Source organism: Paracoccus endophyticus, from assembly GCF_003286075.1.
GTDB classification, from domain to species: domain Bacteria; phylum Pseudomonadota; class Alphaproteobacteria; order Rhodobacterales; family Rhodobacteraceae; genus Paracoccus; species Paracoccus endophyticus.
The window spans coordinates 55406-111501 of record NZ_QLUV01000002.1 but is presented as its reverse complement, the minus strand read 5'-3'; the positions used below and the strand labels follow the sequence as shown (position 1 = coordinate 111501).

General features: G+C 70.5%; 51 protein-coding genes, 1 tRNA gene and 1 pseudogene (2 of these 53 running past the window's edge). 23 read left to right on the top strand and 30 right to left on the bottom strand.

Annotation, left to right across the window (positions count from 1 at the left end):
- From DPQ23_RS04180 to DPQ23_RS04105, 16 genes and pseudogenes are all read right to left on the bottom strand, one after another.
- Positions 1-764, bottom strand: partial view of a protein TolA gene (locus DPQ23_RS04180; RefSeq protein WP_112873436.1) — the 5' portion only. It extends 817 nt beyond the left edge of the window; 764 of the gene's 1581 nt are visible here — the first part of the coding sequence; its start codon is at positions 762-764; its stop codon lies beyond the left edge, outside the window.
- Positions 757-1209, bottom strand: a complete 453-nt coding sequence (locus tag DPQ23_RS04175; protein WP_112873435.1) for an ExbD/TolR family protein — start codon at positions 1207-1209, stop codon at positions 757-759. The genes DPQ23_RS04180 and DPQ23_RS04175 overlap by 8 nt, the downstream gene beginning before the upstream one ends.
- The gene (tolQ, locus tag DPQ23_RS04170) at positions 1210-1902 is read right to left on the bottom strand and encodes a protein TolQ (protein ID WP_112873434.1); all 693 of its coding nucleotides are present in this window, start codon (positions 1900-1902) and stop codon (positions 1210-1212) included. It lies immediately after the preceding gene.
- 173 nt (positions 1903-2075) lie between these two features.
- Entirely contained in the window at positions 2076-2474 is a 399-nt protein-coding gene (gene ybgC, locus DPQ23_RS04165) for a tol-pal system-associated acyl-CoA thioesterase (RefSeq protein WP_112873433.1), read from the bottom strand.
- A 102-nt stretch (positions 2475-2576) separates the two neighbouring features.
- Entirely contained in the window at positions 2577-3185 is a 609-nt protein-coding gene (locus DPQ23_RS04160; protein WP_112873432.1) for a hypothetical protein, read from the bottom strand.
- Complete coding sequence (locus tag DPQ23_RS04155) at positions 3182-3856, bottom strand: putative glycolipid-binding domain-containing protein (RefSeq protein WP_205961408.1); 675 nt, start codon at positions 3854-3856, stop codon at positions 3182-3184. The genes DPQ23_RS04160 and DPQ23_RS04155 overlap by 4 nt, the downstream gene beginning before the upstream one ends.
- Positions 3846-4490, bottom strand: a complete 645-nt coding sequence (locus tag DPQ23_RS04150) for a CoA transferase subunit B (protein ID WP_112873431.1) — start codon at positions 4488-4490, stop codon at positions 3846-3848. Before DPQ23_RS04150 ends, DPQ23_RS04155 begins: the two co-directional genes overlap by 11 nt.
- Entirely contained in the window at positions 4490-5227 is a 738-nt protein-coding gene (locus DPQ23_RS04145; RefSeq protein ID WP_112873430.1) for a CoA transferase subunit A, read from the bottom strand. Before DPQ23_RS04145 ends, DPQ23_RS04150 begins: the two co-directional genes overlap by 1 nt.
- Before the next feature lie 248 nt (positions 5228-5475).
- Positions 5476-5880, bottom strand: coding sequence for an MliC family protein (locus DPQ23_RS04140; protein ID WP_112873429.1), 405 nt, complete (start codon positions 5878-5880; stop codon positions 5476-5478).
- A gap of 193 nt (positions 5881-6073) precedes the next feature.
- The gene (gene topA, locus DPQ23_RS04135) at positions 6074-8758 is read right to left on the bottom strand and encodes a type I DNA topoisomerase (RefSeq protein WP_112873428.1); all 2685 of its coding nucleotides are present in this window, start codon (positions 8756-8758) and stop codon (positions 6074-6076) included.
- 168 nt (positions 8759-8926) lie between these two features.
- Positions 8927-9667, bottom strand: a complete 741-nt coding sequence (locus DPQ23_RS15320) for a DUF4142 domain-containing protein (RefSeq protein WP_162630636.1) — start codon at positions 9665-9667, stop codon at positions 8927-8929.
- A 101-nt stretch (positions 9668-9768) separates the two neighbouring features.
- On the bottom strand, positions 9769-10608 hold the full coding sequence (locus DPQ23_RS04120; RefSeq protein WP_162630635.1) for a ferredoxin--NADP reductase: 840 nt from the start codon (positions 10606-10608) through the stop codon (positions 9769-9771).
- 41 nt (positions 10609-10649) lie between these two features.
- Positions 10650-11057 carry a DUF934 domain-containing protein gene (locus DPQ23_RS15870; protein WP_170310760.1) on the bottom strand — a complete coding sequence of 136 codons (408 nt, stop codon included), beginning with the start codon at positions 11055-11057 and terminating at the stop codon, positions 10650-10652.
- A 165-nt stretch (positions 11058-11222) separates the two neighbouring features.
- Positions 11223-11951, bottom strand: a pseudogene (locus DPQ23_RS15865) (phosphoadenylyl-sulfate reductase); the annotation flags it as partial.
- Positions 11944-13605 (bottom strand): nitrite/sulfite reductase, encoded by a 1662-nt coding sequence (locus tag DPQ23_RS04110; RefSeq protein WP_112873425.1) that lies wholly within the window; start codon positions 13603-13605, stop codon positions 11944-11946. The gene DPQ23_RS04110 and the pseudogene DPQ23_RS15865, both read right to left, overlap by 8 nt.
- A complete protein-coding gene (locus DPQ23_RS04105; RefSeq protein ID WP_112873424.1) occupies positions 13598-13993 on the bottom strand; it encodes a DUF2849 domain-containing protein in 396 nt (131 codons plus the stop codon). The genes DPQ23_RS04110 and DPQ23_RS04105 overlap by 8 nt, the downstream gene beginning before the upstream one ends.
- An 84-nt stretch (positions 13994-14077) precedes the next feature.
- Here DPQ23_RS04105 and DPQ23_RS04100 point away from each other — a divergent pair, with 84 nt between their 5' ends.
- From DPQ23_RS04100 to DPQ23_RS04080, 5 genes are all read left to right on the top strand, one after another.
- Positions 14078-14602 carry an Lrp/AsnC family transcriptional regulator gene (locus tag DPQ23_RS04100; protein WP_240602405.1) on the top strand — a complete coding sequence of 175 codons (525 nt, stop codon included), beginning with the start codon at positions 14078-14080 and terminating at the stop codon, positions 14600-14602.
- A 59-nt stretch (positions 14603-14661) separates the two neighbouring features.
- Complete coding sequence (locus DPQ23_RS04095) at positions 14662-15357, top strand: CDP-alcohol phosphatidyltransferase family protein (protein WP_112873422.1); 696 nt, start codon at positions 14662-14664, stop codon at positions 15355-15357.
- A 126-nt stretch (positions 15358-15483) separates the two neighbouring features.
- Entirely contained in the window at positions 15484-16212 is a 729-nt protein-coding gene (locus DPQ23_RS04090) for a DUF421 domain-containing protein (protein ID WP_112873421.1), read from the top strand.
- 158 nt (positions 16213-16370) lie between these two features.
- The gene (locus DPQ23_RS04085; protein ID WP_112873420.1) at positions 16371-16715 is read left to right on the top strand and encodes a hypothetical protein; all 345 of its coding nucleotides are present in this window, start codon (positions 16371-16373) and stop codon (positions 16713-16715) included.
- A 107-nt stretch (positions 16716-16822) separates the two neighbouring features.
- The gene (locus tag DPQ23_RS04080) at positions 16823-18091 is read left to right on the top strand and encodes a lytic murein transglycosylase (RefSeq protein WP_112873419.1); all 1269 of its coding nucleotides are present in this window, start codon (positions 16823-16825) and stop codon (positions 18089-18091) included.
- Between the two features lie 100 nt (positions 18092-18191).
- Here the strand turns inward: DPQ23_RS04080 and DPQ23_RS04075 are convergent, their stop codons facing one another.
- Both DPQ23_RS04075 and dapD read right to left on the bottom strand, forming a co-directional pair.
- Positions 18192-18440: a GlsB/YeaQ/YmgE family stress response membrane protein gene (locus tag DPQ23_RS04075; RefSeq protein WP_112873418.1), complete on the bottom strand. Its 249-nt coding sequence runs from the start codon at positions 18438-18440 to the stop codon at positions 18192-18194.
- Between the two features lie 55 nt (positions 18441-18495).
- The gene (gene dapD / locus DPQ23_RS04070; protein WP_112873417.1) at positions 18496-19320 is read right to left on the bottom strand and encodes a 2,3,4,5-tetrahydropyridine-2,6-dicarboxylate N-succinyltransferase; all 825 of its coding nucleotides are present in this window, start codon (positions 19318-19320) and stop codon (positions 18496-18498) included.
- Between the two features lie 96 nt (positions 19321-19416).
- Here dapD and DPQ23_RS04065 point away from each other — a divergent pair, with 96 nt between their 5' ends.
- The gene (locus tag DPQ23_RS04065; RefSeq protein ID WP_112873416.1) at positions 19417-20301 is read left to right on the top strand and encodes an LOG family protein; all 885 of its coding nucleotides are present in this window, start codon (positions 19417-19419) and stop codon (positions 20299-20301) included.
- On the opposite strand, the gene rlmH is transcribed toward DPQ23_RS04065, so the two are convergent.
- Together rlmH and rsfS are read right to left on the bottom strand one after the other, a co-directional pair.
- Positions 20302-20778 (bottom strand): 23S rRNA (pseudouridine(1915)-N(3))-methyltransferase RlmH, encoded by a 477-nt coding sequence (gene rlmH / locus DPQ23_RS04060; protein WP_420818565.1) that lies wholly within the window; start codon positions 20776-20778, stop codon positions 20302-20304.
- A 10-nt stretch (positions 20779-20788) separates the two neighbouring features.
- Positions 20789-21226, bottom strand: coding sequence for a ribosome silencing factor (rsfS, locus tag DPQ23_RS04055; RefSeq protein WP_112873565.1), 438 nt, complete (start codon positions 21224-21226; stop codon positions 20789-20791).
- 384 nt (positions 21227-21610) lie between these two features.
- On the opposite strand from rsfS, the gene leuC reads away from it, so the two are divergent.
- The gene (leuC, locus tag DPQ23_RS04050) at positions 21611-23047 is read left to right on the top strand and encodes a 3-isopropylmalate dehydratase large subunit (RefSeq protein ID WP_112873415.1); all 1437 of its coding nucleotides are present in this window, start codon (positions 21611-21613) and stop codon (positions 23045-23047) included.
- A gap of 11 nt (positions 23048-23058) precedes the next feature.
- On the opposite strand, the gene DPQ23_RS04045 is transcribed toward leuC, so the two are convergent.
- The gene (locus DPQ23_RS04045) at positions 23059-23646 is read right to left on the bottom strand and encodes a hypothetical protein (protein ID WP_112873414.1); all 588 of its coding nucleotides are present in this window, start codon (positions 23644-23646) and stop codon (positions 23059-23061) included.
- 91 nt (positions 23647-23737) lie between these two features.
- Here DPQ23_RS04045 and leuD point away from each other — a divergent pair, with 91 nt between their 5' ends.
- The 3 genes from leuD to DPQ23_RS04030 all read left to right on the top strand — a co-directional run bounded on the left by leuD (position 23738) and on the right by DPQ23_RS04030 (position 27389).
- Complete coding sequence (leuD, locus tag DPQ23_RS04040; protein WP_112873413.1) at positions 23738-24343, top strand: 3-isopropylmalate dehydratase small subunit; 606 nt, start codon at positions 23738-23740, stop codon at positions 24341-24343.
- A complete protein-coding gene (locus DPQ23_RS04035; protein WP_338067041.1) occupies positions 24334-25380 on the top strand; it encodes an endonuclease/exonuclease/phosphatase family protein in 1047 nt (348 codons plus the stop codon). The genes leuD and DPQ23_RS04035 overlap by 10 nt, the downstream gene beginning before the upstream one ends.
- Before the next feature lie 92 nt (positions 25381-25472).
- Positions 25473-27389, top strand: coding sequence for a PhoX family protein (locus DPQ23_RS04030; RefSeq protein ID WP_112873412.1), 1917 nt, complete (start codon positions 25473-25475; stop codon positions 27387-27389).
- A gap of 94 nt (positions 27390-27483) precedes the next feature.
- Here DPQ23_RS04030 and DPQ23_RS04025 read toward each other — a convergent pair whose 3' ends face one another.
- Positions 27484-27882, bottom strand: a complete 399-nt coding sequence (locus DPQ23_RS04025; protein ID WP_112873411.1) for a hypothetical protein — start codon at positions 27880-27882, stop codon at positions 27484-27486.
- Positions 27883-28038: 156 nt separating this feature from the next.
- On the opposite strand from DPQ23_RS04025, the gene leuB reads away from it, so the two are divergent.
- The 3 genes from leuB to DPQ23_RS04010 all read left to right on the top strand — a co-directional run bounded on the left by leuB (position 28039) and on the right by DPQ23_RS04010 (position 30255).
- Entirely contained in the window at positions 28039-29157 is a 1119-nt protein-coding gene (gene leuB, locus DPQ23_RS04020) for a 3-isopropylmalate dehydrogenase (protein ID WP_112873410.1), read from the top strand.
- 3 nt (positions 29158-29160) lie between these two features.
- Positions 29161-30111, top strand: a complete 951-nt coding sequence (locus DPQ23_RS04015; protein WP_112873409.1) for a DMT family transporter — start codon at positions 29161-29163, stop codon at positions 30109-30111.
- A 67-nt stretch (positions 30112-30178) separates the two neighbouring features.
- Positions 30179-30255 (top strand) — tRNA-Pro (locus DPQ23_RS04010).
- A 426-nt stretch (positions 30256-30681) separates the two neighbouring features.
- Here DPQ23_RS04010 and DPQ23_RS04005 read toward each other — a convergent pair.
- Positions 30682-31365 carry a Crp/Fnr family transcriptional regulator gene (locus tag DPQ23_RS04005; protein ID WP_112873408.1) on the bottom strand — a complete coding sequence of 228 codons (684 nt, stop codon included), beginning with the start codon at positions 31363-31365 and terminating at the stop codon, positions 30682-30684.
- A 223-nt stretch (positions 31366-31588) separates the two neighbouring features.
- Here DPQ23_RS04005 and DPQ23_RS04000 point away from each other — a divergent pair, with 223 nt between their 5' ends.
- From DPQ23_RS04000 to DPQ23_RS03975, 6 genes are all read left to right on the top strand, one after another.
- On the top strand, positions 31589-32335 hold the full coding sequence (locus DPQ23_RS04000) for a hypothetical protein (RefSeq protein WP_112873407.1): 747 nt from the start codon (positions 31589-31591) through the stop codon (positions 32333-32335).
- A gap of 30 nt (positions 32336-32365) precedes the next feature.
- Entirely contained in the window at positions 32366-34258 is a 1893-nt protein-coding gene (locus DPQ23_RS03995) for an alkyl sulfatase dimerization domain-containing protein (protein ID WP_162630634.1), read from the top strand.
- Positions 34259-34278: 20 nt separating this feature from the next.
- Entirely contained in the window at positions 34279-36378 is a 2100-nt protein-coding gene (locus tag DPQ23_RS03990) for an alkyl/aryl-sulfatase (protein ID WP_112873405.1), read from the top strand.
- A 127-nt stretch (positions 36379-36505) separates the two neighbouring features.
- Complete coding sequence (locus DPQ23_RS03985) at positions 36506-36796, top strand: glycine zipper 2TM domain-containing protein (protein WP_112873404.1); 291 nt, start codon at positions 36506-36508, stop codon at positions 36794-36796.
- Positions 36797-36983: 187 nt separating this feature from the next.
- The gene (locus DPQ23_RS03980; RefSeq protein WP_112873403.1) at positions 36984-37790 is read left to right on the top strand and encodes a transporter; all 807 of its coding nucleotides are present in this window, start codon (positions 36984-36986) and stop codon (positions 37788-37790) included.
- Positions 37791-37847: 57 nt separating this feature from the next.
- A complete protein-coding gene (locus DPQ23_RS03975; protein WP_112873402.1) occupies positions 37848-38969 on the top strand; it encodes an alpha/beta hydrolase in 1122 nt (373 codons plus the stop codon).
- 38 nt (positions 38970-39007) lie between these two features.
- On the opposite strand, the gene DPQ23_RS03970 is transcribed toward DPQ23_RS03975, so the two are convergent.
- Together DPQ23_RS03970 and DPQ23_RS03965 are read right to left on the bottom strand one after the other, a co-directional pair.
- Positions 39008-39235, bottom strand: coding sequence for a thioredoxin family protein (locus tag DPQ23_RS03970; protein ID WP_112873401.1), 228 nt, complete (start codon positions 39233-39235; stop codon positions 39008-39010).
- A 13-nt stretch (positions 39236-39248) separates the two neighbouring features.
- The gene (locus DPQ23_RS03965; protein ID WP_112873400.1) at positions 39249-40247 is read right to left on the bottom strand and encodes a permease; all 999 of its coding nucleotides are present in this window, start codon (positions 40245-40247) and stop codon (positions 39249-39251) included.
- Between the two features lie 371 nt (positions 40248-40618).
- Here DPQ23_RS03965 and DPQ23_RS03960 point away from each other — a divergent pair, with 371 nt between their 5' ends.
- A complete protein-coding gene (locus DPQ23_RS03960) occupies positions 40619-42187 on the top strand; it encodes a calcium-binding protein (RefSeq protein ID WP_112873399.1) in 1569 nt (522 codons plus the stop codon).
- 46 nt (positions 42188-42233) lie between these two features.
- On the opposite strand, the gene DPQ23_RS03955 is transcribed toward DPQ23_RS03960, so the two are convergent.
- A complete protein-coding gene (locus DPQ23_RS03955; protein ID WP_112873398.1) occupies positions 42234-42920 on the bottom strand; it encodes a DUF1989 domain-containing protein in 687 nt (228 codons plus the stop codon).
- A 606-nt stretch (positions 42921-43526) separates the two neighbouring features.
- On the opposite strand from DPQ23_RS03955, the gene DPQ23_RS03950 reads away from it, so the two are divergent.
- On the top strand, positions 43527-44705 hold the full coding sequence (locus DPQ23_RS03950) for a calcium-binding protein (protein ID WP_162630633.1): 1179 nt from the start codon (positions 43527-43529) through the stop codon (positions 44703-44705).
- 117 nt (positions 44706-44822) lie between these two features.
- Here the strand turns inward: DPQ23_RS03950 and rpe are convergent, their stop codons facing one another.
- From rpe to DPQ23_RS03925, 4 genes are all read right to left on the bottom strand, one after another.
- Positions 44823-45512 (bottom strand): ribulose-phosphate 3-epimerase, encoded by a 690-nt coding sequence (rpe, locus tag DPQ23_RS03945; RefSeq protein WP_112873396.1) that lies wholly within the window; start codon positions 45510-45512, stop codon positions 44823-44825.
- A 374-nt stretch (positions 45513-45886) separates the two neighbouring features.
- A complete protein-coding gene (locus DPQ23_RS03935) occupies positions 45887-46519 on the bottom strand; it encodes a GNAT family N-acetyltransferase (protein ID WP_162630632.1) in 633 nt (210 codons plus the stop codon).
- 153 nt (positions 46520-46672) lie between these two features.
- Positions 46673-48304, bottom strand: a complete 1632-nt coding sequence (locus tag DPQ23_RS03930; protein WP_112873394.1) for an acyl-CoA synthetase — start codon at positions 48302-48304, stop codon at positions 46673-46675.
- Between the two features lie 125 nt (positions 48305-48429).
- Positions 48430-49215, bottom strand: coding sequence for a WecB/TagA/CpsF family glycosyltransferase (locus DPQ23_RS03925; protein WP_170310756.1), 786 nt, complete (start codon positions 49213-49215; stop codon positions 48430-48432).
- 318 nt (positions 49216-49533) lie between these two features.
- On the opposite strand from DPQ23_RS03925, the gene DPQ23_RS03920 reads away from it, so the two are divergent.
- Positions 49534-55749 carry a type I polyketide synthase gene (locus DPQ23_RS03920; protein WP_112873393.1) on the top strand — a complete coding sequence of 2072 codons (6216 nt, stop codon included), beginning with the start codon at positions 49534-49536 and terminating at the stop codon, positions 55747-55749.
- Positions 55746-56096: the 5' end (the start) of a glycosyltransferase family 2 protein gene (locus DPQ23_RS03915; protein WP_112873392.1), read on the top strand. It continues 618 nt past the right edge of the window; only the first 351 of its 969 coding nucleotides appear in the window; its start codon is at positions 55746-55748; its stop codon lies beyond the right edge, outside the window. The genes DPQ23_RS03920 and DPQ23_RS03915 overlap by 4 nt, the downstream gene beginning before the upstream one ends.

Below are 56096 nucleotides of genomic sequence, written 5' to 3'. Positions count from 1 at the left end.
GCCTCGGCAGCCTCCTCCGCGCGCTGGCGTTCGGCCTCGGCGGCGGCGTCGGCACGGCGCTGGCGGTCCTCGGCGGCCGCCTCGGCCGCAGCGGCCTCCGCCGCGCGCTGGCGTTCGGCCTCGGCGGCTGCGGCCAGCCGCTCGGCGCGCCTGTCGCGCGCCGCGGCCACGTCGAAGGGCGCGCGCGAGGTCGTCAGCACCGGCGCGGGCGCGGTCGCGATCACCGGCGCGTCGGACGCGGGCGGTGGCGGGGCCAGCGCCGGCCCTGCCGCGGTGGCGCCTGTGCCTTCGGCCGCGGGGACGGGGGGCGCATCGTCGGCGGCCGGGCTGGGCTGTCGCGGCTCGGGTGCGACGGTCGCCACCGCGACGGGGGTCTGGGGCTGCTGCATGTCGCTGACATCGGGCGCGGCCTCAGGCGCGGCCAGCGGCGCAGGCAGGGCCGAGGGATCGGCGTCCGGGGTCGGCGGCGACACGGCCTGCGCGCCGCCGGGCACCACCTCGTCGTCAGGCGGGCGCGGCTGGGCGGGGGTCGCCGCGGCCTCGTCGGCGACAGGGCCGCGGCCGCGGCTGGCGGCCGCCATCTGCTGGAACTGCGCCTCGGACATGGTCTCGACCTCGGCCATGCGGATGGCGGGCGGGGCCTGCGGACGGAACAGCGCGCCGCCCAGCGCCACCCAGGCGATCAGCGCGGCGTGGCCCGCGCCGGAAATCCAGGCGGCAATCCGGCGCTCGCGCGCCTCGTCCGGGGGAAACGGGTCAGCCATCCATCCGCGGGCCGCCGGCGTCGGTCACCAGCACGATGTCGCTGTAACCGGCGGCGTTCAGCGCCCCCATGACCTGCATGACGCGCGCATAGGCCACGTTGCCGTCGGCGCGCAGATAGACCCGGCTCGAGGTCCGCTCGGCCGCGACGGCGCGCAGGCGGCTGACCAGCTCGCCCTCGGGCACCTCGGATGTCATCAGGACCAGCGGCCCTTCGACCGGGATCGAGATCGTCAGCGGCTCCTCGGGCTCTTGCGCCACGGCCTCGGCGGCGGTGCGGGGCAGCTCCAGCGGCACGCCCACGGTCAGCAGGGGCGCGGCCACCATGAAGATGATCAGCAGCACCAGCATCACGTCCACGAACGGCGTCACGTTGATCTCGGCCATGGGCGCGTGGCGGCGGCGGCCGGGACGCGCCGCCGCGCGGCGGTTGATGCCCGCGCCCATTCAGGCGTCCTCGATCTGGCGCGACAGGATGGTCGAGAACTCGTCCGCGAAGGCCTCGTGCCCGGCGGTGATGCGCTCGGCGTCCGACGCGAGCTTGTTGTAGAAGACGACGGCCGGAATCGCCGCCAGCAGGCCCAGCGCGGTCGCGACCAGCGCCTCGGCGATGCCGGGGGCCACGACGGCCAGGCTGGTGTTCTGCGACAGCGCGATGCCCTCGAACGCGGTCTTGATGCCCCAGACGGTGCCGAACAGCCCGATGAAGGGCGCGGTCGATCCGACCGTCGCCAGGAACGGCAGGCCGCGCGTCAGCCGGTCGCTTTCGCGGTTGATCGCCACGTTCATCGCGCGGTCGATGCGCGGCTGGGTGCCGGGGATCAGCGCGCCGTCGTCGCGCTGGGACCGCCGCCATTCCGCCATGCCCGCCGAAAAGATCCGCTCGGCCGGCCCGCCCGCGCGCCCGTTCATCGCGTCATACAGGTCGTCCAGCGGCTGGCCCGACCAGAACTGGCGGTCAAACCGCGCCGAATCCCGCCGCGCCGCGCCTTGCACCATCAGCTTGCGGATGATCACCGCCCATCCCCAGACCGACGCGGCAACCAGGATCACCATCACGATCTTGACCACCAGCCCCGCGCGCAGAAACAGCGCGATCAGCGAGAAATCGACCGGCGCCCCGACGGCGAGTTGTTCCATGTGACTGCCCCTTGTTGCCGGCCTTGGCGGACGCGCCGCGCCCGGGAAAGGTCGCCCTGCCCCGGCCCGGTCCGCTGGTCGCGGCGTTTTGCCAAGCTTCTAGCCCTGAATGCCAGCCCCGCGCCAACACAGTTGCGCGATGCCGGCGAACCGCCGCCCGCGGGAACGCGGCGTCAGCCCGTCCCCAGCGCCGCCCGCACCGGCCCCGGAACCCGGTGCGCCCGCATCGCCGCCAGATCGACGCAGACCAGGGTGACGCGGGCGGAAAACAGCGTCTGGCCGCCCCGTTCCACGGTCTGGGTCAGCGTCAGCCGCGATCCCGCGATCGCGTCCAGGACCGTGACCACCTCGACCAGGTCGTCAAAGCGCGCCGGGCGCAGGTAATCCGCCTCGACCCGGCGCACCACGAAGGCCAGGTTGTGATCCGCCAGCATCCGCGCCTGATCCACCCCCGCCGCGCGCAGGTATTCGCTGCGGCCGCGCTCGATGAACTTGAGGTAGTTGGCATAGTAGACAACCTGACCCAGGTCGGTGTCCTCGTAATAGATGCGGATCGGCAGGCGGTGGGTCATGGCGGGCTCCGGCAGGGTCGATCGCCTTCAATCACGGCCGGGCCGGGAAGGGAACCACGCCCGCAGCCTGCCCGCGTCGGGCGAAACCCCGGGCCGGCGGCGTCAGAGCCGCGCGGCCAGCCGCAGCGCGTGGCTGGCATCGCGCGCCGCCACCGGCAGCGCGGGGTCATAGGCCGCGCGGACCAGCGCGGCCAGCGCGGGCGTGGGCACCACCGGGCGCGCGAAGGACAGCATCGCGTTCACCGCGACGCTTTCGGCCAGCCGCGCCGGATGCATGGCCCCCAGCGCGCCGCCCAGCCGCAGGAACGACAGGCAGGCGCGGATGCCCCCGTCCGGGTCAAAGCGCAGCAGCCCGTAGCGGTCGGTCCCCTGCCCGCCCGCGGCGGCGGACAGGCGCGCGGGCAGGTCCTCGACCCCGGTCAGCCGGTCAAGGTCGGGCACGCCCGCCAGCTCGGCCCAGTCCCGGACGGCAAAGATCATCAGGTTCGCGCCCATGTCCGGGTCGGTGTCGGCCAGGGGATGGCGCACGTCGGCCAGGACCGCGGCCAGCGCCGCGCGAAAGATCGCCAGCGTCTCGTCGGCCAGCCCGAAGGCCACCGGCGCCACCGGGCGGCCCCAGCGCGCGCACAGAAAGCCCCCGTCCGCCCCGGTGAACAGGGCGGCGATGGCGTCGGGGGTCAGCCGGTCGGGCGGGTGCCCGGTGGCGATCATGTCCCCGCCTCGTCCGCAGGCCTGCCTGCCGGTGCAGCAGGAGGCCCGGCGCTCTCCGGGCCGTCCGCCGCGCCGTCCGCCGCGCCGTCCGCCGTGCCGAGCCTGCGGAACAGCACCGGGTAGTCCAGCACAAGTCCCAGGTCGTCCACGGTCAGTTCGGCGGTGAAGTCCCGGAACAGCCCGTCATAGCGCCAGACCCGGTCCGCCAGCCGCGTGTATCGCTGCTCGGCCGGCCGGGGGCGAAAGGCGTCCTCGATCTCGGAGGGCAGCGGGACATAGGCGGCGCGGACGGCACGCGTTTCGCCGGGGGCAAGGCCCAGCCGCCGGATCGGCAGCGTGTTGGTCGCGGGCGTGATCCCGATGTCCACGTCCAGGCAGCCGTCGAGATCGGGCAGCGGGGTGCCGCGAAGGACGTCGTGCCAGCGGGCGTTCTCGTCCGCCGTCAGGTGCAGATCGGGCCCGCCCACATAGCGCAGGCGAACCTCGCGCTTGCGGCCCTGCGCGTCGGCGCGCACCGTGTAATGCGCGCCGTAAGACCCGTCGCGCGTGCCGGCCACGGCGCCTTCCAGCACCAGGCCCGCGCCGTCGAGGGTCAGCAGGCAATGTTCCAGCCCCCGGCCCCCGGCGTCGGTCCAGCGCAGTTCGCGCCGGACCGTGCCGTCAGTCGACAATCGTCGCCTCGGTCGCGGCGCGCAGGTCGGCCTCGGTCACGCCATCGGCCAGCTGCACGATCTTGAGCCCGCCGGGCACCACGTCCAGCACCCCCAGGTTCGAGATGATGCGGTCCACCACCCCCTTGCCGGTCAGCGGCAGGGTGCATTCGCGCAGCACCTTGGATTCGCCGGCCTTGTTGGTGTGGTCCATGACCACGACCACGCGACGCACGCCCGCGACCAGGTCCATCGCTCCGCCCATGCCCTTGACCAGCTTGCCCGGGATCATCCAGTTCGCCAGGTCGCCGTTTTCCGCGACCTCCATCGCACCCAGGATCGCCATGGCGATCTTGCCGCCGCGGATCATGGCAAACGACTGCGCGCTGTCGAAATAGGCGGAATGGGGCAGTTCGGTGATCGTCTGCTTGCCCGCGTTGATGAGGTCGGGGTCCTCCTCGCCCTCGTACGGGAAGGGACCCATGCCCAGCATCCCGTTTTCGGACTGAAGGGTGACCTGGACACCCTCGGGAATGTAGTTCGACACCAGCGTCGGGATGCCGATGCCGAGGTTGACGTACATGCCGTCCTCAAGCTCCTGCGCGGCGCGGGCGGCCATCTGGTTGCGGTCCCAGCCCTTTGCGTCAGTGGCCATCAGGCTTCCTCCCCTTGCGCGGCGGGCGCGGTGTTCTGATCGGCGCGCTTGCGGACAGTGCGCTGCTCGATGCGCTTCTCGTGCCGACCCTGGATGATGCGGTGGACGTAGATGCCGGGCAGGTGGATGCCGTCGGGGTCCAGGCTGCCCGCGGGGACGATCTCCTCGACCTCGACCACGCAGACGCGGCCGCAGGTGGCGGCGGGCACGTTGAAGTTGCGTGCGGTCTTGCGGAAGACGAGGTTGCCGGTCTCGTCGGCCTTCCAGGCCTTGACGATGGCAAGGTCGGTGACGATCCCGCGTTCGAGGATGTAGTCCTCGCCGTCGAAGGTCTTGACCTCTTTTCCGTCGGCGATGACCGTGCCCACGCCGGTTTTCGTGTAGAAGCCGGGGATGCCCGCGCCGCCGGCCCGCATCCGCTCGGCCAGCGTGCCCTGCGGGTTGAACTCAAGCTCAAGCTCGCCCGACAGGAACTGGCGCATGAACTCGGCGTTCTCGCCGACATAGGACGACTGCATCTTCCGGATCTGCTTGCTGTCCAGCAGGATGCCCAAGCCGAACCCGTCCACGCCGCAGTTGTTGGACGCGATGGTCAAGTCCCTGACCCCCGAGCGATGGATCGAGGCGATCAGCAGCTCGGGAATGCCGCACAGGCCAAAGCCCCCTGCGGCGATGGACATTCCGTCCCTCAGCAGCCCGTCCAGCGCCGCGTCGGCGTCATCATAGACCTTTTTCATCCGGCCCCCCTTTTGTCGCAGCCGTGTTTGGCGGCTGGGTCACGCTGTGTCAATCTGGCGCGGCAGCAAGGTATCGCATCATGCACATGATCGACAGGAGGCGCGCCTGTGACCCGCCGGACGACGGTAACGGCCGGCGGGTGCTGGTGGACCGATCTGGCTGCGGGGCGGGACGCACAACGCATGGCGCGTCGCCGCGGGGTTGAAGGACAATGCCGTTGCCCTGCGCGGCTGGCTGCGGGGGCCGGTCAGTCCGGTTCCTTGCAGTCGGCCATCAGCACCTTGTCGCCCTCCGGTCCGGCATACAGGGTCGCCGTGTCGCCCTTGGTCCAGAACACCCGGTCGTCGCCGGGCGAGAGCGCCGTGTAACGCGCGCCCGAGGCCGAGATCGCCACCTGCATCGGCACCAGGTCGTCGCCGGTGCGGACCACCGCATAGCTGTTGCCGGCGGCGGTGTTGAGGAACACGACATCCAGCCACTGGCCGTCCGCGCAGGTGAATCGCACCGCCAGGATGTCGTCCTGTGCGGCCGCGGGCAGCAGCGGGGCGGGCACCGTACCGGGCGTCCCGGGCACGGCCTGCGCGGGTGGCGGGGTCTGGGCAAGGGCGGGGCCGGCCGCAACAAGCAGCGCGGCGCAGAGCAGCCGGTTCATCGCAAGGGGTCCTTTCGTGGCCTGCCGGGGGACCCCGCGAGTCTGGCGCGGCAGGCCGCGCGACACAACAGCGGCGCAGCGCCTGGGGCGGGGACCACGTGGGGGCGGAGCTGCGTGTCGGCCGCGTGCCCGTCGCGCGGGCCGGTGCGCCGCGCGGGCCGCGCCGGGATGTCTCGCGCCCTGCCCCGGATGCCTACGCCTCGGCCGCCTTCTTTCGCGCGGCGGTCTTGCGGGCGGGCCCGTCGGCATCGGCCGCGGGCTTGATCGCCGTCTTGCGCGCGGCAGGCTTGGCCGCCGCTTTCGCCGCCGCAGGCTTGGCGGGCTTCTTCGCCGCAGGCGTCTTCGCGGCGGCCGGTTTCGCCGCAGGCGTCTTCGCGGCGGCCGGTTTCGCCGCCGCCTTCCTGGCCGCCGGTTTCTTCCCGCCCTTCGACGCCTTGGCCGCGATCAGCTCAAGCGCCTGGTCCAGCGTCACGGATTCGGGCGCCATGTCGCGCGGCAGGGTGGCGTTGACCTTGCCCCATTTGACATAGGGTCCGAAACGGCCGCTCAGCACCTGGACCGGGCCGCCGTCCGGGTGCTCGCCCAGGTCCGCCAGGGGGGCCGCCGCCGCGGCGCGCCCGCGCTGGGGCTTGCTGGCCAGCACCTCGACCGCGCGGTTCATGCCGATGGTGAAGACCTCGTCCACCTCGGGCAGGTTGGCATAGCGCGACCCGTGCTTGACGTAGGGGCCATAGCGCCCGATCCCCGCCTCGACCGCCACGCCGTCCTCGGGATGGGGGCCAATGGTGCGCGGCAGGTCCAGCAGCCTCAGCGCCTTGTCCAGGTCCATCGAACCCGCCTCCCAGCCTTTGGGAAGCGACGCGCGCGGGGGCTTGGGCTGGTCCGCCGTCGCCTCGCCGCGCTGGACATAGGGGCCGAAGCGGCCGTTCCTGAGGCTGATCTCAAGGCCCTGCGGGTCCAGCCCCAGGACGGTGTCGCCCATCATTTCGCCCTCGCCCCCGGCCAGCGGGCGGGTATAGCGGCAGTCGGGATAGGTGTTGCAGCCGATGAAGGCCCCGCCCGACCGCGCCGTCTTGAGGTTCAGCCGCCCCTTGCCGCAGAGCGGGCATTCCCGCGGATCGCCCCCGTCGGCGCGCGCGGGGTAAAGATGCGGCGCCAGCGCCTCGTCGATCGCCTCCAGCACCTCGGTGATGCGCAGCTCGGACGTGCCCTGAAGCGCGGCGGTGAAGTCGCGCCAGAACCGCCGCAGCACCTCGCGGTACTCGCGCGACCCCGACGAGATGTCGTCGAGCTCGCCCTCGAGATCGGCGGTGAAGTCGTAGCTGACGTAGCGGGGAAAATAGCGGGTCAGGAACGCCGTGACGAGGCGGCCCTTGTCCTCGGGGATCAGGCGGTTCTTGTCCTTGCGGACATATTCGCGGTCCTGGATCGTGGTGACGATGCTGGCATAGGTGGACGGGCGGCCAATGCCCAGCTCCTCCATCCGCTTGACCAGCGTCGCCTCGGTATAGCGGGGCGGCGGCTGGGTGAAATGCTGCTCGGGCACCACGCCGCGCTTGGCCGCCGTCTCGCCCTCGGCGATCTGCGGCAGGCGGGCGCTGTCCTCGCCCTCGTCGTCGTCGGTGCCCTGGTCGTAGACGCGCAGGAAGCCGTCGAACAGCATCACCTGCCCCGTCGCGCGCAGGCCGACCTGCGCGTCGGCGCTGGCGATCTCGACGCTGGTGCGCTCCATCCGCGCGGCCTCCATCTGGGACGCCAGCGTGCGCTTCCAGATCAGGTCGTAAAGCTTCCTCTGCTCGGGCTCGACGTTCAGCCTGTCGGGGGACAGCATCATGTCGGTCGGCCGGATGCACTCGTGCGCTTCCTGCGCGTTCTTGGCCTTGTTCTTGTACATCCGCGGCGACTTGGGAACGTAGTCCGCCCCGAAGCGCGCCTTGATGGCGTCGCGCGCGGCCATCACCGCCTCGGGCGCCATGTCGATGCCGTCCGTCCGCATGTAGGTGATGTGGCCCGCCTCATAGAGCCGCTGCGCCGCCGACATGCAGGCGCGCGCGCCAAGGCCCAGCTTGCGGCTCGCCTCCTGCTGCAGGGTCGAGGTCATGAAGGGCGGCCACGGGTTGCGGCTGGCGGGCTTGGACGTGACCGAGGTCACGCGCAGGTCGCGGCTTTCCACGGCCGACACGGCCAGCCGCGCGGCCTCCTCGTTGGCGAGGTCATAGCGTTCCAGCTTTTTCCCGGCATAGCTGACCAGCGTGGCGCGGTATTCGTCGCCCTTGGGCGTCGCCAGCGTGGCGTGGACCGTCCAGTATTCACGGGCGCGGAAGGCTTCGATCTCCATCTCGCGGTCCACGATGATCCGCAGGGCGACCGACTGGACGCGGCCCGCCGACTTGGCGCCTGGCAGCTTGCGCCACAGGACCGGCGACAGGTTGAATCCGACCAGATAATCCAGCGCCCGGCGCGCCAGATAGGCATCGACCAGCGGCTGGTCGATCTCGCGCGGGTTCGCCATCGCCTCGGTCACGGCACTCTTGGTGATCGCGTTGAAGGTCACGCGGCTGACCTGCGCGCCCTTCTTCAGCGCGGGGGCCAGCGCCTCGCGCAGGTGCCAGGAAATCGCCTCGCCCTCGCGGTCGGGGTCGGTCGCCAGGATCAGGTTCGGGTCCGACGCCAGCGCGTCCTTGATCGCCTTGACGTGCTTTTTCGACTCCGCCGCGACCTCCCACTTCATCGCGAAATCGGCGTCGGTATCGACCGAGCCGTCCTTGGGCGGCAGGTCGCGGACATGGCCGAAGGACGCGAGGACCGTGTAGTCGTCGCCCAGGTACTTGTTGATCGTCTTGGCCTTGGCGGGGGATTCGACGACGACCACGGGCATTGGCGGACCTTTTCACGGATTGGGGCGGGAACATGGGCGCGCGGCGGCCCGCTGTCAACGCGCCACCGAACCCCGCGCCTGCTTGCCTCACGGGGTCAGCCCCCGGACAGACCGGGGGCGCCGGACCATGCGGCCCGACGCCCCCGGCGCTTTGCCCGACGGGCTGTCTTACTTGGCGCCCATGCCCTGCGCGTGCTCGGCATGCATCTGCAGCGTCGGCAGCGTCTTGGCGGCGAACGCGGCCAGGTCGGCGTCGTTGTTGCTGACCGACTGGGCCTGGAACAGCATGATCGCCTCGGCGTGGGCCTTGACCTGATGCTCCATATAGACCGCGTCGAAGCCGTCGCCCTCGGCGGCCATCACGGCGGCCATGTGCTCGGCGGCGGGGCCCGTGGGCTCGGCGGGGGCGGGCAGGTTCTTGGCCATCGCGATCGTCATCAGCTCTTTGTTGGCCTTGGTGTGATCGTCGATCATCATCTGGGCAAAGGCCTTCACGTCGTCCGACTTGGCGCGCTCGAGCGCGAGTTCGCTGGACTTGACCTCGAACAGCCCGCTGCTGGCGGCCATCTCGACGAACTGCTGCGCGGTCAGGTTGGCCATCTCGGGGTTGGTCGCGCCCGCGGTCACAGCCGCAGCGCCGGCCGAGCTGGCGGATGCATCGGACGACCCCGCGGCCGTTCCGGCGCTGCCCGCGTCGGACGAGCCGGCCGGGGCGCCGGCGCTGCCCGCGCTGCTGGCGTCGCCGCCGGCGGCGGCCGGGGGCATCGCGGACGAGGAGTCGGCAGAGGTGCCGGCCGCGGCCGGAGCCGTCGCCGCAGCGCCCCCGCCCGAGGAATCAGTCGCCGTCTGTGCTGACACAGCGCCCGCCGCTGCAAGGCTGAGGACGCTGACGAGGATCATCTTGTTCATTGGGTCTTCTCCGCTGTCGTGGACTGGGCTTGCACCCCGGAGAAGAACCGGCATGGATCACCCCGGTTCCTTGAACAAAAGTTGTGCAGATTGTCAGCGAATCAGATCCCGTCTCCGACGAAGGCCTTTTCGACAACGAATTCCTTGGGGTCGCTGTTGGCGCCCTCGCGCAGACCGAATCCTTCAAGAACCGTTTTCACGTCCACGTTGAAGGCCAGCGATCCGCAGACCATCGCGCGGTCCTCGGCAGGGTTGATCGCCGGCAGGCCCAGGTCGGCGAATACCTTGCCGCTGGTCAGGTTGTCGGTGATCCGGCCCATGCGGTCGGTCGTCTCGCGCGTCGTGGTCGGGTAATAGATCAGCCGGTCGGCAAAGCCGTCGCCATGAAGTTCGGTCAGCAGCGGGTCGTGGCGCAGGTTCTCGACCAGGTCGCGGCCATAGGCCAGCTCGGCCGCCTCGCGGCAGGTGTGCATCATCACCACCTGCTCATAACGTTCGAACGTCTCGGGGTCGCGCATCAGGCTGGCGAAGGGGGCAATGCCGGTGCCCGTCGCCAGGAACCACAGCCGCTTGCCGGGCAGCAGCGCGTCCAGGACCAGCGTGCCCACGGGCTTGGGCCGCAGGATGATCTGGTCGCCGGGCACGATGTGCTGAAGCCGCGAGGTCAGCGGCCCGTCGGGGACCTTGATCGAATAGAACTCAAGCTCCTCGTCCCAGTTGGGCGAGGCGATGGAATAGGCGCGCAGGATCGGCTTGCCGCGTTCGTCCGGCAGGCCGATCATCACGAACTCGCCCGACCGGAAGCGCAGGCTGGCGGGGCGCGTCACGCGGAACGAAAACAGCCGGTCGGTCCAGTGGCGCACTGCGGTCACCGTCTGGGCGTCGGGCATCAGGGTGGCAGTCGAGATGGGCGTGTCGGCCACGGGCAGGTCCAGTGTCATATCATCGTCCCGGAATGCATAAGGGAAAGGCGCGGCGGCGGCTAGCCCACCAGCCGCGACCGGTGGTCCCAGGCCCGCCAGTCGGCACGGGCGAGCCATTGGGTTTCCGGCTGGCGGCGGGCCAGCGCGGCCGAGATCTGCACCTCGTCGATGCCGACCCGGCGCGCCATTGCGTACTGGTCGGCGATCAGCCCGCCGGTGGCGCGCAGCCGCCCCGCAAAGCCCAGCTCGCGCAGGATGCGCGCCAGCGAAAACCCGCGCCCGTCGGTCATGGCCGGAAACTCGACCGCGATCAGCGGCGCGTTCAGATACTGGCCCAGCGTCGCGGGGTCGGTGTCGGGCGGCAGGCTGACGGTCGGCTCGCCCTCGACCGGGTGAAAGCCGTCGTCGCGCACCAGAACGGGGGCCTCCGGCAGGGCATGGATCGTCGCGGTGGGCGTATCGGTCATGGTCGGGCGTCCAGGCTGGTCTGCGGAAAGGGGGGCGGCAGCGGCGGCACGCGCGCCGGCAGGCGCGACCCCGGCGGGCGGGGCGGCGTCCACCCGCGCGGCAGCGGCGGGCATCGGTTCGGCGGGCATCGCATCGGCGGGCATCGGTTCGGCCGGGCCGGTCTCGGCCGGCACCGGCCCGCGCACGATCTTGCCGCCGATGAAGTGGATGCCGCACTCGGTCTTTTCGGACCCGCGCCAGCGCCCGGACCTTGGGTCCTCGCCCGCCCTGACCGGCGAGGTGCAGGGCGCGCAGCCGATCGACGGATAGCCGCGCGCGACCAGCGGGTGCCGGGGCAGCGCGTTCTCGTCCATATAGTCGGCGACGTCCTGCGGGCGCCAATGCGCCAGCGGGTTCACCCGCAGCCGCGACGGCGCCTCGGGCTCGAAGAACTCCAGCTCGACCCGCTGGCCGCCCTGGAACCGCTTGCGCCCCGTGATCCAGGCGTCGAACCCCGACAGCGCGCCTTCCAGCGGCAGCACCTTGCGCAGGTCGCAGCAGGCATCGGTGTCGCGCCGGTGCAGCGTGCCGTCCGGGTCGGTCGCCGCCACCGCCGCCGGATCGGCGCGGATCACGCGGATGTCGGTCAGCGGCAGGCGGCCGGCCAGCGCCCGCTGATAGTCCAGCGTCTCGGGGAACAGCATCTCGGTGTCGATGAACAGCACCGGCGTGTCGGGGCGGGCCACCGACAGCATGTGCAGCAGCACGACCGATTCCGCACCAAAGGACGACACCAGCGCCACCCGCCCCAGGTCGGGGTCGGCCAGCGCGTGGCGCAGCACCTGCACCGCCGCGTGGTTGCGATAGCGCGCGTTCAGCGTGGCCGCGCGGCTGTCGAGATCGGCGTCAAGCATGCGCGGCCTCGACCGGATACAGCGCCGCCTTGAAGGGCGCGGGCCCCAGCCGGCGCAGCGCGTCGATGAAGCGTTCCTCGGGCGTCTCGCGCACCGCGAGATAGGCGTCGATCAGCCGCCCGATGGCGGGCACCACCTGGTCATAGGGAAAGCCCGCGCCCGCGCGTTCGCCAATGGCGGGCTGGTCATAGCCGTCGCCGCCCAGCGTGATCTGATAGTTCTCGACCCCCGCCCGGTCCAGCCCGAGGATGCCGACATGGCCCAGGTGGTGATGCCCGCAGGCGTTGATGCACCCCGAGATGCGGATGTCGAACTTGCCGATGTCGTGTTCCAGGTCGCGCGCGCGGACATGGGCCGCCAGTTCCTGCGCGATCGGGATCGAGCGGGCGGTGGCCAGGGTGCAGAAATCCATGCCGGGGCAGGCCACGATGTCGGTGATGTGGCCGGCGTTGGCGGTCGCCAGCCCCGCGGCGCGCAGAGCCTCGTACAGCGCCGGCAGCTCGGCCCGGTGGACATGCGGCAGCACGACGTTCTGGTCGTGCGCGATGCGCAGGTCGCCGTGGGCGTGGCGTTCGGCAATATCGGCCAGCAGCCGCATCTGCGCGGCCGAGCAGTCGCCCGGCGTCGCCCCCGGCGCCTTGAGCGTCACGGTCACGCTGGCATAGCCGGGCACGCGATGGGCCGACAGGTTGCTGTCGGTCCACGACCGGAACCCGGCGCGTCCGGCCCGCGCCGCGTCATATGCGGCGTCGTCGGGCGCACGGAACGTCGGCGGGGCAAAGCGCGCCCGCAGCCCGTCCATCAGGTGCAGGTCCATGCCGGTGAACACCGCGCGGCGGCGGACGAACTCGGCCTCGATCTCGTCGCGCATCACGTCCAGGCCGCGTTCGGCGACCGTGACCTTGATGCGGGCCTTGTACTTGTTGTCGCGCCGGCCCGACAGGTTGTAGGCGGCCAGGATCGCCTCGACGTAGGGAAGCAGGTCGCCTGCGGGCAGGAACTCGCGCACCACCTGGCCCAGCAGGGGCGTGCGGCCCAGTCCCCCGCCGATCCAGACCTGAAAGCCCAGCTCGCCCTCGCGGCGCACCAGCCGCAGGCCGATGTCGTGCGCCGGAACCAGCGCCCGGTCGCGCGCCCCGCCCGATACGGCGATCTTGAACTTGCGCGGCAGGAACTGGAACTCGGCGTGGTCGGTGGACCACAGGCGCAGCAGTTCCGCCCAGGGGCGCGGGTCGTCCACCTCGTCGGCCGCGGCGCCGGCGAAGGCGTCGGTGGTCACGTTGCGGATCGTGTTGCCGCTGGTCTGGATGGCGTGCAGCCCGACATCGGCCAGCGCGTCCAGCATGTCGGGAATGTCCACCAGCCGCGGCCAGTTGAACTGGATGTTCTGGCGCGTGGTGAAATGGCCATAGCCGCGGTCCCAGCGGTCGGCGATGCCGGCCAGCCCGCGCATCTGGTCGGGGCTGATCGTGCCGTAGGGGATCGCCACCCGCAGCATGTAGGCGTGCAACTGCAGATAGACGCCGTTCATCAGCCGCAGCGGGCGGAACTCGTCCTCGGTCAGGCTGCCGTCCAGGCGACGCGCGACCTGGGCGCGGAACTGCGCCGCGCGGTGGCGCAGATAGGCGTTCGGCTCGGCGGCGGCGTCAAACATGGGCGACCTCGGCGGGGGCGTGGGTGGCGGGTGCGTGGGTGGCGGGGGCGTGAGTGGCGGCGTCGGGCGCAGAGGCGGCGGCAGGGGTGCGGGCGGCCGGCTCGGTCGAGGGGCCGCGCTGGCGGAACGCCTCGCGGAAATGGGCGGGGCCGGGGGTGCCGTCGGGGTTGCGCACCGCCTCGACCAGATAGGGGCCGACGACCAGGTGGCCCTGCGCCTGCGCATCCAGCAGCGCGAACTCGGCCAGGTCCGCATCCTCGAACAGGGTCGCGGCGCACGGGTCGGTGGTCCAGTCGTCGCCCGATTTCCACACGCTCAGCCCATCGCGCAGCAGGTTGGCCGTCAGCACGGCCGGCGTTCGGGCAGAGGGGACGAAGGTCTTGGACATGGCTGCACCCGTTGGTTCCTGCATCCAATATAGGAAAAATTTGTTGCCTGCGGCCATATGCCGGGGAAAATAAGGACGCAAGTCATGCGCTCTACGAAGCAGAACAGGAAAAACGTCCCCATGCCCCCGAACGCGCAGAACCCCGTCCGGCTGGATGACACGGATCGCAAGATACTCTCCCTGCTGCAACGCGATTCCAGCCTGCCGCTGGAGGAGATCGCGTCGCGCGTGGGCGCCTCGCGCACCCCGGTCTGGAACCGCATCCGCCGGCTGCGCGAACAGGGCGTGATCCGCGGGCAGGTCGCGCTGCTGGATGCGGAATCGCTGGGGCTGGAGGCGTGCTTCTTCGTCCTGATTCGCACCGCCGAACACGACGCCGACTGGGCGGCGCGGTTCCTGGCGGCCGTCCGCGCCCGTCCCGAGGTGATCGAGGCGCACCGCCTGGCCGGCGAGATCGACTATATCCTGAAGGTCGTCGTCCGCAACGCGCGCGCCTACGACCGCTTTTACCAGTCGCTGATCGCCGAGGTGCGCATCCAGAACGTCACCGCGCTGCTGTCGATGGAGGAGATGAAGGCCACCACCGCCCTGCCCATCGAAACGGCCTGATGCGCCCGCCCGCCCCGGCACGGTTGCGCCGGCGCACGGCTGGTGCGACAAGCACGCCCATGACATTGCGATTCAAGGCCCTGGCGGTCCACCTGCTGACCGCAACCGGCGCGGTCCTGTCCATGCTGGCGATGCTGGCCGCGGTCGAGGAACGCTGGACCGCCATGTTCGCCTGGCTGGTGGTGGCGCTGGTCGTGGACGGCATCGATGGGCCGCTGGCGCGCCGCTATCACGTCAAGACGAACTGGCCCAACTATGACGGCGTCCTGATGGACCTGATCATCGACTACATGACCTATGTGTTCATCCCGGCCTATGCGCTGTTCAAGTCGGGGCTTCTGCCCGGCTGGACGGGATGGATCGCGATCATCGCCATCGTCTACGGCAGCGTGATCTATTTCGCCGACACCCGCATGAAGACGCGCGACAACAGTTTCGCGGGCTTTCCGGCCTGCTGGAACATGGTCGTGCTGGTTCTGTTCGCGCTGCGCCCGAACTTCTGGATCAGCCTTGTCGTGGTGGTGGCGCTGGCGATCACCATGTTCACCAACGTCAAGTTCATCCACCCGGTCCGCACCGAACGCTGGCGCGCCGTCTCGCTGTCCATGGCGGCGGCCTGGGTGGGCTTTGCGCTGTGGGCCGTCGCCGTGCAGTTCCATCCGCAAAGCTGGGCCATGTGGGGGCTTGTAATCAGCTCGCTGTGGCTGCTGCTGGCGGGCCTCGCGCAGCAGATGATCCCCGCGCGCCGCGGCTGAAACCCCGCGCAGCCGCCGTGCCAGCGGGGGGCACGCGCGACACGCCCGCCCCTGCGCCCGCCCCCTCATCACCGCTTGCAGCCTTTCTTCGTCCCGGATGGGGCGTCGTTTCACGCAGGACAGACCATGGACGAACCCGTCATCGCCTTCGAACTCAAGCGGATGCTGGTCGGCGATCATCCGGCGCTGTTCTACCTGGAAATCGTCGTCCGCACCGCGATCATCTATGGCTATACCCTTGCGCTGATCCGCTGGATCGGCGGGCGGTCCGTGGCGCAGCTGTCGATGGTGGATTTCCTGCTGGTGATCGCGCTGGGCTCGGCGGTGGGCGACGCCATGTTCTATCCCGACGTGCCGCTGCTGGCCTCGATGGCGGTCATCACCGTCGTGGTGGGGATCAACAAGGGCCTCGACACCCTGATCGAGCGGTTCGACCGCGCCAAGCAGCTGATCGACGGGCGCAGCATCGAGGTCGTGCGGACGGGCCGCATCCTGCCGCAGCAGCTCAAGCACCGCGACCTGTCGGCCAAGGAGGTCCGGGCCATGTTGCGCGTGGCGGGCGTGTCCAACCTGGGCCAGGTCGAGGCCGCGTTCCTCGAGGCCGGGGGCGGGCTGTCGGTGTTCCGCCGCGACCGTCCCCTGCCCGGCCTGTCCCTGGTGCCCCCCGCCGACGTCCGGCCGCAGCCGCCCTTGCGCGACGCGGGCGGGCCGGACGCGCTGGCCTGCTGCGCCAACTGCGGGGTGCTGCGCCGCGCGGCCCTTGTGCTGCCCGACACGCCCTGCCGCGACTGCGGCCGCAGCCTGTGGACGCAGCCCGTGACCGCCCGCGACCGCGACCCCGACCCGATCGACTGACCGGGCCGCGCGCGACCGGGCGCACCGGCGCGGACCGGCCGGGTGTGCCCGCAGCCCCCTTGCCGCGGCCGGCGCCGCCCGGACCCTTGCCAAACGGCGGCTCATCCCCCATCCCCCGGATCAGGGACGGCGGCTCGGCCGAGGGTGGGGGGCGGAACATGGCGCAACAGGTCTATACGCTGCTGGTCGAGGTCGGGCGCAAGCCGGGCGACGGGCTGCCCGAGGGCGCCATCGGCGCGGCGCTGGTCTGCTATGCCTCGGGCAAGGACCAGGCCGAGGCGGTGCGCGAGACGGTCGCGATCCTCAAGCAGGCCGATCTGGCGCCCCTTGAGGTGCAGGGCTACGGCAGCCTGGACGAACGGCTGGCCGAGTGCCACGAGATCCCCGACGAGGAGCGCGCGCTGATGGACCGCGCGCTGGACGAGAACTCGGTCATCGTGGCGCAGATGGACCCGTTCTTCGACGAGGCCGACCGACTGGGCGGCGCGGGCGATCCCGCCTGACGATGATCGCGCGGCGCGGGTCCGGTTCGGCTTGCGCGCAGCCCCCCGGTTGCTAGACTTTGCGCAAAGAACGGCAACAACCGACACCAGGATCAAAGGCAGTGATCATGACGTTTTCGATGACCCGCATCGCGGCTTCCGCGGCGCTGATCGCCCTTCTGGGGTCCTGCGGCGTGGCGGTGCAGGGCGTGGGCCCGATGCCGGGCAGCCCGTCGGGCAGCAGCATCACGCCCACGCCGATTCCCGCGGCCTCGCCCGAGGATGCCGCCGGCCTGCAGCGGTTTGTCGAGGGCTTCCGCCCGCGCGCGCTGGGCGCGGGGATCGCGCCCGCGACCTATGACCGCGCCATGAGCATCGCCCGCTACAACCCCGACGTGGTGCGGCTGGACCGCAAGCAGGCGGAATTCTCGCGCCCGGTGTGGCTGTATCTCGACAGCGCGGTGTCGGACGTGCGGGTGGCCACCGGCCGGCGGATGCTGGCGCAGCACGGCCGCACCCTGTCGGCGATCGAGGCGCGCTTCGGCGTCCCGCGCGAGATCGTGCTGGCGGTCTGGGGGATGGAGTCGAACTTCGGCGCGAACCGGGGGCGGATGCAGATCATCCCGTCGCTGACGACGCTGGCCTATGACGGCCGCCGCGGCGAGATGTTCCAGAACCAGCTGATCGCCGCGCTGCGCATCATCCAGGCCGGCGACACCGCCCCCGAAACGATGCTCGGCTCGTGGGCGGGCGCGATGGGACACACGCAGTTCATGCCCACCTCGTTTCTGGAGTATGCGGTCGATTTCACCGGCGACGGGCGGCGCGACATCTGGTCGGACGACCCGACCGACAGCCTTGCCTCCACCGCCGCCTATCTGGCGCGCAACGGCTGGGTGCGCGGTCAGACCTGGGGGACCGAGGTGGACCTGCCCGCGGGCTTCAGCGCCGTGGGCAAGGGCACGCGGCAATCCTCGGCCCAGTGGGCCGCGATGGGCGTCACCCGGCGGGGCGGCGGCGCGCTGCCCGGCGGCACCGGCTCGATCATCCGCCCGGCGGGGGCGCGGGGGCCGGCGTTCCTGATCCTGGACAACTTCCGGTCGATCCTGCGCTACAACAACTCGGACAATTATGCGCTGGGCGTGTCCTACCTGGGCGAGGCGATCGCCGGACGGCAGGGCATCACCGGCGCCTGGCCGCGCAGCGACCGACCCCTGACCAACGCCGAGCGGATGGAGATCCAGCGCCAGCTGGCGCGGCGCGGGTTCTATGCCGACGAGATCGACGGCAAGATGGGATCGGGCACCATGGAGGCGATCGCCGCGTTCCAGCGGTCGATCGGCGTGCCGCCCGACGGCTATCCCACCTCGATCCTGCTGGGACAGCTGCGGGGCTGAAGCGGCCCGGACCGGGGACATGAACAGAGGGGGCCGCGGTGCGAACCGGCGGCCCCTTTCATGTGGTCCCCTGCCCTGCGGATCGGCGCTGGGGGGGCGGTCAGGCCAGGCCCTGGACGATCCAGATCAGAAACAGCGCACCGACCAGGGCCGCGATCCCCTGGGACAGCCAGCTGCCGGCGCGCAGGTTGATGCCGGCCAGTCCCAGCAGCCAGTTGCCGACCAACCCGCCCACGATGCCGACGACGATGTTGGCGATCAGGCCGGTCCCCGTGTCCATGATCCCGGCCGCGATCCAGCCCGCAAGGCCGCCCACGATGATCGCGCCCAGCCAGCTCAGTCCCTTCATGCCCTCATCCTTCCTGCGTTGCACATCCCTCAATGCGGGGGCGGCCCGCGGGGTTTCAGTCGCGCAGCAACTCGTTGATCGAGGTCTTGCTGCGGGTCTTCGCGTCCACCCGCTTGACGATCACCGCGCAGTAAAGATGCACGCCGTTCTTCGAGGGCAGCGACCCCGCGACCACGACCGATCCTGCCGGCACCTCGCCATACATCACCTGCCCAGTCTCGCGGTCCAGGATCTTGGTGGACTGGCCGATGAACACGCCCATGCCCAGGACCGATCCCTCGCGGACGATCACGCCCTCGACCACCTCGGACCGCGCACCGATGAAGCAGTCGTCCTCGATGATCGTGGGACCGGCCTGCATGGGTTCCAGCACGCCGCCGATGCCGACGCCGCCCGACAGGTGGACGCGCTTGCCGATCTGGGCGCAGGACCCGACCGTGGCCCAGGTGTCCACCATCGTGCCCTCGTCCACATAGGCGCCGAGGTTCACGAACGACGGCATCAGCACCACGCCGCGCGCGATATGGGCCGACCGGCGCACGACGCAGGTCGGCACCGCGCGAAAGCCCGCCTCGCGCCACTGGTCGTCGCCCCAGTCCTTGAACTTGCTGTCCACCTTGTCCCACCAACCGCCGCCCTGCGGGCCGCCCGGCTGCGCCTGCATGTCCGACAGCCGGAACCCCAGCAGCACGGCCTTTTTCGCCCACTGGTTGACGTGCCAGTCGGACCCGCGCCGCTCGGCCACGCGCAGCGCGCCCCGGTCCAGCGCGTCCAGCGTGGCCTCGACCGCGTCCCGGACCTCGCCCCGCGTGGCGGGGGTGATCGCGTCGCGGGTGTCCCACGCAGCCTCGATGGCGGTTTCCAGCGCAGCGTTCGACATGGGGGCTTCCTTGGGGGGGTTGGGTGGAATTCTTTACCATTGGCCTATAAGCGGGGGGTCAGGGCCGCGCAACCGCAGGCCAGCACCGAGGTTTGGATGACGCCCCCGCCCCCCGACGACGACCGCAGCCACACCCTGCGCCACAGCGACCAGGACGCCCTTGTTGCCGCGCGCGAACCCGACACCCCCCAGACCCGGGCGCCGTCCTATCGCCTGGCGTTCGTGGACACCGAGTTCCTGCTGCGCGAGGAGCTTCGCCCCGTCCGGTTGCAGCTGGAACTGCTGAAGCCGCAGATGATCATGGACGAACACGGGGTCGTCTCGACCGTGGTGATGTTCGGCGGCGCGCGCATTCCCGCGCCGCGGGACGCGGGCCGCGCGCGCACGCCGACGCTGGGCGCGCTCTCGCGCTATTACGCCGAGGCCGAGCGGTTCGCCGGGCTGATCACCCAGCGGTCCATCGCCAGCCAGGGGCGCGAATGGGTGATCTGCACCGGCGGCGGCCCCGGCGTGATGGAGGCGGGCAACAAGGGCGCGCATGACGCGGGCGGACAGTCCATCGGGCTGGGGATCGTGCTGCCGCACGAGCAGGCGCCGAACCTGTACGTGACGCCCGACCTTGCGTTCAACTTTCACTATTTCGCCATCCGCAAGATGCATTTCCTGATGCGCGCGCGCGCCATCACCGTCTTTCCCGGCGGGTTCGGCACGCTGGACGAGATGTTCGAGGCGCTGACCCTGATCCAGACCGGCCGGATGAAGCCCGTCCCGTTCCTGCTGTTCGGCACCGCCTTTTGGCGCCGGATCATCGACTGGGACGCGCTGGCGGACGCCGGCACGATCAGTCCCGAGGATCTGCGGCTGATGAGCTTCGTGGACACGGCCGATCAGGCGATGGCCGCCATCGACGCCTTCGACGACGCCCTGGCCGCGGCCGCGCCGATGGATCAGGCGCAGGGGTCGGCCCGCCAGGCGCGGTGATCAGGCGCGGTGATAGGGCGATCCGGCCAGGATCGTCGCGGCGCGGTAAAGCTGCTCGGCCAGCATGACCCGCGCCAGCATGTGCGGCCAGACCATCGCGCCAAAGGACACCACCAGATCGGCCCGGTCGCGCAGGGCGGGGTCCAGCCCGTCCGCGCCGCCGATCAGGGCCACCGCGTCGGACCGGCCGTCGTCGCGCCAGCGCCCCAGCGCCGCGGCAAAGTCGGGCGACGACAGCAGCCGCCCGCGTTCGTCCAGGGCGATGACCGCGGCCCCCTCGGGGACGGCGCGCCCCAGCAACGCCGCCTCGGCCAGCCGGCCGCCGCCGCGCCGGTCCTCGACCTCGACCACTTCGGCGGGACCCAGGCCCAGCGCGCGCCCGGTCTGGGCAAAGCGCGCCAGATAATCGTCGATCAGCGCCCGTTCGGGGGCGCGGGCGGCCAGGCGGCCGACCGCGGCGATACGGACGCGCAGCATGGGGGTCGGGTCAGTTGGCCAGCGGCGCCGTCGCGGCCGCATCGCGCGCCGCGTCCGACCGCAACGCGCCCAGCGCGTCGGTCGGCATCCACATCTTTTCCAGCTGATAGAACTCGCGCACCTCGGGCCGGAAGACATGGACGATGACGTCGTCGGTGTCGATCAGCACCCAGTCGCCGGTGTCCTTGCCCTCGACCCGGGCGGTGCGGCCGGTGGCCTGCTTGAGCCGCTCGACCAGCTTTTCGGCGATGGCGCCGACCTGCCGGGCGCTGCGGCCAGAGGCGATGACCATGTGGTCGGCCATGGCGGAACGCCCGCGCAAGTCGATGGAAACGATATCCTCGGCCTTGTCGTCATCGAGCGAGGCAAGGACGCGGGCCAGCGTGTCTTCGCTGGTTTCCGCGGCGGTCGCGGTCGGCGTTGACGCCGACGGGACGGTGGTGGACAGGGGTCTTCCTCCGGTCAACGCGCCGCATGACCCCGGCGCCGGGTTGCCACCAACATAGCACGCCTGCCGCCGTTTTCAATGAAGGCCGCCCGCAGCGGCGCCCTGGGCGGCAGACCGGGCGCCGTCCCAGGGCCGACCGCGGGGGCATGCGGCGTCCGGGACGCTTGATCCCGGCGGCGCCGCGGCCTATCCTGACGGCCATGATCCGGTTCTTCGACATTCACGACCGCGCCCGCCTGCCGGGACGCTTTTACGGCGAAAGCCGGTCGGTCACGGCCCGACTGTGACGCCGCCCTGCCGCTGCGCCCGCGACCGCGGGCCGCCGCGCCGACGAATGTCCGCCCTTCCCCGCCCCACGCGACCCCTTTCCCGAGAGAGACAGCCATGACCGGCACCCCCGAGGCCCACGGCCCGCGCACGCTTTACGACAAGATCTTCGACGCCCATGTCGTCGATCGCCAGCCCGACGGCACCTGCCTGCTGTACATCGACCGCCACCTGGTCCACGAAGTCACCAGCCCGCAGGCGTTCGAGGGGCTGCGGATGTCGGGCCGCAAGGTGCGCGCGCCCGAAAAGACCATCGCCGTGCCCGACCACAACGTGCCCACGACGGCCGACCGCGTGAACGGGATCGAGAACCCCGAGGGCCGCCTGCAGGTCGCCGAACTGGACAGGAACGCGCGCGACTTCGGCCTGAACTATTACCCGATGAACGACGTGCGCCAGGGCATCGTCCACATCGTGGGCCCGGAACAGGGCTGGACCCTGCCCGGCATGACCGTCGTGTGCGGCGACAGCCACACCGCCACGCACGGCGCGTTCGGCGCGCTGGCCCATGGGATCGGCACGTCCGAGGTCGAGCACGTCCTGGCCACCCAGACGCTGATCCAGAAGAAATCCCGGAACATGAAGGTCGAGATCACCGGCCGCCTGCGTCCGGGCGTCACCGCCAAGGACATCACCCTGTCGGTGATCGGCCTGACCGGCACCGCCGGCGGCACCGGCTATGTCATCGAATACTGCGGCGAGGCGATCCGCGCCCTGTCGATGGAAGGCCGCATGACCGTGTGCAACATGGCGATCGAGGGCGGCGCCCGCGCCGGGCTGATCGCGCCCGACGAAAAGACCTTCGACTATGCCAGGGGCCGCCCGCACGCGCCGAAGGGCGCCGCGTGGGAAGCGGCGCTGTCCTGGTGGAAAACCCTGTTTTCCGACGAGGGCGCGCACTGGGACAAGATCATCACCATCCGCGGCGAGGACATCGAGCCGGTCGTGACCTGGGGCACCTCGCCCGAGGACGTGCTGCCGATCGGCGCCGCGGTCCCGGCGCCCGAGGATTTCGACGGCGGCAAGATTGAGGCCGCGCGGCGCAGCCTTGACTACATGGGCCTGACGCCGGGGACGAAGCTGACCGACATCAGGGTGGACGCGGTCTTCATCGGGTCCTGCACCAACGGCCGGATCGAGGATCTGCGCGCCGCCGCCGAGGTGCTGCGCGGCCGCCACCTGGCGCCGGGCGTGCGCGGGATGGTGGTCCCCGGATCGGGCCTGGTCCGCCTGCAGGCCGAGGAGGAGGGGCTGGACCGCGTCTTCACCGATGCCGGGTTCGAATGGCGGCTGGCCGGCTGCTCGATGTGCCTGGGCATGAACCCAGACCAGCTTGCGCCGGGCGAACGCTGCGCCGCGACCTCGAACCGCAACTTCGAGGGGCGGATGGGCCGGGGCGGACGCACGCATCTGATGTCGCCGGTGATGGCGGCGGCGGCGGCGATCACCGGGCACCTGACCGACGTGCGCGAGATGCTGGCCGAAACCGCCTGATCAGCCCCTGATCAGCGTGGCGACACGGTCCGGCCGCGGGGCGACAGCAGCATCAGCGCGTTCAGCGCGATCAGCGCCAGCCCCGCGGTCTCGAACAGGAAATTGGACCGGATGCCGCCGAAATCCCGGTTGATGAGCAGATCGACGTGATGAAACCCCACCGCGCGCACCAGCACGAAGGCCGCCAGCACGACCAGCCCCGCCAGCGCCAGGCCGTTGCGGCGCAGGCTGCGGCGCAGCGTCACCGCCAGCCCGGCGATGACCAGCGCCCCCATCGCCAGCAGCCCGGCGATGAAGGCCAGCTGCACCTGCGCACGGCTGTCGTACCAGCCCTGCGCCTGGGCCATGCAGCGCCCCGTGGCGGTCAGCGCGGTCTGCAGGTCAAGCTGCTTGTTGACGGCCAGGAACGCCAGCAGCGGCACCAGCAGCATCCAGAACCGCCGCCCCGCCACGTGCGGCCGTCGCACGGCCACGGCCCAGGCCAGCCCGCAGCAGGCCAGATAGGCGGCGACCGTCAGCCAGCCCGAAGGCCCCGGATCGCCGATCCCCGGTTGCCAGCCCTGTCCCAGACAGGCCCAGGCGGTCGCCGCAGATCCCATCGCTGTCGCCTTTCTGGCGGCCAAGCGCCCCTGTGACCCGCGCCGGACCTCGCGGGTCCGGTTCCCCCCCCGTTTACCTGCGAGGACAGCAATGGACAAGTTCACCACCCTGACCGGCATCGCGGCGCCCATGCCGCTGGTCAACATCGACACCGACATGATCATCCCCAAGCAGTTCCTGAAGACGATCCACCGGTCGGGCCTGGGCAAGAACCTGTTCGAGGAGATGCGGTTCTTTCCCGACGGGACCGAGAACCCGGACTTCGTGCTGAACAAGCCCGCCTGGCGGGGCGCGCAGATCATCGTCGCGGGCGACAACTTCGGCTGCGGATCGTCGCGCGAGCACGCGCCCTGGGCGCTGCTGGACTATGGCATCCGCTGCGTGATCTCGACCAGCTTCGCCGACATCTTCTACAACAACTGCTTCAAGAACGGCATCCTGCCGATCGTGCTGCCGCAGGCCGCGGTGGACGCGCTGATGAAGGACGCCGAGAACGGCGCCAACGCGCGGCTGACCGTCGATCTTGCGGCGCAGACCGTCACGGCCCCGGACGGCACCGCCCATCCCTTCGACATCGACCCGCATCGCAAGCACTGCCTGCTGAACGGGCTGGACGACATCGGGCTGACCATGGAAAAGGCGGCCGCCATCCAGGCCTACGAGACGCAGATCGCCCAGTCCCAGCCTTGGGTCTGAAAGCCGCACTGGCGCTGACCCTGGCCCTTGCCGCGCCCGCGGGGGCCGGGACGCTGCGCGTCGCCACCTGGTCGCCCGACCTGACCCGCGACGGGCCGGGCCTGCTGCTGCGCGACATCCGGTCCGGCAAGGACGACCAGATCGCCGCCGCCGTGCAGGTCATCGTGGCGGCCGACGCCGACGTGCTGCTGCTGACGGGGTTCGACTGGGATCACGAGGGGCGGGCGCTGTCGGCGTTCGCCGACCTGCTGGCCCGCGCGGGCGCGCCCTATCCGCACCGCTTTGCGGGCCGGCCGAACGCCGGTCTGGCCAGCGGGCTGGACCTGGACGGGGACGGCCGGCTGGGCACGGCCGATGACGCGCAGGGCTTTGGGCTGTTCACCGGCCAGGGCGGCATGGCGGTCCTGTCGCGCCTGCCGCTGGGTCCGGTCACGGACCATTCCGCGGCGCTGTGGCGCGACCTGCCGGGACATCTGATGCCCCCCACCGCGCCCGACGCGGCGGCGGCGCAGCGCCTGTCGTCGGTCGCGCACTGGCAGGTGCCGGTGCTGGCCGAGCCTCAGCCGCTGACGCTGCTGGCGTGGGCCGCGACGCCCCCGGTGTTCGACGGCCCCGAGGATCGGAACGGCCGGCGCAACCATGACGAGGCCGCGTTCTGGCTGACCCGCCTGCCACCCGCGCGCTTTGTCGTTCTGGGGGACGCCAACCTCGACATGGCAGACGGCGACGGCCGCCCGCAGGCGCTGGCCAGCCTGATGGCGCGCACCCGCGACCCCCGGCCGCGCAGCGCGGGCGGGGCGGCGGCGGCGCAGACCGGGGCCAACGCCACCCAGACGGGCGATCCGGCGCTGGACACCGCGGACTGGGCGGACGCCGACGGGCCGGGCAACCTGCGGGTCGATTATGTCCTGCCCTCGCCCGACCTGGCGGTGACGGGTGCGGGCGTGCTGTGGCCCGCGCCGGGCCAGCCGCTGGCCGACACGGTTCTGGTGGCCTCGCGCCACCGGCTGGTCTGGGTGGACCTGGCGCTGCCCTGAGCGATGCCGCCAAGTTGTCACATCCCGGACGCAAACCTGTCACAGCCGCGCCCTAACCACCGCCGCATCCGCCATGCAGAAGGATGCGAGCGATGACTGATTCCCGCCACACACCCCGCATGTCGGCCGACGACTGGGACGAGCAGAACTTTCCCCGCCCGGCCGAGAACGACTTTGACCGCGTGGTCGAACGCGCGCTGTCGCGGCGCGGGTTCCTGGGCGCGGCGCTGGTCTTCGGGTCGGGCGCGGCCGTCATGGGTCCGGGCTTCCTGACCGGGGCCGCACGGGCGCAGACCGCCGCGGGTCCCGCCGCCGCCTTCCCGTTCAAGCCGATCCCGATCGCCACGGACGGGACCATCCAGGTTCCCGCCGGCTATGAATGGCGCGTGCTGACCGCCTGGGGCGAGCCCATCTTCCCCGACGTGCCCGAGTTCGATCATGCCACGGGCGGGTCGCTGGACACCTCGGACAAGGTGTTCGGCGAGAACACCGACGGGATGGAGTTCTTTGTCATCGGCGACCGCCGCGTGATCGCGGTGAACCATGAATACGTGAACCCCAAGGTGAACCTTCCGCAGGCCACCGACGGCGTGCCGCGCGATGCCGCCGACGTGCGCAAGCTGCAGAACCTGCAAGGCGTCAGCGTCATCGAGGTGGCGGACGGACCCCAGGGATGGTCCGTGGTCAAGGACAGCCCGCTGAACCGCCGCATCGACCACAACACGCCCATGACGATCGCCGGGCCTGCCGCCGGTCACGCGCTGATGCGGACCGCCGCCGATGCGACCGGCACCACGGCGCTGGGCACGCTGAACAACTGCGGCTCGGGCCGCACGCCGTGGGGCACCTATCTGACCTGCGAGGAGAACTTCAACAGCTACTTCGGCGCGACCGGCGTGCTGCCGACCGAGGGGGCGGTGGCCGAGGGGTACGCCCGCTACGGCATCGCGGCCGCGGGGTCGGGCTATGACTATCACAAGTGGGACCCCCGCTTCGACGTGACCGCCACCCCGAACGAGCCGCATCGCGCCGGCTGGGTGGTCGAGATCGACCCGGCCGACCCTGCGTCGGTGCCGGTCAAGCGCACCGCGCTGGGCCGTTTCAAGCACGAGAACGCGGAATGCGTCGTGGCGCCCGACGGGCGTGTCGTGGTCTATCTGGGCGACGACGAGCGGGGCGAGTTCCTGTACCGCTTCGTCAGCGCCGGCACCTTCGTGCAGGGGGGCGACACCGCGGCGCTGCTGGACGAGGGCCAGCTTTACGTCGCCCGGTTCAACGACGACATGAGCGGCACCTGGGTCGCCCTGACGCCCGAGGCGACCGGCATGGACGCCGCGACCATCGCGATCTTCACCCGCCAGGCCGCGTCCCGCGTGGGCGCCACGACCATGGACCGCCCCGAGTGGGTGGCGGTGAACCCCCTCAAGCCCGAGGCCTATTGTGCCCTGACCAACAACAAGAACCGGGGCGTCAAACCGAACGAGGGCGGCGACGCCACCCCTGTGGGCGGCGCGAACCCGCGCGAGGCCAACCACTACGGCCAGATCGTGCGCTGGCGCCCGGCGGGCGGCGACCACGCCGCGGACGGGTTCGACTGGGACCTGTATGTCATGGCCGGCAACCCGACCGTGCATCAGGACGCCTATGCCGGATCGGCCAACATCAACCCCGGCAACCTGTTCAACTCTCCCGACGGGATGGCGGTGGACCAGACCGGACTGGTCTGGATCCAGACCGACGGCGAGGACACGAACGAGGGCGACTTTGCCGGCATGGGCAACAACCAGATGCTGTGCGGCCACCCGGACACGGGCGAGATCGTGCGGTTCCTGACCGGGCCAAAGGGCGCCGAGGTCACCGGCCTGTGCTGGTCGGACGACCGCAGGACGATGTTCGTCGGCATCCAGCATCCCGAAGGCACCTTCCCCGCGCCCGAGGGGACGACCGGCGTCCTGCCCCGGTCGGCGGTGGTCGCGGTGCGGCGCGCCGACGGCGGGCTGGTCGGCTGAGGCGCAGACGGCAGACGGCAGACGCAACGCACGGGGGCCGCGGCAGCGCGGCCCCTTTTCACAGGGCGCTCGGCCCCTGCCCGGCGCGGACGTCCTACTGCGAGCGGTCGAGCGGCGCGGTGCCCCCGCCCATGCCCTTGAGCCGCGCGATCAGCGGCCGGGCGGTCGGGCCAATGCGGTCGCAGGCCCCCGGGTCGTCCAGCAGCCGGAACGCCGGCGCGTAATAATCGCGGTCATAAGCCGAGGCATCCAGCCCCAGCTGCGCCGCCAGCCGGTCGCCGGTCGCCGTGACCAGCGTCCATTCCCCGTCTGTCAGGCCATAGCCGGGACAGTTCGACGTGATGACGTTGACCTGCGCCAGCGCGGTCATCAGCGCCTGCGCCTCGGCCTGCGGCAGGCCGGCGGTGTCGGGCAGCCGGACGGTCATGCCGCCGTCGGCCAGCGCGGTCCCGGCGCAGGCCGCCCACAGGACAGCGGCTTTGATCGGGGTCATGGCAGGCTCCTTGCGTCGGTCGCCGGAATGCGGCGGTCGCCGGCATACCGCCCCGCCGGGCCCCGGACCGCAAGCCAAATGCCCGTGAACTTGACCGCGCGGAACGCCCCGGCTAGGCGGGACCGGACCCCTGAACGCCCCTGACGCGAGGCCCCCATGACCGCATATTCCCTGTTGATCCTGCCGGGCGACGGCATCGGCCCCGAGGTGATGGCCGAGGTCCGCAAGGTCATCGACTGGTTCCAGGCGAACCGCGGCATGCAGTTCGACGTGTCCGAGGACCTGGTCGGTGGCGCGGCCTATGACGCGCACGGCACGCCCCTGACCGACGCCACGATGGCGCGGGCGCAGGCGGTGGACGCGGTGCTGCTGGGGGCGGTCGGCGGCCCGGCCTATGACAACCTGGATTTCAGCGTCAAGCCCGAGCGCGGCCTGCTGCGCCTGCGCAAGGAGATGGACCTGTTTGCCAACCTGCGACCCGCGCAATGCTTTGACGCGCTGGCCGATTTCTCCTCGCTCAAGCGCGAGGTGGTGGCGGGCCTCGACATCCTGATCGTGCGCGAGCTGACCTCGGGCGTGTATTTCGGCACGCCGCGCGGCATTCAGGCCGACGACAACCCCGACAACGAGGGCGGCCGCGTCGGCATCAACACCCAGCGCTATACCAGCGGAGAGATCCGGCGGGTGGCGCGCGCCGCGTTCGAGCTGGCGCGCAAGCGCTCGAGCCGCGTCTGTTCCATGGAAAAGGCCAACGTCATGGAATCGGGCATCCTGTGGCGCGAGGAGGTGCAGTGGGTCCACGACCACGAATACCCGGATGTCGAACTGACCCACATGTATGCCGACAACGGGGCGATGCAGCTCGTCCGCCGCCCGCAGCAATTCGACGTGATCGTGACCGACAACCTGTTCGGCGACATCCTGTCGGACGCCGCGGCGATGCTGACGGGCTCGCTGGGGATGCTGCCGTCGGCAAGCCTGGGCGCGCCCGCGGCCAACGGCCGCCCCAAGGCGATGTACGAGCCCGTGCACGGCTCGGCCCCCGACATCGCGGGCAAGGCGCTGGCCAATCCGATCGCCTGCATCCTGTCGTTCGCCATGGCGCTGCGCTATTCCTGGAACGAGGGGGCCGCCGCCGACGATCTGGAACGGGCCGTGGAAACGGTGCTGGCGCAGGGCGTACGCACCGCCGACCTGATGGGCCCCGAGGGCGGCACCCCCATCACCACGTCCGAAATGGGCGACCGGATCGTTGCGGCGCTGGCGGCGGCCTGATCCATGGCCACGCCCGGCGCGAACCTGACGGGGGCCGCGCTGGGCCTGGCCGCAATGGCGGCCTATGCCACCCATGACGCCGCGATCAAGGTGCTGGGGGCGGGGCAGTCCCCGTTCCAGGTGATCTTCTTCATCGCGCTGCTGTCGATGCCGGCGGTCGCCGCCATCGCGCTGGCCCGCGGCGGCGGATCGTTGCGGCCGCGCCATCCGGGGTGGGTCGCAGGGCGCACCGCGGCGGGCACGGCGGGCGTTCTGGGGGCGACGCTGGCCTTCTCGGCCCTGCCGCTGGCGCAGGTCTATGCGATCCTGTTCTCGATGCCGCTGCTGATCACGCTGATGGCCGTGCCGCTTCTGGGCGAACGGGTCGGCCCGCACCGCTGGGCCGCGATCGTGGCGGGGCTGGTCGGGGTGCTGATCGTCCTGCGCCCCGGCCAGACGCCGGTGTCGGCGGGCCATTGGGGGGCGCTGGCGGCGGCGGTCGCGGGCGCGCTGTCGGCGGTCATCGCCCGCCGCCTTGCCGGGCGCGAGGCGACGCAGGTGCTGGTCGCCTGGCCCATCATCCTGAACCTGATCGTGGCTGCACTGGCCCTGCCTTGGGTCTATCGCCCCATGTCCGCGCCGGAACTGGGGCTGGCGGCGCTGATCGCGCTGTTCGGCCTGATCGGCGCGGCGCTGCTGGTGCTGGCCTATCGCGCCGGAGAGGCGGCGGTCGTCGCGCCCATGCAGTACAGCCAGATCGGCTGGGCGGTGCTGTACGGCTGGCTGCTGTTCGACGAGACGCCCGACCGTCCCACCGCGCTGGGGCTCACGGTGATCGTGGCGTCGGGCCTGTATATCCTGTGGCGCGAATCGCGCGGCGCATCCGCCACGCGCCCGGTCACCGAAAGCGACCGCGCGGGGGACGCCCTGCCCTCGCCCCGGCCCAGCCCCGTCGCCCGGCTGCTGCGCCGGTGATCCCCGCTTTTCCCCTGCCAAGGCCTTGCATTCCGCCGCGCCCCGGGCTACCTGCCCCACCTACGGTCGGAGCGTAGCGCAGCCTGGTAGCGCACCTGCTTCGGGAGCAGGGGGTCGGAGGTTCGAATCCTCTCGCTCCGACCAGTTTTTCCCGAACTTTCACCATCTTGCCTGCACAGACCGCGGACTGCCCTCCTGTTGCTGCGACCGAGACACCCGATGGATGAGCCGGTCGCAAGCGTAGCGCGGTCCCTGGGCAATCCCCTTGGGCGCGGCGCCTGCGCAGGCCTGCCCGGGATCTTGCGAACATCACAGCACAACGCGGCGATCCCCCGGGATCATGGCCGGTTCGGTAAGCGGGCGCGCCCGCCAGGTTGAGGCCTGACCGGGCCTTGCGGCTCAGACCCAGGTCGATCTTGCCCCCTCTCTCCTTGTGTTCAGGCGACGCGAAGGATCCCGGCGTCATCGAAGATCGAGAGGCGGTTCAGGGGGGCGATGCGGGCAGGCCAATGGCCGACCAGACGCCTGCGCCATGTGCGGTGGGATCGCTGCCGCGCTCGGGATGCCGTGTCAGGATTCTTCGGCCGCGTGCTCAAGCGCGGCGCGGTCGATGATCCGCAGTCCGCCATATTCGATGCGCACCGCGCCGGTCTCGATCAGCGACTTGAAGGCGCGCCGAAAGGCGGCGCGGCTCATGCCGGCCATCCGGCCCAGATCGTCCTGCGTCGCCCGGACCGATCCGTCGGGCGTTGCGAGCCTGAGCACCATGCGCGCAAAGCGGGCCCGCGGGGTCAGCGACAGGACCTCGGCGAGGATTCGCACCGCAAGCGTGGCATTCGCGTGATTGAGCCGGAAGAAGCACGTCCAGTCTTCCGGGTACTCGGCAAGGCTGCGACGCACCGCGCCGACCGGGATGCGGAAGACACGGCTGTCCACGGCCGCCGACACGGTAAGCGACCGGGTCGTCCCGGCCAGCAAGGCGGAGTCCCCGATCCAGAAGCCCGGTCGCGCCCGGTAGATGGTGACCTGCTCGTCGCCCCTGATCGGAATCGACACGTCGAGCAGGCCTTCGCCCAGACCGTAGATCGCATCCGGGGCATCTCCGATGGTGTAGAGAGTTGCGCCGCGCGGGACGATCGTCCATCGGCCGGCCATCGCCATCCGGGTCTGAAAGGACACCGGCTGCTCTGCCAGCCAGCCCAGGGGGGGCAGGTGGCGAAACACGTCGGGATATTTTTGCTCCGATTGCTGCATCCGTCACAATCCCTCTCACAGGAAGCGCATAGGCTTTTGACGTGACGTAACACGGCCGCGCCCAAACTGTCGTTGGCCCAGATCAAATGGACCGTCTGCGGGACAGTGCCGCAGGCGGGAACGTGGCAAGTCCCGGTCCGACGCGCCGACGACCGACCGGGACCCTCAGGCGAGGGAACGCGGCCGTCGAGGCGTCGGCTGAACAAGGTGGGAATCGACGGTGATGACCTGGACAAGACGGCTGATCGCGGCCCTGATGATCGCCCCGCTGGCGGGCGCTGCGGTGGCGCAGGATACGGGCTGGGAGGTCACGGTTTCTCCCTATGTCTGGGCGCCCGGCATCTCCACCTCCATCGAGACCCGCTTCGGCACGATCGAGCCGGAGGCGGATATCGGCGATGTCCTGTCGGCGGCGGACTTCGTGCTGATGAGCATGATCGAGGCCCGCCGTGGCCGCTGGGGCCTGATCGGCGATCTTGTCTATGCCGATCTTTCCGAAAGCCAGGACGCGCCGCTCGGCGGCCTGTTCTCTCGCGCGTCGGCCGACGCCGAGATGTGGATCGCAAGCGGCTATGCCGCCTATCGCGTGCATGAGGACGCGCGGATGTCGGCCGACCTTCTGGGGGGCTTTCGCGCGGTGCGGGCGGACCTGGACGTGGCGCTCGCCCCGGGCGCGCTGCCCGGCCGGCGGTTCGACCTTGGCGAAAGCTGGATCGACCCTGTTGTCGGCGGCCGCGTCCAGTTCGCGCTGGACGAGCGGTGGTCCGCCATGGCGATGGCCGATATCGGCGGATCGGGCGGCGGGTCCGACGGCACATGGCAGGCCGTTGCGACCGTGGGCTATCAGATCAACGACCGCTGGTCGGTGCATGGCGGATGGCGCCAGCTCTCCATCGAAAAGGACATGGACGGGCGTGATGTCGATATCGATCTCAGCGGACCGGTGCTCGGCGTCAAGGCCCGCTTCTGACCTGGGCAGACCCTTTCCAAGGAGAGCATGATGACCACCAGACGCCAGTTCGTGGGCGCGATTCCGGCTGCTGGTGCTGCCCTTGCCGTCGGGGGCGTTCTTGGCCCGCAGCGCAGCGAGGCGCAGGTTGCCCCCGTGACCCTGGATGGGTGGCACAGCCCGTCGCTGACCGAAGCGACCGTGACGGCCCCCAACGGGGCGATCACCACGCAGGTCGCCATCGACGTGAATGCGCGCCACGGTGCCCTGGGCAAGTCGGCGGCGGAAGTCGCGGACGGGGTCTGGCTGCTCAGCGGCTGGGGCCTGGGCCATTCGATGGCGGTCGCGGCGCCCGAGGGCTGGATCATCGTCGATACCGGCGATTCCACCGCCACCGCCGCCGACATGCGCGCCCATCTGGAACGGGCTGTCGGCGCCCCCATCCGCGTCGCCGCCATCCTTCTGACCCACTGGCACTATGCCGACGGCACCGCGGCCTGGATGGATGAGGGAACCGAGATCTGGGGCCACGAGTGGCTCGACGCCAATCGCGCGGAAGCGACCGGCGTCAGCGTCAAGAGCGGCTTCTATCGCGCCCGCGCCGTTGCCCAGTTCGGCGTCCTGCACCCTCTCGAAGGGTCAGACGCTGCGCCCAACATGCTGGGTTTCACGGTCGAGAAACTGATGGGGGAATCGAGCTACCAGCCCCCCACCCGGCTGTTCCAGAACGGCAAGATCGACAGATTCACCATCGCCGGCGAGGAGGTCGAGGTCGGCCCGAACCGGTCCGACAGTTCCGACAGCGTGGGCTTCCATTTCCCGGCCCGGCGGACGCTGATCAGCAACTTCATGGTGCCGGGCTTCATCTTCAACATCTATTCGCTGCGCGGCGGCCCTTTCCGCAATCCTCTGCCGTTCATCGAGGACCTGCGCTGGATGGACTCGCACGGGGCCGAGGTCCTGCTGGACCTGCACGCCGCGGCCGTGACGGGGGCTGACGCGGTGCGCGAGGCCATTCATCGGTCCTCGGATCAGGTGCAACTGATCCACGACCAGACGCTGCGGATGATCGCGCATGGCATGGACGGGCGGCAGGCGGCCGAGAACGTCTATCTTCCCGCCGATCTGCGGCAGGGGTGGGAAGCCTATGGACAGGTCGAAAGCCATGTCCGGCAGATCTACAACGGAACGGTCGGCTGGTTCGGCAATGACGTCTATGACATCAACCCGCTGTCGCTGCAGGACGAGGCCGCCCGCACCGTGGCGATGATGGGCGGGGCGGATGCGGTACGCGCGGCGGCCGTGGCCGCGGCCGACGAAGGCGGCATCGGCAACTGGCAATGGGCGCTGCGGCTGACCTCGATGCTGCGGACGCTCGACCCCGAGGACGCCGGGGCGCGCAGGGCGCGGGCCACCGCAGCCCGCGCGCTGGGGCAGCGCACGACCTCGTCCAATGCCCGCGGCTGGTACATCACCGAGGCGCTTGAACTGGAAGGCGGCCTTCTGGTCGCGGGGCGCCCGGTGACGCTGGCCCTGGCGCGGGCAGCCCTCGGCACACCCGACATCGCGGCGCTGCTGGCCGCGCCGGTCGAGGCCAATCTCGACCTCCTGCGCTATCTGGTCGATCCGCGCGCGGCCGAGGGCAGGCGCGCGGCCTTTACCCTTGCGGTGGCCGACGACCCCCGGACCTGGCGGCTGGAGCTTCGCAACGGCGTGGTCGTGGTGTCGCCTGCGCCCCCGGCGGCGGCACCCGATGCGACGGTCTCGCGCCGGGAACTGGCCGAATTCGTGCTGGGGCTGAGAGCGATTGGCCCAGGAAACGCGGCAATTTCGGATTTTTCCGAGGTCCTGGACCGCAGCCTTTTCCGTGCCTCTGCCGACCTCGGGGACGTTCTCGACGACCCGCACGAGCAGGAGCGCGTCGATGCCTACGGCGAACATTGAAGTCCAGAAGGAGTCGGAACATGACCACCAGACGCCAGATCCTCACGAGCCTGCCCGCCACCGGCGCGGCCTTCGCGCTGGGCGGCTTTCCGTTCGGTGAAGGCACCGCCCACGCGCAGGAGGCCCGCGTGCCCTTGGAGGGCCATTTCCACCCCAAGGGCAAGGCACCGTCCGAGCACACGCTGAAGGTTCTGGCCGAGGCCAAGGCAACGCTGCCCTTCGACGACACCCGCGACCTTGACGAGCAGGCGCGCGGACTGATCGCGCGCAGGGCCGACCCCAAGATCATGGCCGACGCGGGCAATGTCGCCTTCGACATGTCGGACTACGACTTCCTGAATGGCAAGGACGAGTTCGACAGCATCCACCCCTCGCTGCTGCGGATCGCGCGGCTCAACAACAACTTCGGCCTCTACGAGGTCATTCCCGGCATCTATCAGGTGCGCGGGCTCGACCTTTCCGACATGACCTTCGTGCGCGGCAAGACCGGCTGGATCGTCTTCGACACGATGACGACGACCGAGACCGCGCGGGCCGCCTGGGATCTGTTCCAGGAGCATGTGGGCGAGGGTCTTCCCCTTGTGGCGGTGATCTACTCGCATACGCATGGCGACCACTTCGGCGGCGGCCGTGGCCTCATCTCGGACGAGGACCTTGCCGCGGGCCGCGTCCAGATCATCGCGCCTGCCGACTTCATGGAGTTCGCGATCTCGGAGAACGTCTTTGCCGGGAACGCCATGAACCGGCGCCTGTTCTATCAGTACGGCCTGCTGCTGCCCGTGGCCCCGCACGGCTTTGTCACCCAGGGCCTTGGCCACCGCGTCCCGGCGGGGGCGACCGGCCTCGTGCCGCCCACCCGCTTTGTCACCGAACCCATCGAGGAATTCGAGGTCGACGGCGTGCGGATGATCTTCCAGAACACGCCCAACACCGAGGCCCCGCGGGAGATGAACACCTACATCCCCGATCTCAAGGCGCTGTGGATGGCCGAGAATGTAACGGCCCAGTTCCACAACATCTACACGCTGCGCGGCGCGCTGGTGCGCGACGCGCTCAGCTGGTCGAGATACATCAACGAGGCGCTGTACCGCTTCGGGCACGAGGCCGAGGTCATGTTCGCCTCGCACCACTGGCCGCGCTGGGGCAACGAGCGCATCCGCGAGGTGCTGCGCGACCAGCGCGACCTTTACGCCAACATCAACAACCAGGTGCTGCACCATGCCAACCAGGGCGTGACCATCAACCAGATCCACCACGTCTATCAGACGCCCAAGAGCCTGCAGGCGAAATGGCACTGCCGGGGCTATCACGGTTCGCCCCAGCACAACGCGCGCGGGGTCGTCCAGCGGTTCCTGGGTTTCTGGGACGGCAACCCGACGACGCTGATCCCGCTTTCGCCGGCGGACTCGGCGCCGCTTTATGTCGAGATGATGGGCGGCGCCGATGCCATCCTGGCCCGGGCGGGCCAATTGCACGACGCGGGCGACTATTTCCTGGCCACCGAGATCCTCGACAAGCTGGTGCAGGCCCAGCCCGACAACGGCGCCGCCAAGGACGCGCTGGCCGACGCCTTCGAGCAGATCGGCTACCAGCAGGAGAACCCCGGCCTGCGGAACAGCTTCCTGGCCGCGGCCTATGAACTCCGCTCGGGCATTCCGCAGGGCGCCATCACCAGCACCTCGAGCCCGGACATCATCCGCGGCATGTCGACCGAACTGTTCCTCAACTTCCTCGCCATCAGGATGGACAGCCGCCGCGCCGCGGATCTCGCCTTCGTCATGAACCTCGAGACGCCCGACAACGGCGAGCGCTTCGTCGTCGAACTCGCCAACGAGACGCTGACCAACCTGCCGGGCTTTCACGCGGAAAAGGCCGACCTGACCCTGACGGTGAACCGCTCGGACCTCGACCGCGTGATGGCGGGCGAGACGGATCTGGGAACGCTGCTGGCCGATGGCACGGCACGGGGCGAAGGGGATCTCTCGGTGCTTGAAAAGCTCGCATCGCTCATGGTCAGCTTCGATCCGCGTTTCGAGATCATGCCCGGCACGAAAGGCCGCACCGAAATCGCTGCGGCCGAGCCGTTCGAGGGTGATATCGGGGCCGTGATCCCGGAATGACATGTCGGCGGTCGCCCCGATGGTGCGACCGCCAATGTCCGGGGCCGCCATGGCCCCGGCGTGACCGCCGTCGGCAGAACCACCCGGCTCGGCCATAACAACAAGCAGAGAGAGGAAGGAAAACGTTATGAAACTTCGTGGTCTTTTGATTGCAGGTGCGGCGATGGCCGCGCTTTCTGTCAGCGCCTGCACCGATGATCGGAACCTCAACGCTGCCACCGGCGCCCTGGCCGGGGCTGCGGTGGGAACCCAGTTGGGCCAGGGCCGGGGACGGACCGCAACGACCCTCATCGGCGCCGCCGCCGGAACGGCCATCGGCGCCAACGCTGCAAGGGGCACCCAGAACCCACAGGGCACGATGTGCGTCTATCGCAATCCCACCACCGGCGAGTCCTGGCAGGCGCCCTGCCGAAACTGATGCCGGGATAATCGGGAAAACATGCAGGTGGCCGAACCCGCCGTACCCGACCTCGATGGTCTGGAAACCGCCGGCCTGGCGGCGTCCACGACCTGATGTCGGCATCGGTCCCGGCCACCTGTCCGCACCGCGCCATCGCCAGCGCGTCGGGCGACAAGGCCTTGGCGCCCTCACCAGGAGACGTGTCATGCGAAGATCCAACCTGACGACGGCTGTTGTCCTTCTGCTCGGCGGGACCTGGGGTGGGCTGGCTTCGGCCCAGGACGCCGAGGATCTTGCCCAGCAGCTCGCCAATCCGGTCGCCTCGCTGATCAGCGTGCCGTTCCAGTTGAACCATGACGACGGCATCGGACCGGATGGGGACGGCTCGCGGGTTCTTCTGAACGTCCAGCCGGTCATTCCGTTTTCCCTCGGGAACGACTGGAACCTGATCTCGCGCACCATCATTCCGATCGTCGATCAAAGCGACGTGTTTCCCGGCGCGGGATCGCAGACCGGCCTGGGCGACATCGTTCAAAGCTTCTTCCTGTCGCCGAAAGCACCGACCGCCGGCGGCCTCATCTGGGGGGTCGGCCCGGTCTTCCTTCTGCCAACGGCCAGCGATGATCTGCTCGGCACCGGGAAATGGGGGGCGGGGCCGACAGGTGTCGTGCTCGTGCAGCGCGGGCCGTGGACCGTGGGCGGACTGGCCAACCACATCTGGTCATTCGCGGGCGACGACGACCGCGCGGACGTCAACCGGACGTTCCTGCAGCCCTTCGCCTCGTACACCACCCCCGACGCCTGGACGTTCACGCTGCAGACCGAGAGCACCTATGACTGGGAAACCGAGCAATGGTCGGTTCCCGTCAATGCGGTGGCCTCCAAGCTGACGCGGATCGGCACGCAGCCGGTCAGCCTGTCGGGCGGCGTCCGCTACTGGGCCGAAAGCCCCGAGTCCGGCCCGGAGGGCTGGGGTGTCCGCGTCGGCATGACATTCCTGTTCCCGCGGTGACTTCGTTGCCGGTGACAGCATAGACTGACGAACACAGGATCGACCCGAGCGCGCAGGATGACACGTCCCGTCACTCTTACCGACCTGACCCGTCGCCACTGTCTTGCGTTGATCGGGGCGGCGACGGTCGCGGGGTGCGGTCCGCGCGGCAGCATCGCCATGCTGCCGCCCGAGGCCGTTGCCGGGGCGAACGTCCAGCGCGTGATCGTGGCGACGTCGCGCGCGCCCGCGCCCGCACCCGTGTTCTTCTCGGGCCGAAACGCCTTTCGGACAGGGTTCGCGCGCTTTGACGCGGCCGTCCCCCCGGACCGCCCCGCGGGCAGCATCCGCTTTCCGCGCGGCACGCCCGACCCGCGCCGGGACTTTCTGGTCACGCATGCCGAAAGGCTCTCAGGGTCCCGTGCCTTCGTGCAGCAGGTGAACGCGGCCGCGGCCAGCGCCCCGCACTCGCGCATAGGGGCCATGTTCGTCCATGGCTTCAACACCAACTTCGCCGAGTCGCTGATGCGGCATGTGCAGTTGCGCCACGACCTCGCGGCGCCGGGCGTCGGCGTCCTGTTTTCGTGGCCCACCGCGGCGAATCTGCTCGCCTATGCCGTGGACCGCGAACATGCGTTGTTTTCGCGCGATTCTCTCGTCGAGACGATGCAGCTCATGCGCCGCACCAGATTGTCGGGCTACAACCTGATCGCCCATTCGATGGGGGCGTTCCTTGCCATGGAAAGCCTTCGGACGCTTGCCCTGCTGGGGGACCGGGCCAGTCTTGGCAGGATCGGCGCGGTTGTCCTGATCGCGGCCGATCTCGAGGTGGACCTTTTCCGCCGCCAGGCCGAGCCGGTCCTGGCGGCAGGCGTTCCGATCTATCTGCTGGTGTCCAGCCAGGACAGGGCGCTGCGCTGGTCGGCCACCCTGCGCGGAGAGTCGCGCCGTGTCGGCAACGTCTACACGCGCGAGGAACTCGGCGGCCTGGATGTCGGCATCATCGACCTGAGCGCCGTGAACCCCGGCGAGATCACCGGCCATCTCAAGGTCGGCAGCTCTCCCGAGCTGATCGCCCTGGTCCGGCGCATGCGGCAGCGCCAGGCGACCCTCTTCGGGGGCGACGCAGGCCTTCTGGATGCGGGCGCGACCGTGTTGCAGGGCGCCGCGGGGCTGGTTCTCGCCCCCCTCTCTCCCTGAAGGGCGACGTTGCCGGACGGTGGGAAGGCCGCATCCGGTCAGATCAGCTGTCCGATCTCCTCCGCGCTCAGCACCCTGCCGGTCGAGACGACCTTTTCATCGACGACCAGGCCGGGCGTGGACATCACGCCATAGGCCGCGATCTGGGCCATGTCGGTGACCTTGACGATCTCGGCCTGCTTGCCGGCCGCCGCGGCCGCGGCCCTGGCATTCTCACCAAGGGCGATGCATTTCTTGCAGCCGGAACCGAGGATCTTGATGATCATGGCAGATCTCCTGTCAGAGGAACCAGTGGGTGATCTCGTTGAAGGTAAAGCCGATGATCAGGATGCCCGCGCCGACCACGCCGACAAAGGTGAGCAGAAGCGGCATCCTTACCACGCGCTTGAGCATGATCATCGAGGGCAGGGACAGGGCCGTCACCGCCATCATGAAGGCCAGCACCGTGCCCAGCCCCACGCCCTTGCCGACCAGCGCCTCGGCGATGGGCAGGGTGCCGAAGATGTCGGCATACATGGGAATGCCGATCGCGGTCGCCAGCGGCACGGCCCACCACTTGTCCTGACCCAGCAGGGCCGTGATGGTGTCCTGCGGGATCCAGTTGTGGATCGCGGCCCCGATGCCGACGCCGATCAGCACATAGGGCCAGACCCGATGGATGATCTCGACCACCTGGTCCCGGGCATAGGCCAGCCGCTGGCGGCGGCTCATCGTCCCCACCTCGCCCGTGACGGGAACCGTCCGCACGAAGTCGGCAACCTGAGCCTCCAGTCCCAGCTTTCCGATGACCGTGCCCCCCACGACCGCAACGAGCAATCCGACTGCGACATAGGCCAGCGCAATGGACCAGTTGAAGATCGAGGCCAGCAGGATCACCGAGGCCAGGTCCACGAGGGGCGAGGAGATCAGAAAGGAAAACGTGATCGCCAGCGGCAGCCCCGCCGCCGTGAAGCCGATGAACAGCGGGATCGACGAACAGGAACAGAAGGGCGTCAACGTGCCCAGAAGGGCCGCGAGGATAGTGGCCCCCAGACCGGAGCGACCGCCCAGTATGGCGCGCGTCCGCTCGGGCGGAAAATGGCTCTGGACGTAGGAGATGGCGAAGATCAGCATCGACAGCAGCACAAAGATCTTGATGACGTCATAGACGAAGAACTGCACCGAGCCGCCCACCCGCGACGCAGGGTTCAGCCCGATCGCCGCCACGCCCTGACCGACCAGATCGTTGAGCCAGGTCATCCGCAGGACCTGATCGTTCATCCATCCGAATAGGGTCATGCTGTAGTCTCCGGCGCCCCGGGATCATGGGACAATGCAAGGAAAACCGCGTGCGCCACAAGCCTGAGACGATCAGGTTTGAACCGATCGCGCACCCTTTGCACGTCGCGCCGGACCAGGCAGCAGCCCCGCTGTCCTCAGGACCGGCATGGGGCGCGACATCGGCCTGTCGCAAGGGGATGCCGTGACGGGCCGCGGCTGCCGATCCTTTCCCTGCCCCTTGCAGAACGGCCCAAGGACTGGTGGCGACGCTCGGAACAAGCGCCTGCCTGTCGCGTTCGGCGGCATCGTGGTGCCAAGGCGCTTCGCGTCTTGCGCCATCATCAACAGACGCCGACAGCCAGCGGCGTCCGATCACAAGGGCAGGGAACATGGCAACCAATCGCACAATCGGAACGCGCAACGCTGACCTTCTGGTCGGCACGCCGGATCGAACCATCATCCTGGGGCTTGCGGGCAACGACAGCCTGCTGGGTGACGGCGACGTCACGCGGGGGGACGGCGCGCAGGCTCTTCTGCGCGGCAATGCCGACCAGTTGTTCGGCGGCCTGGGCAACGACATGCTGTGCGGCGACGGCCGCGTCGTTGCGGGCGGACACGGCGCCCAGGCCCTGATCCTCGGCGCCGGCGACGTGCTGCGGGGGGACGCGGGCGATGACACGCTGTATGGCGACGGCACGGCCAAGGTTCTGGAATACGGCAAAGGTGCCGGCATCCGGGGGGGCCGGGATCTGCTTCAAGGGGGGGATGGAAACGACCAGCTTTTCGGCGACGGCCATGTGTTTGCGGACCCCATGGCCCGGAATGCCTGGATCGTGGGCCATGCGGACACGCTGTTCGGCGGCGCGGGCCATGACATTCTGTCTGGCGACGGCCGGATAGAGGGGACCATTCAGACATCCGCGATCCTGACCGGAGGCGCTGATCTGCTTGATGGCGGATCAGGCAACGACACCATCCATGGCGATGGTGCTGCCGAAGGGGGCATGTTCGGCACGGGAGCGGTCACCGGTGCCGGGGACACGCTCCATGGGGGCTGGGGCCACGACCTGCTGGACGGAGACGGCGCTGCGTATTTCGGTCCGCTGAAGGGCGGGGCGGACCGGATCTGGGGCGGCAGCGGCAACGACACCATCCGGGGGGACGGAAGCACGTTCGAAGGCCGCTTCAGCGGCGGGAACGACCATATCGACGGCGGCACGGGCGACGACGCCATCATGGGGGACGGCACGGCCAGCGCCGGCGTCAAGTTCAACCATGGAACGGCCGAGATGGTGGGCGGCAAGGACACGATCGTTGCCCATTCCGGGAACGACACTGTGCTGGGTGACGGTCAGGTTTCATCCAACGGCGATTCGACCCTGATCGGGGGGGCCGATTGCATCGACGGGGGAACAGGGGACGACAGTCTCCATGGCGACGGCGCGGCTTTCGGCGGCGACGCATCCTCCCTGAGAGGCGGGAATGACACGATCCGGGGCGGCGAAGGCAATGACACGGTCTATGGCGATGGAACTGCCGGGCAATCAGGCTCAACCTTCGGCCGCGCCGAACTGCTGGGCGGACAGGACAGGATCGTCGGCGGCCGGGGCGACGATGTCCTGTGGGGCGATGGCACGGTGGCAAACGTCACCACGACGGTGCTTGACGGCGGCGCGGACAGCTTTGTCTTCAACGAGCGCGACGGCCGGGACGTGGTGATGGACTTCCGAAGCAGCGACGGCGACATCATCCACTTCACCACCAGACGACTGGACTGGTCGGACCTTGACAGCAACCGCAACGGACGGCTCGACGATGCCGACCGCTTCGTGGCCGTGGACGAGGGCGACACCCGCATCGCCCATGGTTCCGCGGCAGGCCCCGGCCGTCCGGGCGGGGACGTGCTGACGGTGGCTGGTGTCACGGGGCTGACCGAGGCGGACTTCGTGTTCGGCTGATCCGGCGCGGTGATGCGCCCGGCTCGGGAGGACAGGGGGCCACCATTCAGGCCTCGACCAGCACCTGCAGGCTGGTCGGGCGCCTGTCCGTGCCGTTGATCGGCGACAGGTCCATCGGGCAGCATGACAGGACGACGATCGCGTCCGCCTCGGCCCGCAGGCGCAGGACATCACCGGGCCGCGAGACGGGGGGCAGCCAGTCGATGCCGCCATCGGCGCGGGGCGGCGTGTTCATCCACAGATTGAACGGACAGGGCACCTCGGGCAGACGCTCGCCCAGTGCGGCCATCGCCATCCGCAGGTTGTCGGTGCAGTTGTCGTGATAGCCCCTGTGGCCCAGCGTTTCGTAACGCCGCAGGTCGCAGGCGGCGATCAGCGTGTCATGCACGCCGGGCGAGCTGTCCTCGACAAGCGTCAGAAGCGGCCGCCGGCGGTTGGTGATCAGCGCGTCCCCGCACCGGGGCGACAGGCGGCCAAGCGTCGGGCGCATATGCTCCATCGACAGGAACTCGGTCGTGTCGCCATCGCGAAAGGCCCAGAGGTCGCCGACCTGCTGGCCATGGTGGTTGATGATCCTGAGCGTCCGGCCCGCGCCCAGCCGCAAGGCGCGGCCCTGGCGGGCGGGGATCTCGTGGACCTGTCCTGGCGTCAGGCGGCCGCCGGGCCCGAGGGTTTCGGTTGCGGACGGATTGATGCCGTCGGGACGGGCGGGATCGTGCGGAGACAGGGTCATGCGGTTTCCTTCACGGAAGGCGCCGGAGCGGGCGCGGTCCCGGCCTGATCCAAGGCGTGTTCAGCACCGCCGTCAACGTCCTGCAGGACCGGCCCCCCAGGGTGCGGGCCGTGACGATGGTCGCCGTGGGCGAGGCAGGCAGGTCAACGCCCAGTCCAATGGCCAAGGGCAGGATCTCTCGCCATGCACCCTGATTCGGATCGCAATGGCGGCCTGACCCGGCATTCGGCTGCACCGCCGCCACCGGACCTATGTTCCACCCCGCGGCCGCGCCACCCCGGGTGATTCGGCCTGAAAACACCAGATCGGCGCGGGACTCAACCTGCGTCTTTCCCGGTGCAACCAGAATGTGCGCCTCGGCCTTGCCGTCCTCACGTCAAGCCTGATGGGGGTTGCGGCCCTGTCCAACCGCCACGGGCTTCGGCGCCAACCCGCTCGTTTTCCCCGTATCGGCCGAACGACGCCGAACGTTTGCGAAATATTAACCTTTGCGTTGCCAAAACGCACCAGCGCCGCGATGACGCGCCGCCGGACGGTGGAATGACCAGACAGACAGTCTGGATTCCCCGCCCGGCCGTCCGAATGAGAAAGCTGGAAAGGGACAGAATGCCTACAGATAGTGACGACGTCATCCGCGGTCTTTTAAACGGCGGCGCGATCAATGCGCTGGGTGGGAACGACCACATCCATTGGGGTGAACGCGACGGAAGTGCGACACTGTATGCCGGCGACCTGAACGAATCCTACGATCCGAACCCCTACAACACCGGCAATCCCGGCGGCGACCGGCTTTATCTTTCGGGCACGGTCGGCGCCAATATCCGGTTCGGCACGACCGAAAACGGAACGGTCCTGATGGGCGATCAGGCGCTGAACTTCTTCGGGGTCGAGCGACTGCACGGTACCGAAGGAAACGACACGATTTCAGCGTCCACGGCGCTGATGAACCCGTACCACGGCAATACCCCGGAACACGGCATCTCGATTTACGCGGGCGCTGGCGCCGACTTGATCACCGGCTCCAAGGCCGATGATGTCCTGGACGGCGGGATGGGTCACGACACGATCTTTGCCGGGGACGGACATGACTTCATCCAGTCCAGCACCGGAAACGACCGCATCTACGGCGGCGGCGGGAATGAAAACATCCGCTGGGGCTTGGGCGACGACGTGGCCCCTGGAAACGACACGATCTACGGCGGCAACACGCAGGAAGACAACGGCGACCTGATCAACATCTGGTCAGTGGACGGTGGGCAAGAAGATGGACGCGGCGCGCAGGTGACGTTCATCAATGCGAGGGGCGGATTTGCCACCTCGACCATGGGCGACGTGACCAGCAAGCTAATCTTCCGGGGCTTTGAGAACGGCTGGACGCACCAGGGCCAGGATACGGTCACGGCCGCCAATGCCATCATCGAGGCTGACGGCCGGGGCATCCGCTTCAACACCCGTTGGGGCGACGACGTGATCGTGGGCTCGCAGGGCAACGACACGCTGGAAGGCGGCGAAGGCCGCGACACCATCACCGGCGGCCGTGGCGACGACCTGATCTCGGCGAACGGGGAATACTACAACAGCCAGACGCCGGGGGACGGGGACGCGGACACGCTGATCTTTCATCGGGGGGACGGGCACGACACGGTCCTTGGCTTCGACGTCGGCGTCGATGTCCTGCAACTGGACGGGCGCTGGTATTCGGCACAGGAAACCCACAACGGCACGCTGCTGGACCTGGGCAACGGCGATACGGTGCTGCTGAGCAACGTGTTCGACTTCATCTGACACGCACCGGGGCGCGGCGGCGGGACCATCCCGCACCGCGCCCCGGATGCCATTCTGGACCAAGGCAGGCGGCACAGCCTGCCCCGGACCCGGTCCCGGGCAGGACGGCGCAGCCTGTCAGGCAACCGCCGCCTGCGCCGCCGCGCGGATGGCGCGGATGTTGTCGCCGTAGGGCGCGCTGTTGGACACCGACCCGCCCCGGAACACCGCCGAGCCCGCGACCAGCACGTCCGCCCCGGCCGCGGCCAGTTGCGGCGCGGTTGAGGGGTCCACGCCGCCGTCGATCTCGATGTGCACGGGCCGGTCGCCGATCATCTGCCGCAGCCGGCGGACCTTGGCGGTCATGTCGATGAACCTCTGCCCGCCGAAGCCGGGGTTCACCGTCATCACGCAGATGAGGTCGGCCAGGTCCAGCAGGTGCTCGACGGCGTCCGCAGGCGTGCCGGGGTTCAGCGCCACGCCCGCACGCGCGCCCGTGCCGCGGATCGCCTGCAGGGTGCGGTGGATGTGGGGCCCGGCCTCGACATGGGCGGTGATGATGTCGGCGCCCGCCCGCGCGAAGGCCTCGATGTAGGGATCGACCGGCGCGATCATCAGATGCACGTCCATGACCGTGGTGACGTGCTTGCGGAAGGCCGCGACCGCGGGCGGGCCGAAGGTGATGTTGGGGACGAAATGCCCGTCCATCACGTCCACATGCACCCAGTCGGCGCCCTGATCCTCGACCGCCCGGATCTCGCGACCGAAATCGGCGAAGTCGGCCGACAGGATCGAAGGCGCGATCTTGATCTTGCGGTCAAAGCTCATGGGGGTCGTCCTTCCTGCCGCTGCCGTCCCGCCCCGGCCCCTGGGGGCGGGGGGCGATGTCCGCGTCGGTGATAGTGCACGGCGCGTGCGCCGTCACGGGGCGATCCTGCGTGAACAGCCGGTTCGCCTGCCGCAGGCGTGCCCCATCCGGGCACGGTGCGGAGGGAGGGTCGGTGGCCCCGTGCGTCCGGCAACGGCCGCCCGGCATGAGACGGGTTCGCCATCACCGCATCGAAACGCCCGGCGCCGCCCTGCCCTTGCCAGGCGCGCCAACCGCTGCCCGCAGGCCGACCAGGCCCCCCTACACCGGGCAGGTGCCGCTTTGCGCGCCCGCCCAAACAGCGCGCCTGCCCTGATGACAGGCGCGGTCGCGCTCAGGCGGTGCGGATGCGGGGCCGGGCGAACGCGGCGCGCAGCATCGCGGGCCGGGCCATGGCGCGGGCGACGGCGGCGCGGCCCGCCCGCAACATCGCGGCGCTCAGGCTTTGCACAAGGCTCGCCTCGTCCAGGGCGATCGCCGCCGGCAGGCGGCTCAGGTCCGGCGGCGGCACGGCCACGGTCGCGCCCACCTCGGGGCCGGACCGCACGATGGGGGCACCGGCGTGGCGCGCCACGGCGATCATCGCAAGGTTGTCGCCCGCCATCGTCAGGTCGATCTCGGGCGCGCCCAGCAGGCTTGCGCGACGACGCGCGCGGGCGATCAGCTCGGTCCCCAGTCCCTGGCCCGCCTGGGCGGGATCGACCGACAGCGCCACCTGGGCATGGCCCGGCGGCTCGGGGTCGATGAACAGTTCGAACGCCCCGATCAGCTTGCCGTCCAGAAAGCAGCCCTCGACATGGCCGGTGTCCAGCGCCCGTGCGGCGTGCTCTTCCAGTGCCCCATCGCTCATCGTGCCGCAGAAACGCCAGCGGCGGCCCTGCGGGGTCAATGCCTTGAGATGCGCGGCATAGCGGTCGGCGTCCCACGGAAAGAGACGGCGATAATAGGCGCGGGTCGTGCCCGGCATGATGCGATCCTCGTCAAAACGCATCCTCCCTGCGGCAGAAAATAGGCCGGGCGCGCGACAGAACAATGACTGACGCGGCGTCATCGCCCCCACGGTTGCGTGACCTGCCCAGGCCGCGGGCAAATGCCCAGCGCGCGGCCGGACCGCGCCTTCTCAGTCGATCTCGCGCGCCATGCCGCGCAGCACGAACTTCTGGATCTTGCCGGTGCCGGTCTTGGGCAGTTCGCCGAAGACGACCCGGCGGGGCGTCTTGAAATGGGCCATGTGATCGCGGGCGAATCCGATCAGCTCGTCGGCGGTGGCCTGCGCGCCCGGCTTCAGCTCGACGAAGGCGCAGGGCGTCTCGCCCCATTTCTCGTCCGGCTTGGCCACCACCGCGGCCAGAAGGACGGCGGGGTGGCGGTACAGGACCTCCTCGACCTCGATGGACGAGATGTTCTCGCCGCCCGAGATGATGATGTCCTTGGACCGGTCCTTCAGCTCGACATAACCGTCGGGATGCACCACGCCCAGATCGCCCGAGGCGAACCAGCCGCCCCTGAACGCCTTTTCGGTGGTGGTCGGGTTCTTCAGATAGCCCTTCATCACGTTGTTGCCGCGCATGAAGATCTCGCCGATCGTCTCGCCGTCCGGGGGCACGGGAACCAGCGTGTCGGGATCGGCCACCATCAGCCCCTGCAAGGCGATGTTGGGCACGCCCTGCCGGGCCTTGAACGCCGCGCGCTCGGCCGGCGGGCGGTCGTTCCACTCGGACTGCCATTCCGACACGACCGAGGGGCCGTAGGTTTCCGTCAGGCCATAGACATGCGTGACCTCGATCCCCATCGCCTCCATCGCGGCGATGACAGAGGCCGGGGGCGCGGCGCCCGCGGTCATCACCCGCACCGTATGGTCGAAGTCCTTGAGATGGTCGGGCGCGTTCGCCAGCATCGACAGCACGATGGGCGCGCCGCAGAAGTGGCTGACCTTCTCGTTGCGGATCTGGTGGAAGATGGCGTCGGCGCGCACATGGCGCAGGCAGACGGCGACGCCCGCGTTGGCCGCGATGGTCCACGGAAAGCACCAGCCGTTGCAGTGAAACATCGGCAGCGTCCACAGATACCGCGCATGCTGCGGCATTCCCCAGGTGACGATGTTGGACAGCGCGTTCAGCGCGGCGCCCCGGTGGTGATAGACCACGCCCTTGGGATCGCCCGTCGTGCCCGAGGTATAGTTCAGCGCGATGGCGTCCCATTCGTCATCCGGCATCACGCCGCCAAAGGCGGGGTCGCCCTCGGCCAGCAGGTCGTCATAGCTCAGCGCGCCCACCGGCCCGCCCCCCGCAAAGCTGGGGTCCAGGATGTCCACGACCAGCAGGCCGGGGATGGCGGCGATCTGCACGGCCTCGGCCGCGACGCCGCTGAACTCGGGGTCGACCAGCAGGGCCCGCGCCTCGCCGTGGCGCAGGATGAAGGCGACCGCCTCGGCGTCCAGCCGGGTGTTGATGGCGTTCAGCACCGCACCGGCCATCGGCACGCCGAAGTGCGATTCAAAGGTTTCCGGGATGTTCGAGGCCAGCACCGCGACCGTCTGGCCGCGACCGATGCCGCGCCGCACCAGGGCGCTGGCCAGCCGCCGGCAGCGGTCGTGCGTCTCGGCCCAGGTCCGGCGCAGCGCGCCATGCACGACCGCGGTGCGCCCGGGCCAGATCGCGGCGGTGCGTTCCAGATATGTCAGCGGGGTCAGCGCGACATGGTTGGCGGCGCAGCGGTCAAGCCCCTGATCGTAGATGCCCTGTTGCGTCATGGCGCCCCCCCTCCTGCTGGCCCGTCGCGCGCCAGAGTTCCATAACTCGGCCGTGGGGGGAATATGCCCCGCCTTGCGCGGCGCACATCGCAGCCATGTGCGCGCCGGCGCGTGCCGGACCCCTGTCAGGGCCGCGTCTGGCCTGCGCCGTCCGTGCGCCGCAGCCGCCAGGCGCGCCGCACCTCGGCCGGCAGCAGCGCAAACCCGCGGCCATAGCGGCGCGCCAGGCGCCGCGGGTCCGACAGCATGCGCCACAGCCATTCCGCCTTGACCAGCCGCACCGCCTGCGGCGCGCGCCGCTGCGTGCCCGCCAGGAAATCCAGACCGGCCCCGACCGAGGCGAAGCCGCAGCCCGGCACCTGCTGCCGGCCCCGCGCGGCCAGCCGTTCCTGCCGCGGGGCGCCCAGCGCCAGGAACGCAAGGCCCGCGCCGGACGCGGCCAGGCGGTCCAGCACCGCCCCCGCCTCGGCGCCCTCGGGGTCGAAGGGAAAGCCGGGCGACAGCGTCAGCGCCACCCGCAGCCCCGGCACGGCGGCGCGCAGCGCGTCGGCCGCCCGGTCCAGCGCGGCGGGGGTCGATCCGATCAGCGCGACCGCAACGCCCGCCGCCGCGGCCGCGCGGGCCAGCGGCACCACCAGGTCCGATCCGGGCGCCAGCGCCACCGGCTGCCTGGCCAGACGCGACAGCCACACGATCGGGTTGCCGTCCGCCACGACGAAATCCTGTGCCGCATAGGCGGCGCGGAAGGCCGGGTCGCGCCGCAACTGGTCCAGGTGATCGACGTTGATCGTGGCAACGGCGAACCCCTGCCCCGCCTCCAGCCGCCCGGCCACCTGCGCCAGCAGCGCACCTTGGTCCGCGCAGTTCACCGTCACCGCCGTGCCATCGTCATACTGGAACCGCACGCCCATCCCCCTCTTGCCTCAAGGCCACCGCATCGCGGCGCCGCCTGTCGTCCCGCGCGCCCGCGCGCTCCTTGCGTCCGGGGCTGCGCCCGACCCCGCGCCACGCTAGTCGCGCCGGGTGTCGGACGCGACCGGAAAGCGGTGCCGCCCGACCCCTTGCAACACCCGTCATACGCGACATTGTGCCGCAAGCCACAACCTGCATAACCTGTCCAAAGGGACAGGTTGGTCAACTGGGGCGAGACTTGGCCCGCGCGTTGCGCTAACTTTTCGTCGTTATCAGATCATTGGCGGCCTTGCGCCGAATCAGAAAGTTGCCAGATCATGCAAGATCGCACGGTTTGCGCCACCGATGTGGCCATCATCGGAATGGCGCTTCAGGTGCCCGGCGCGCAGTCCCTGCCGCAGTTCTGGGCCAACCTGTGCGACGGAATCGAATCCATTCGCCCGATGCCGCGCGAAACCCTGATCGCGCGGGGCGAGCCTGCGGCCCGTCTGGCCGACCCCCATTATGTTCCCGTCGCGGCCGAGCTGGAGGAGTTCGACGGCTTCGACGCCGAGTTCTTCGGCCTGAACCCCAAGGAAGCCGCCATCATGGACCCGCAGCACCGCAAGCTGCTGGAAACCTGCTGGCACGCGCTTGAGGACGCGGGCATCGACCCCGCCCGCTTTGCGGGGCCGGTGGGCGTCTTTGCGGGCTGCGGGCAGGGCAGCTATTACTGGCAGCACGTGCTGTCGAACCGCGATCTGGTCGAGGGCGTGGGGCATTTCCTGCTGCGCCACACCGGCAACGACAAGGATTTCCTGGCCACGCGGGTCAGCCACATCCTGAACCTGACCGGACCCAGCGTGAACGTGCAGACCGCCTGTTCGACGTCGCTGGTGGCGGTGCACCAGGCCTGCAACGCCCTGCTGGGGGGCGAATGCGACCTGGCGCTGGCCGGCGGCGTCACGATCGAGATGCCGCACGGCGTCGGCTATCTGTTCCGCGAGAACGAGATCCTGTCGCCCGACGGGCATTGCCATGCCTTTGACCATCGCGCGCAGGGCACCGTCTTCGGCAGCGGCGCGGCGGTCGTGGTGCTGCGGCGGCTGTCGGACGCGCTGGCCGCGGGCGACGCCATCCACGCGGTGATCCGCGGCACGGCGATCAACAACGACGGCTCGGCCAAGGCGGGCTATCTGGCGCCCAGCGTGGGCGGCCAGTCCCGCGCCATCGCCGAGGCGCTGGCGGTCGCGGACTGCGACCCCGACACCGTGGGCTATGTCGAATGCCACGGCACCGGGACCGCGCTGGGCGATCCGATCGAGGTCGCGGCCCTGACCGCGGCATTCCAGATGGCGGGCGGCAGCGAGGGGCGGCGCGCGCCGTGCCTGCTGGGCTCGGTCAAGACCAACATCGGCCACACGGACACCGCTGCCGGGACCGCCGGGCTGATCAAGGCCGCGCTGGCGGTGGAACAGGGCGTGATCCCGCCCAGCCTGGGGTTCGAGCGTGCGAACCCCGCCATCGACTTTGCTGCCTCGCCGTTCCGGGTGGCGGACCGGCGCATCGACTGGCCTGACCTGGGCGCGCCGCGCCGCGCGGGGGTGAACTCGCTGGGCGTGGGCGGCACCAACGCCCATGTGGTGATCGAGGAACCGCCGCCCGCGCCCGCCGCCGCGCAGGCCGTCTGGCCCTGGCATCCGCTGGTCGTGTCGGGGCGCAGCAAGGCGGCGCTCGACGCGAACGCCGCGGCCCTGGCCGACTGGCTGGAGGCCCATCCCGACGCGGACATCGCCGACGTGGCGCATACGCTGGCCGGGCGGCATGTCTTCGACCGTCGCCGCGTGCTGGTCGCCGGAACCGCGGCCGAGGCGGCGGCGCTGCTGCGTGCGCCCGACCCTCGGCAGGTCTTCGACCACCGCCCGCTGGGCGAGCCGCCGCGCGTCGTCTTCATGCTGCCCGGCGGCGGCGCGCAGCACGCCGGCATGGCGCGCGACCTCTACGCCACCGAACCCGTGTTCCGCGACTGGATGGACCGGGGTCTGGCGCATCTGCAGACGCTGACCGGCACCGACGCCCGCGCCCTGTGGCTGCCGCAACCGGGCGACGAGGCCGCGGCCGACCTGGCGCTGCGCCAGCCCTCGGTGCAGTTGCCGCTGCTGATGATCGTGGAATACGCGCTGGCGCAGACGCTGATCGGCTGGGGCGTGCGCCCGGACGCGCTGATCGGCCATTCCATGGGCGAGAACACCGCCGCCTGCCTTGCGGGCGTGATGCGGTTTCAGGACTGCATCGGCCTCGTGCACCTGCGCGGCACGCTGTTTGACGAGGTGCCGCCCGGCGGCATGCTCAGCGTGCCCCTGCCGCCCGAGGCGTTCGCCGACGCCCTGGGCCCCGACCTGGACCTGGCGGCGCTGAACGGCCCCGGCCTCAGCGTCGTCAGCGGGCCGCGGGCGGCGCTGGACGCCTTTGCCGCGCGCATGGCCGCGCGCGAGGTCGAGGTGCAGGACATCCCCATTTCCATCGCCGCGCATTCGCGGATGCTGGACGGCATCCTGGACCGCTTTGGCGCGTATCTGCGCTCGATCCCGCTGTCCGCCCCGCAGATCGACATCATCTCGAACCGGACCGGGCAGCCGTTGACGGCGGCCGAGGCCACCGATCCCGACTATTGGGTCGCCCATCTGCGCGGCACCGTGCGGTTCGGGGACGGCATCGCGCATCTCGCCGCCCCCGACACGCTGTTCGTCGAGGTGGGGCCGGGCCGCGCGACCAGCGCCATGGCCAAGATCAACCCCGCCGTCGCCGCCCATCAGGTCGTCTCGGTCCTGCGCCACGTCCAGCACGACACGCCCGACGACCGCTATCTGCTGGGCGCGCTGGCGCGCATCGGGGCGGCGGGCGTGGCGGTGGACTGGTCGGACCTGTGGGGCGGGGCCCGGCGCAGGCGTCTGCGCCTGCCGGAATACCGGTTCCAGCGCCGCCGCTATTTCATCGAGGCCGAGGCGCCGACCGCCGCGCCCGCCGACATGGCGCCCGAGCGGATCGAGGACATGGCCGCCTGGGGCTGGCGTCCCGGCTGGCAGCTGTCGGCCCCGGCGATCGAGTTCGACGCGACCGGCGCGCCACTGTTCGCCGCGACCCAGACCTGGCTGATCCTGTCGGATGCCGGCGGCCTGGGCGAACGCGTCGCCGCCGCCCTGGCCGCCGCCGGGCAGCGCGTCGCCGCGGTCCGCCCCGGCGACCGCTTTGCCGAGACCGCGCCGGGCCGCTGGGTGATGCCGCCCGAAAGCGACCGCGACGGCTTTGGCCTGATGTTCGCCGCGCTCGAGGCGGCGGACCTGCGCCCCGACCACATCCTGCATCTGGGCACGCTGGACGGCGGCGCGCGGGCCGGGCTTACGGAACTGGACGCGATGCTGGACCGGGGCTTCTACAGCCTGCTGCATCTGGCGCAGGGGATCGAATCGGAACTGCCCGACCATCCGCTGACCCTGACGGTCGTCACCGATGGCGCCCTGCGCGTGGCGGGCGAGCCTGCGCCCGCGCCCGAGCTGGCGACCGTCGCAGGCCCCCTGGCCGTGCTGCCGCGCGAACTGGCCTCGGTGCGCACGCGCTGGATCGACATCCGCCGCGACGCCGAGACGCCCGCGCGGCTGGTCGAGGACCTGGCCCACCCGCCCGAGGGGCCAGCCCTGGAAACCGTGGCCCTGCGCGGCGCACGGCGCTGGCGCCAGACGCTGCGGCCGGTGGCGCTGCCGCCGGCCGCGCCCGCCCTGCCCGACCGGCCGGTGGTGCTGATCACCGGCGGCTTTGGCGGCATCGGGCAGGCGCTGGCACGGGGGCTGGCGGACCGCGGCGCGCGGCTGATCCTGACCACCCGCGGCGCGGTTGCGGGCGACAGCCCGGCCGCCCGCCGCATCGCCGCGATGACGGCGGCGCTGGGACCGGACGCACTGGCCTTCAGCGCCGATCCGACCGACCCCACCGCCCTGCGCGCGGCCGCGGCCGAGGCGCGGCGGCGACACGGGCGGCTTGACCTTGTGATCCACGCCGCCGGCACGGTGGACGACGCGCTGATCGCCGCCAAGACCGACGCGGCGGCCGCCGACGTGCTGGCGCCAAAGCTGTATGGCGCCCGCGCGCTGATGGCGGCGCTGGCCGATGCCCCGCCGGCGATGACGGTGCTGTTCAGCTCGTCCTCGACCGCGATCGCGGCGGCGGGGCAGGCCGACTATGTCGCCGCGAACGCCTGGCTGGATGCGCTGGCCGCCGCGCAGCCGCCCGCGCTGGGGCGCACGGTGGCGCTGAACTGGGGCGTCTGGGCCGACACCGGCATGGCCGCCCGCGCGCTGGGACTGGCGGCCGTCACCGGCACCGCGACCGACGCCGCGCTGCTGGCCACGGCCGGGCCCACCGGCGCGGTGGCAGAGCTCGCCTCGACGCACTGGCTGGTGGACGGGCACCGCACCGCGCAGGGACAGGCGCTGCTGCCGGGCACCGGCATCTTGGAACTGATGCTCGAGACGCTGGCTGCCGCGGGCCATCCCGCGCCGGTGGCCTTGGCGGACGTGCGCTTTCTGCGGCCCGCGGCGGTGGCTGACGGCGGCGGCACCCGGCTGACCATCCGCGTCGAACCCGATGGGCTGATCACGGTGGACGACGGCGCGGGCGACGGCCCGAACGCCAGCGCCCGGCTGGCGCAGGCCCTGCGGCCGGCGCCCGCCGCCGTGCCCGACACCGCGCGCTGGGACGCGGCCGACCCTGCGGGCCTGCCGTCCGCCCAGGAGGGGCAGATGCGGTTCGGCCCGGAATGGCGCGTGCTGCGCGCCCGGCGCATCGACGCGCAGGGGGGCACGGCGCATCTGTCGCTGGACCCTGCGTTCGACACGTCGGGGATGGTGCTGCATCCGGGGCTGTTCGACATCGCCACCGGCTGGGCCATGGCGCTGATCCCCGGCTATGATCCCGCGACCTTGTGGGTGCCCGTCGGCTATGACGCGCTGACCGTCCACCGGCCGCTGGGCCGCGACACCGTCAGCCGGGTCACGCTGGCGCGCGCCGACACGGACGACGCCGCGTTCGACGTGCAGCTGTTCGCGGCCGGGCATCTGGCCGTGGACCTGCGCGGCCTGACGCTGCGGCGCATGGCCCGGGGCCTGCCCGCCGCCGCCCGGCCGCACCGATCGGCCCCCGAGGAACGGCTGCGCCGCGCGGTGGCGCTGGGCATCACCGCCGCCGAGGGGGTGCAGGCCTTCGACCGCGCGCTGGCCGCGGCCCAGCGGGGCGGGCTGGCGCAGATCCACGTCTCGCCGCTGGATCTGCCGGCGCTGGTGGCCCAGGCCGGCCAGCGCGAGGATCGCGCCGCCGCCGGGGGCGCCTTCGAGCGCCCCGACATCGAAGGCGAATTCATCGCCCCCGCGCCCGGCACCCAGTCCGCGCTGGCGGCGATCTGGGCCGAGCTGCTGGGCATCCGCGAGATCGGGGCCACCGACAGCTTCTTTGACCTGGGCGGCCATTCGCTGATCGCGGTGCGGCTGTTCGGCCAGATCCGCAAGCAGCTTGGGGCCGACCTGCCGATCTCGGCGCTGATCGAGGCGCCGACGGTGGCCGAACTGGCCGCGCGCATCGAACAGCAGACCGGCCCGCGCCCCGATGCCGCGCCCGGCGCCCCCGCCGCGGCTGCCGGAAAGGCGGCCCCCGCACGGCGCTTTGTCGTGCCGATGGGGGGGCTTGCGCCCGAACAGGGCGGCGGCACGCCCCTGTTCATGGTCGCGGGCATGTTCGGCAACGTCATGAACCTGCGCCCGCTGGCGCAGCGGCTGGGCACGGCGCGGCAGTTCTATGGCCTTCAGGCGCGGGGTCTGTTCGGGGGCGAGCCGCCGCACGACACCTTTGCCGAGGCCGCGCGCGACTATCTGGACGAGGTCATGCAGATCCAGCCGCATGGGCCGTATCTGCTGGCCGGGTTCTCGGGGGGCGGGCTGATCGCGCTGGAGATGGCGCGCGAGCTGGACCGGCGCGGGGAAAGCGTCGGGCATCTGGTGATGCTGGACACGCCCCTGCCCCTGCGCCCCAGCCTCAGCCGCCGCGACCGGCTGGCGATCCGCTGGGGCGAGATGCGCGAGCAGGGGCCGGCGTTCCTGGGCAACTGGCTGGCGGCCAAGCGGGCGTATCGCGCGGCGCAGGCGGCCCGCGCGACCGCCGAAGGTCCTGACCAGACCAGCTTTCACGACCGCACCATCGAGGCCGCCTTCTATGCCGCGCTGCCCAGGATGGCGCTTGCACGCTGGGACGGGCCGGTGACGCTGTTCCGCCCGCCGCTGGACCGGCGCTGGCGTGTCGGCGGGGGCCGCTGGGTCACGGAGGCCCGCGAATATCTGTTCGAGGACAATGGCTGGGGGGACTGGATGGCGCGACTGACCGTAACCGAGGTGCCGGGGGACCACGACAGCATGGTGCTGGAACCCAACGTGCGCGTGCTTGCAGCCCGCATGGCCCGCACCCTTGCAGCCGCGGACGCCGCCAGCCGCCTGTCGCAGGCCGCCGAATGACGACGCTGCACACGATCATCCTGAACTGGCGTTCGGCGGACATGACGCTGGACGCAGCGACCGCGGCCGTGACGGCGATGCAGGGCATCGACGGCGCCATCACCATCGTGGACAACGACTCGGGCGACGGCAGCCTGGAACGGATGACCGCGGGCGTGGCCGCGCGCGCAGGCCAGCCCGGCTGGGACCGGGTGGCGGTGGTGCCCAGCGGCCGAAACGGGGGGTTCGGGGCGGGCAACAACTTTGCCATCCGCCGCGGCCTGCCGGGCGGCGGCGGGCGGCCGGACCTGACCTATCTGCTGAACTCGGACGCGATGCCGCGGGCGGACGCGATCCGGGCGCTGATC

Excerpts from the sequence above, each read along its gene's own strand:
- DPQ23_RS04175 (WP_112873435.1), bottom strand. The coding sequence starts at position 1,209 with ATGGGCGCGGGCATCAACCGCCGCGCGGCGGCGCGTCCCGGCCGCCGC.
- tolQ (WP_112873434.1), bottom strand. The coding sequence starts at position 1,902 with ATGGAACAACTCGCCGTCGGGGCGCCGGTCGATTTCTCGCTGATCGCG.
- ybgC (WP_112873433.1), bottom strand. The coding sequence starts at position 2,474 with ATGACCCACCGCCTGCCGATCCGCATCTATTACGAGGACACCGACCTG.
- DPQ23_RS04160 (WP_112873432.1), bottom strand. The coding sequence starts at position 3,185 with ATGATCGCCACCGGGCACCCGCCCGACCGGCTGACCCCCGACGCCATC.
- DPQ23_RS04150 (WP_112873431.1), bottom strand. The coding sequence starts at position 4,490 with ATGGCCACTGACGCAAAGGGCTGGGACCGCAACCAGATGGCCGCCCGC.
- DPQ23_RS04145 (WP_112873430.1), bottom strand. The coding sequence starts at position 5,227 with ATGAAAAAGGTCTATGATGACGCCGACGCGGCGCTGGACGGGCTGCTG.
- DPQ23_RS04140 (WP_112873429.1), bottom strand. The coding sequence starts at position 5,880 with ATGAACCGGCTGCTCTGCGCCGCGCTGCTTGTTGCGGCCGGCCCCGCC.
- topA (WP_112873428.1), bottom strand. The coding sequence starts at position 8,758 with ATGCCCGTGGTCGTCGTCGAATCCCCCGCCAAGGCCAAGACGATCAAC.
- DPQ23_RS15320 (WP_162630636.1), bottom strand. The coding sequence starts at position 9,667 with ATGAACAAGATGATCCTCGTCAGCGTCCTCAGCCTTGCAGCGGCGGGC.
- DPQ23_RS04120 (WP_162630635.1), bottom strand. The coding sequence starts at position 10,608 with ATGACACTGGACCTGCCCGTGGCCGACACGCCCATCTCGACTGCCACC.
- DPQ23_RS15870 (WP_170310760.1), bottom strand. The coding sequence starts at position 11,057 with ATGACCGATACGCCCACCGCGACGATCCATGCCCTGCCGGAGGCCCCC.
- DPQ23_RS04110 (WP_112873425.1), bottom strand. The coding sequence starts at position 13,605 with ATGTTTGACGCCGCCGCCGAGCCGAACGCCTATCTGCGCCACCGCGCG.
- DPQ23_RS04105 (WP_112873424.1), bottom strand. The coding sequence starts at position 13,993 with ATGTCCAAGACCTTCGTCCCCTCTGCCCGAACGCCGGCCGTGCTGACG.
- DPQ23_RS04100 (WP_240602405.1), top strand. The coding sequence starts at position 14,078 with ATGCGCTCTACGAAGCAGAACAGGAAAAACGTCCCCATGCCCCCGAAC.
- DPQ23_RS04095 (WP_112873422.1), top strand. The coding sequence starts at position 14,662 with ATGACATTGCGATTCAAGGCCCTGGCGGTCCACCTGCTGACCGCAACC.
- DPQ23_RS04090 (WP_112873421.1), top strand. The coding sequence starts at position 15,484 with ATGGACGAACCCGTCATCGCCTTCGAACTCAAGCGGATGCTGGTCGGC.
- DPQ23_RS04085 (WP_112873420.1), top strand. The coding sequence starts at position 16,371 with ATGGCGCAACAGGTCTATACGCTGCTGGTCGAGGTCGGGCGCAAGCCG.
- DPQ23_RS04080 (WP_112873419.1), top strand. The coding sequence starts at position 16,823 with ATGACGTTTTCGATGACCCGCATCGCGGCTTCCGCGGCGCTGATCGCC.
- DPQ23_RS04075 (WP_112873418.1), bottom strand. The coding sequence starts at position 18,440 with ATGAAGGGACTGAGCTGGCTGGGCGCGATCATCGTGGGCGGCCTTGCG.
- dapD (WP_112873417.1), bottom strand. The coding sequence starts at position 19,320 with ATGTCGAACGCTGCGCTGGAAACCGCCATCGAGGCTGCGTGGGACACC.
- DPQ23_RS04065 (WP_112873416.1), top strand. The coding sequence starts at position 19,417 with ATGACGCCCCCGCCCCCCGACGACGACCGCAGCCACACCCTGCGCCAC.
- rlmH (WP_420818565.1), bottom strand. The coding sequence starts at position 20,778 with ATGCTGCGCGTCCGTATCGCCGCGGTCGGCCGCCTGGCCGCCCGCGCC.
- leuC (WP_112873415.1), top strand. The coding sequence starts at position 21,611 with ATGACCGGCACCCCCGAGGCCCACGGCCCGCGCACGCTTTACGACAAG.
- DPQ23_RS04045 (WP_112873414.1), bottom strand. The coding sequence starts at position 23,646 with ATGGGATCTGCGGCGACCGCCTGGGCCTGTCTGGGACAGGGCTGGCAA.
- leuD (WP_112873413.1), top strand. The coding sequence starts at position 23,738 with ATGGACAAGTTCACCACCCTGACCGGCATCGCGGCGCCCATGCCGCTG.
- DPQ23_RS04030 (WP_112873412.1), top strand. The coding sequence starts at position 25,473 with ATGACTGATTCCCGCCACACACCCCGCATGTCGGCCGACGACTGGGAC.
- DPQ23_RS04025 (WP_112873411.1), bottom strand. The coding sequence starts at position 27,882 with ATGACCCCGATCAAAGCCGCTGTCCTGTGGGCGGCCTGCGCCGGGACC.
- leuB (WP_112873410.1), top strand. The coding sequence starts at position 28,039 with ATGACCGCATATTCCCTGTTGATCCTGCCGGGCGACGGCATCGGCCCC.
- DPQ23_RS04015 (WP_112873409.1), top strand. The coding sequence starts at position 29,161 with ATGGCCACGCCCGGCGCGAACCTGACGGGGGCCGCGCTGGGCCTGGCC.
- DPQ23_RS04005 (WP_112873408.1), bottom strand. The coding sequence starts at position 31,365 with ATGCAGCAATCGGAGCAAAAATATCCCGACGTGTTTCGCCACCTGCCC.
- DPQ23_RS04000 (WP_112873407.1), top strand. The coding sequence starts at position 31,589 with ATGACCTGGACAAGACGGCTGATCGCGGCCCTGATGATCGCCCCGCTG.
- DPQ23_RS03995 (WP_162630634.1), top strand. The coding sequence starts at position 32,366 with ATGACCACCAGACGCCAGTTCGTGGGCGCGATTCCGGCTGCTGGTGCT.
- DPQ23_RS03990 (WP_112873405.1), top strand. The coding sequence starts at position 34,279 with ATGACCACCAGACGCCAGATCCTCACGAGCCTGCCCGCCACCGGCGCG.
- DPQ23_RS03985 (WP_112873404.1), top strand. The coding sequence starts at position 36,506 with ATGAAACTTCGTGGTCTTTTGATTGCAGGTGCGGCGATGGCCGCGCTT.
- DPQ23_RS03980 (WP_112873403.1), top strand. The coding sequence starts at position 36,984 with ATGCGAAGATCCAACCTGACGACGGCTGTTGTCCTTCTGCTCGGCGGG.
- DPQ23_RS03975 (WP_112873402.1), top strand. The coding sequence starts at position 37,848 with ATGACACGTCCCGTCACTCTTACCGACCTGACCCGTCGCCACTGTCTT.
- DPQ23_RS03970 (WP_112873401.1), bottom strand. The coding sequence starts at position 39,235 with ATGATCATCAAGATCCTCGGTTCCGGCTGCAAGAAATGCATCGCCCTT.
- DPQ23_RS03965 (WP_112873400.1), bottom strand. The coding sequence starts at position 40,247 with ATGACCCTATTCGGATGGATGAACGATCAGGTCCTGCGGATGACCTGG.
- DPQ23_RS03960 (WP_112873399.1), top strand. The coding sequence starts at position 40,619 with ATGGCAACCAATCGCACAATCGGAACGCGCAACGCTGACCTTCTGGTC.
- DPQ23_RS03955 (WP_112873398.1), bottom strand. The coding sequence starts at position 42,920 with ATGACCCTGTCTCCGCACGATCCCGCCCGTCCCGACGGCATCAATCCG.
- DPQ23_RS03950 (WP_162630633.1), top strand. The coding sequence starts at position 43,527 with ATGCCTACAGATAGTGACGACGTCATCCGCGGTCTTTTAAACGGCGGC.
- rpe (WP_112873396.1), bottom strand. The coding sequence starts at position 45,512 with ATGAGCTTTGACCGCAAGATCAAGATCGCGCCTTCGATCCTGTCGGCC.
- DPQ23_RS03935 (WP_162630632.1), bottom strand. The coding sequence starts at position 46,519 with ATGCCGGGCACGACCCGCGCCTATTATCGCCGTCTCTTTCCGTGGGAC.
- DPQ23_RS03930 (WP_112873394.1), bottom strand. The coding sequence starts at position 48,304 with ATGACGCAACAGGGCATCTACGATCAGGGGCTTGACCGCTGCGCCGCC.
- DPQ23_RS03925 (WP_170310756.1), bottom strand. The coding sequence starts at position 49,215 with ATGGGCGTGCGGTTCCAGTATGACGATGGCACGGCGGTGACGGTGAAC.
- DPQ23_RS03920 (WP_112873393.1), top strand. The coding sequence starts at position 49,534 with ATGCAAGATCGCACGGTTTGCGCCACCGATGTGGCCATCATCGGAATG.